Annotated in this window: 67 protein-coding genes and 3 tRNA genes (1 of these 70 only partly in view); 69 read left to right on the forward strand and 1 reads right to left on the reverse strand. The window is 59.2% G+C overall.

Going from position 1 to position 56,364, the window contains the following annotated elements:
• From tuf to VMY05_03380, 59 genes are all read left to right on the forward strand, one after another.
• The coding region (gene tuf / locus VMY05_03090; protein ID HUV30065.1) for an elongation factor Tu at positions 1-157 on the forward strand (157 nt) is incomplete at its 5' end.
• An 18-nt stretch (positions 158-175) separates the two neighbouring features.
• Positions 176-484: a 30S ribosomal protein S10 gene (rpsJ, locus tag VMY05_03095; protein HUV30066.1), complete on the forward strand. Its 309-nt coding sequence runs from the start codon at positions 176-178 to the stop codon at positions 482-484.
• Positions 485-497: 13 nt separating this feature from the next.
• Positions 498-1,127 carry a 50S ribosomal protein L3 gene (rplC, locus tag VMY05_03100; protein ID HUV30067.1) on the forward strand — a complete coding sequence of 210 codons (630 nt, stop codon included), beginning with the start codon at positions 498-500 and terminating at the stop codon, positions 1,125-1,127.
• Between the two features lie 12 nt (positions 1,128-1,139).
• The gene (rplD, locus tag VMY05_03105; protein HUV30068.1) at positions 1,140-1,763 is read left to right on the forward strand and encodes a 50S ribosomal protein L4; all 624 of its coding nucleotides are present in this window, start codon (positions 1,140-1,142) and stop codon (positions 1,761-1,763) included.
• On the forward strand, positions 1,760-2,053 hold the full coding sequence (gene rplW, locus VMY05_03110) for a 50S ribosomal protein L23 (GenBank protein ID HUV30069.1): 294 nt from the start codon (positions 1,760-1,762) through the stop codon (positions 2,051-2,053). Before rplD ends, rplW begins: the two co-directional genes overlap by 4 nt.
• Before the next feature lie 19 nt (positions 2,054-2,072).
• Positions 2,073-2,903 (forward strand): 50S ribosomal protein L2, encoded by an 831-nt coding sequence (gene rplB / locus VMY05_03115; protein ID HUV30070.1) that lies wholly within the window; start codon positions 2,073-2,075, stop codon positions 2,901-2,903.
• Between the two features lie 17 nt (positions 2,904-2,920).
• The gene (gene rpsS / locus VMY05_03120) at positions 2,921-3,211 is read left to right on the forward strand and encodes a 30S ribosomal protein S19 (protein ID HUV30071.1); all 291 of its coding nucleotides are present in this window, start codon (positions 2,921-2,923) and stop codon (positions 3,209-3,211) included.
• Positions 3,212-3,220: 9 nt separating this feature from the next.
• The gene (gene rplV, locus VMY05_03125) at positions 3,221-3,826 is read left to right on the forward strand and encodes a 50S ribosomal protein L22 (protein ID HUV30072.1); all 606 of its coding nucleotides are present in this window, start codon (positions 3,221-3,223) and stop codon (positions 3,824-3,826) included.
• A 34-nt stretch (positions 3,827-3,860) separates the two neighbouring features.
• Entirely contained in the window at positions 3,861-4,763 is a 903-nt protein-coding gene (rpsC, locus tag VMY05_03130) for a 30S ribosomal protein S3 (GenBank protein HUV30073.1), read from the forward strand.
• A 30-nt stretch (positions 4,764-4,793) separates the two neighbouring features.
• The gene (gene rplP / locus VMY05_03135; protein HUV30074.1) at positions 4,794-5,216 is read left to right on the forward strand and encodes a 50S ribosomal protein L16; all 423 of its coding nucleotides are present in this window, start codon (positions 4,794-4,796) and stop codon (positions 5,214-5,216) included.
• Between the two features lies 1 nt (position 5,217).
• Positions 5,218-5,481, forward strand: a complete 264-nt coding sequence (gene rpmC / locus VMY05_03140) for a 50S ribosomal protein L29 (GenBank protein HUV30075.1) — start codon at positions 5,218-5,220, stop codon at positions 5,479-5,481.
• 11 nt (positions 5,482-5,492) lie between these two features.
• Positions 5,493-5,759: a 30S ribosomal protein S17 gene (gene rpsQ, locus VMY05_03145; protein ID HUV30076.1), complete on the forward strand. Its 267-nt coding sequence runs from the start codon at positions 5,493-5,495 to the stop codon at positions 5,757-5,759.
• A 47-nt stretch (positions 5,760-5,806) separates the two neighbouring features.
• The gene (gene rplN, locus VMY05_03150; GenBank protein ID HUV30077.1) at positions 5,807-6,175 is read left to right on the forward strand and encodes a 50S ribosomal protein L14; all 369 of its coding nucleotides are present in this window, start codon (positions 5,807-5,809) and stop codon (positions 6,173-6,175) included.
• Between the two features lie 16 nt (positions 6,176-6,191).
• Positions 6,192-6,509: a 50S ribosomal protein L24 gene (rplX, locus tag VMY05_03155; protein ID HUV30078.1), complete on the forward strand. Its 318-nt coding sequence runs from the start codon at positions 6,192-6,194 to the stop codon at positions 6,507-6,509.
• Between the two features lie 3 nt (positions 6,510-6,512).
• Positions 6,513-7,052: a 50S ribosomal protein L5 gene (gene rplE, locus VMY05_03160; GenBank protein HUV30079.1), complete on the forward strand. Its 540-nt coding sequence runs from the start codon at positions 6,513-6,515 to the stop codon at positions 7,050-7,052.
• Between the two features lie 7 nt (positions 7,053-7,059).
• Positions 7,060-7,245 carry a type Z 30S ribosomal protein S14 gene (locus VMY05_03165; GenBank protein HUV30080.1) on the forward strand — a complete coding sequence of 62 codons (186 nt, stop codon included), beginning with the start codon at positions 7,060-7,062 and terminating at the stop codon, positions 7,243-7,245.
• Between the two features lie 33 nt (positions 7,246-7,278).
• Positions 7,279-7,680, forward strand: a complete 402-nt coding sequence (gene rpsH / locus VMY05_03170; GenBank protein ID HUV30081.1) for a 30S ribosomal protein S8 — start codon at positions 7,279-7,281, stop codon at positions 7,678-7,680.
• Positions 7,681-7,695: 15 nt separating this feature from the next.
• A complete protein-coding gene (gene rplF / locus VMY05_03175; protein ID HUV30082.1) occupies positions 7,696-8,235 on the forward strand; it encodes a 50S ribosomal protein L6 in 540 nt (179 codons plus the stop codon).
• A 26-nt stretch (positions 8,236-8,261) separates the two neighbouring features.
• Entirely contained in the window at positions 8,262-8,636 is a 375-nt protein-coding gene (rplR, locus tag VMY05_03180) for a 50S ribosomal protein L18 (protein ID HUV30083.1), read from the forward strand.
• 41 nt (positions 8,637-8,677) lie between these two features.
• On the forward strand, positions 8,678-9,160 hold the full coding sequence (rpsE, locus tag VMY05_03185) for a 30S ribosomal protein S5 (GenBank protein HUV30084.1): 483 nt from the start codon (positions 8,678-8,680) through the stop codon (positions 9,158-9,160).
• A 26-nt stretch (positions 9,161-9,186) separates the two neighbouring features.
• A complete protein-coding gene (gene rpmD, locus VMY05_03190; protein HUV30085.1) occupies positions 9,187-9,369 on the forward strand; it encodes a 50S ribosomal protein L30 in 183 nt (60 codons plus the stop codon).
• 23 nt (positions 9,370-9,392) lie between these two features.
• Complete coding sequence (gene rplO / locus VMY05_03195; GenBank protein ID HUV30086.1) at positions 9,393-9,833, forward strand: 50S ribosomal protein L15; 441 nt, start codon at positions 9,393-9,395, stop codon at positions 9,831-9,833.
• Positions 9,830-11,143, forward strand: a complete 1,314-nt coding sequence (gene secY / locus VMY05_03200) for a preprotein translocase subunit SecY (protein ID HUV30087.1) — start codon at positions 9,830-9,832, stop codon at positions 11,141-11,143. Before rplO ends, secY begins: the two co-directional genes overlap by 4 nt.
• Positions 11,144-11,145: 2 nt before the next feature.
• Positions 11,146-11,706: an adenylate kinase gene (locus VMY05_03205; GenBank protein HUV30088.1), complete on the forward strand. Its 561-nt coding sequence runs from the start codon at positions 11,146-11,148 to the stop codon at positions 11,704-11,706.
• A 14-nt stretch (positions 11,707-11,720) separates the two neighbouring features.
• Positions 11,721-12,467, forward strand: coding sequence for a type I methionyl aminopeptidase (gene map, locus VMY05_03210; GenBank protein HUV30089.1), 747 nt, complete (start codon positions 11,721-11,723; stop codon positions 12,465-12,467).
• A gap of 8 nt (positions 12,468-12,475) precedes the next feature.
• Complete coding sequence (gene infA, locus VMY05_03215; protein HUV30090.1) at positions 12,476-12,694, forward strand: translation initiation factor IF-1; 219 nt, start codon at positions 12,476-12,478, stop codon at positions 12,692-12,694.
• Between the two features lie 28 nt (positions 12,695-12,722).
• Entirely contained in the window at positions 12,723-12,839 is a 117-nt protein-coding gene (gene rpmJ, locus VMY05_03220) for a 50S ribosomal protein L36 (GenBank protein HUV30091.1), read from the forward strand.
• A 34-nt stretch (positions 12,840-12,873) separates the two neighbouring features.
• Positions 12,874-13,260 (forward strand): 30S ribosomal protein S13, encoded by a 387-nt coding sequence (gene rpsM, locus VMY05_03225; GenBank protein HUV30092.1) that lies wholly within the window; start codon positions 12,874-12,876, stop codon positions 13,258-13,260.
• 25 nt (positions 13,261-13,285) lie between these two features.
• On the forward strand, positions 13,286-13,678 hold the full coding sequence (gene rpsK, locus VMY05_03230; protein ID HUV30093.1) for a 30S ribosomal protein S11: 393 nt from the start codon (positions 13,286-13,288) through the stop codon (positions 13,676-13,678).
• Positions 13,679-13,718: 40 nt separating this feature from the next.
• Positions 13,719-14,345, forward strand: a complete 627-nt coding sequence (gene rpsD / locus VMY05_03235) for a 30S ribosomal protein S4 (GenBank protein ID HUV30094.1) — start codon at positions 13,719-13,721, stop codon at positions 14,343-14,345.
• 30 nt (positions 14,346-14,375) lie between these two features.
• On the forward strand, positions 14,376-15,362 hold the full coding sequence (locus VMY05_03240; GenBank protein HUV30095.1) for a DNA-directed RNA polymerase subunit alpha: 987 nt from the start codon (positions 14,376-14,378) through the stop codon (positions 15,360-15,362).
• Between the two features lie 9 nt (positions 15,363-15,371).
• Positions 15,372-15,827 carry a 50S ribosomal protein L17 gene (gene rplQ, locus VMY05_03245; protein HUV30096.1) on the forward strand — a complete coding sequence of 152 codons (456 nt, stop codon included), beginning with the start codon at positions 15,372-15,374 and terminating at the stop codon, positions 15,825-15,827.
• 217 nt (positions 15,828-16,044) lie between these two features.
• Positions 16,045-16,491, forward strand: a complete 447-nt coding sequence (locus VMY05_03250) for a hypothetical protein (GenBank protein HUV30097.1) — start codon at positions 16,045-16,047, stop codon at positions 16,489-16,491.
• A gap of 52 nt (positions 16,492-16,543) precedes the next feature.
• On the forward strand, positions 16,544-17,203 hold the full coding sequence (gene plsY, locus VMY05_03255) for a glycerol-3-phosphate 1-O-acyltransferase PlsY (protein ID HUV30098.1): 660 nt from the start codon (positions 16,544-16,546) through the stop codon (positions 17,201-17,203).
• Positions 17,193-18,200 (forward strand): NAD(P)H-dependent glycerol-3-phosphate dehydrogenase, encoded by a 1,008-nt coding sequence (locus tag VMY05_03260; protein ID HUV30099.1) that lies wholly within the window; start codon positions 17,193-17,195, stop codon positions 18,198-18,200. Before plsY ends, VMY05_03260 begins: the two co-directional genes overlap by 11 nt.
• A 27-nt stretch (positions 18,201-18,227) precedes the next feature.
• Positions 18,228-18,578 (forward strand): MerR family transcriptional regulator, encoded by a 351-nt coding sequence (locus VMY05_03265; GenBank protein ID HUV30100.1) that lies wholly within the window; start codon positions 18,228-18,230, stop codon positions 18,576-18,578.
• 66 nt (positions 18,579-18,644) lie between these two features.
• A tRNA-Pro gene (locus tag VMY05_03270) sits at positions 18,645-18,722 on the forward strand.
• 91 nt (positions 18,723-18,813) lie between these two features.
• Positions 18,814-20,610, forward strand: coding sequence for a cation:proton antiporter (locus VMY05_03275; protein ID HUV30101.1), 1,797 nt, complete (start codon positions 18,814-18,816; stop codon positions 20,608-20,610).
• 26 nt (positions 20,611-20,636) lie between these two features.
• Positions 20,637-21,323 (forward strand): glycosyltransferase family 2 protein, encoded by a 687-nt coding sequence (locus tag VMY05_03280; GenBank protein HUV30102.1) that lies wholly within the window; start codon positions 20,637-20,639, stop codon positions 21,321-21,323.
• 47 nt (positions 21,324-21,370) lie between these two features.
• On the forward strand, positions 21,371-21,838 hold the full coding sequence (locus tag VMY05_03285) for a DinB family protein (protein HUV30103.1): 468 nt from the start codon (positions 21,371-21,373) through the stop codon (positions 21,836-21,838).
• A complete protein-coding gene (gene surE, locus VMY05_03290) occupies positions 21,831-22,592 on the forward strand; it encodes a 5'/3'-nucleotidase SurE (protein ID HUV30104.1) in 762 nt (253 codons plus the stop codon). The genes VMY05_03285 and surE overlap by 8 nt, the downstream gene beginning before the upstream one ends.
• Before the next feature lie 102 nt (positions 22,593-22,694).
• Positions 22,695-22,768: transfer RNA gene (locus VMY05_03295), tRNA-Pro, on the forward strand.
• 80 nt (positions 22,769-22,848) lie between these two features.
• Positions 22,849-23,322 (forward strand): TIGR00725 family protein, encoded by a 474-nt coding sequence (locus VMY05_03300; GenBank protein HUV30105.1) that lies wholly within the window; start codon positions 22,849-22,851, stop codon positions 23,320-23,322.
• On the forward strand, positions 23,319-23,597 hold the full coding sequence (locus VMY05_03305) for an acylphosphatase (protein HUV30106.1): 279 nt from the start codon (positions 23,319-23,321) through the stop codon (positions 23,595-23,597). Before VMY05_03300 ends, VMY05_03305 begins: the two co-directional genes overlap by 4 nt.
• Before the next feature lie 3 nt (positions 23,598-23,600).
• Positions 23,601-24,125 carry an adenine phosphoribosyltransferase gene (locus tag VMY05_03310; protein HUV30107.1) on the forward strand — a complete coding sequence of 175 codons (525 nt, stop codon included), beginning with the start codon at positions 23,601-23,603 and terminating at the stop codon, positions 24,123-24,125.
• A gap of 104 nt (positions 24,126-24,229) precedes the next feature.
• A tRNA-Arg gene (locus tag VMY05_03315) sits at positions 24,230-24,303 on the forward strand.
• A 121-nt stretch (positions 24,304-24,424) separates the two neighbouring features.
• A complete protein-coding gene (locus VMY05_03320) occupies positions 24,425-24,973 on the forward strand; it encodes a hypothetical protein (GenBank protein HUV30108.1) in 549 nt (182 codons plus the stop codon).
• Positions 24,974-25,284: 311 nt separating this feature from the next.
• On the forward strand, positions 25,285-26,712 hold the full coding sequence (locus tag VMY05_03325; protein HUV30109.1) for a hypothetical protein: 1,428 nt from the start codon (positions 25,285-25,287) through the stop codon (positions 26,710-26,712).
• A 127-nt stretch (positions 26,713-26,839) separates the two neighbouring features.
• Positions 26,840-27,526: a tetratricopeptide repeat protein gene (locus VMY05_03330; GenBank protein HUV30110.1), complete on the forward strand. Its 687-nt coding sequence runs from the start codon at positions 26,840-26,842 to the stop codon at positions 27,524-27,526.
• Positions 27,527-27,540: 14 nt separating this feature from the next.
• A complete protein-coding gene (locus VMY05_03335; protein HUV30111.1) occupies positions 27,541-29,673 on the forward strand; it encodes a glycoside hydrolase family 57 protein in 2,133 nt (710 codons plus the stop codon).
• A 28-nt stretch (positions 29,674-29,701) separates the two neighbouring features.
• A complete protein-coding gene (locus VMY05_03340; GenBank protein ID HUV30112.1) occupies positions 29,702-30,118 on the forward strand; it encodes a hypothetical protein in 417 nt (138 codons plus the stop codon).
• Positions 30,119-30,126: 8 nt separating this feature from the next.
• A complete protein-coding gene (locus VMY05_03345; GenBank protein ID HUV30113.1) occupies positions 30,127-30,948 on the forward strand; it encodes a M48 family metallopeptidase in 822 nt (273 codons plus the stop codon).
• A gap of 1,119 nt (positions 30,949-32,067) precedes the next feature.
• Positions 32,068-33,012, forward strand: a complete 945-nt coding sequence (locus tag VMY05_03350; protein ID HUV30114.1) for a PorV/PorQ family protein — start codon at positions 32,068-32,070, stop codon at positions 33,010-33,012.
• Between the two features lie 416 nt (positions 33,013-33,428).
• Entirely contained in the window at positions 33,429-34,298 is an 870-nt protein-coding gene (locus VMY05_03355; protein HUV30115.1) for a sugar transferase, read from the forward strand.
• 139 nt (positions 34,299-34,437) lie between these two features.
• A complete protein-coding gene (locus tag VMY05_03360; protein HUV30116.1) occupies positions 34,438-35,178 on the forward strand; it encodes a DUF5683 domain-containing protein in 741 nt (246 codons plus the stop codon).
• 10 nt (positions 35,179-35,188) lie between these two features.
• Positions 35,189-36,733, forward strand: a complete 1,545-nt coding sequence (locus VMY05_03365) for a fibronectin type III domain-containing protein (GenBank protein HUV30117.1) — start codon at positions 35,189-35,191, stop codon at positions 36,731-36,733.
• Between the two features lie 17 nt (positions 36,734-36,750).
• Complete coding sequence (locus VMY05_03370) at positions 36,751-37,590, forward strand: hypothetical protein (protein HUV30118.1); 840 nt, start codon at positions 36,751-36,753, stop codon at positions 37,588-37,590.
• 195 nt (positions 37,591-37,785) lie between these two features.
• Positions 37,786-39,222 carry a sigma-54 dependent transcriptional regulator gene (locus tag VMY05_03375; protein HUV30119.1) on the forward strand — a complete coding sequence of 479 codons (1,437 nt, stop codon included), beginning with the start codon at positions 37,786-37,788 and terminating at the stop codon, positions 39,220-39,222.
• A 68-nt stretch (positions 39,223-39,290) separates the two neighbouring features.
• Positions 39,291-40,406, forward strand: a complete 1,116-nt coding sequence (locus VMY05_03380) for a metallophosphoesterase (GenBank protein HUV30120.1) — start codon at positions 39,291-39,293, stop codon at positions 40,404-40,406.
• Positions 40,407-40,465: 59 nt separating this feature from the next.
• Here the strand turns inward: VMY05_03380 and VMY05_03385 are convergent, their stop codons facing one another.
• The gene (locus VMY05_03385; protein ID HUV30121.1) at positions 40,466-41,857 is read right to left on the reverse strand and encodes a sodium-dependent transporter; all 1,392 of its coding nucleotides are present in this window, start codon (positions 41,855-41,857) and stop codon (positions 40,466-40,468) included.
• 253 nt (positions 41,858-42,110) lie between these two features.
• Here VMY05_03385 and VMY05_03390 point away from each other — a divergent pair, with 253 nt between their 5' ends.
• The 10 genes from VMY05_03390 to clpB all read left to right on the forward strand — a co-directional run.
• A complete protein-coding gene (locus VMY05_03390; protein HUV30122.1) occupies positions 42,111-42,761 on the forward strand; it encodes a hypothetical protein in 651 nt (216 codons plus the stop codon).
• Positions 42,762-42,809: 48 nt separating this feature from the next.
• Positions 42,810-43,583 carry an undecaprenyl-diphosphate phosphatase gene (locus VMY05_03395; GenBank protein ID HUV30123.1) on the forward strand — a complete coding sequence of 258 codons (774 nt, stop codon included), beginning with the start codon at positions 42,810-42,812 and terminating at the stop codon, positions 43,581-43,583.
• On the forward strand, positions 43,583-45,172 hold the full coding sequence (locus VMY05_03400; protein HUV30124.1) for an HAD-IIIA family hydrolase: 1,590 nt from the start codon (positions 43,583-43,585) through the stop codon (positions 45,170-45,172). Before VMY05_03395 ends, VMY05_03400 begins: the two co-directional genes overlap by 1 nt.
• Positions 45,165-46,157 (forward strand): AmmeMemoRadiSam system radical SAM enzyme, encoded by a 993-nt coding sequence (amrS, locus tag VMY05_03405; protein HUV30125.1) that lies wholly within the window; start codon positions 45,165-45,167, stop codon positions 46,155-46,157. The genes VMY05_03400 and amrS overlap by 8 nt, the downstream gene beginning before the upstream one ends.
• Positions 46,158-46,300: 143 nt before the next feature.
• On the forward strand, positions 46,301-49,108 hold the full coding sequence (locus VMY05_03410) for a hypothetical protein (GenBank protein ID HUV30126.1): 2,808 nt from the start codon (positions 46,301-46,303) through the stop codon (positions 49,106-49,108).
• Positions 49,108-50,268, forward strand: coding sequence for a PQQ-binding-like beta-propeller repeat protein (locus VMY05_03415; GenBank protein ID HUV30127.1), 1,161 nt, complete (start codon positions 49,108-49,110; stop codon positions 50,266-50,268). Before VMY05_03410 ends, VMY05_03415 begins: the two co-directional genes overlap by 1 nt.
• The gene (locus tag VMY05_03420; GenBank protein HUV30128.1) at positions 50,240-52,456 is read left to right on the forward strand and encodes a HEAT repeat domain-containing protein; all 2,217 of its coding nucleotides are present in this window, start codon (positions 50,240-50,242) and stop codon (positions 52,454-52,456) included. Before VMY05_03415 ends, VMY05_03420 begins: the two co-directional genes overlap by 29 nt.
• Before the next feature lie 237 nt (positions 52,457-52,693).
• Complete coding sequence (locus VMY05_03425; protein ID HUV30129.1) at positions 52,694-53,137, forward strand: Hsp20/alpha crystallin family protein; 444 nt, start codon at positions 52,694-52,696, stop codon at positions 53,135-53,137.
• Between the two features lie 148 nt (positions 53,138-53,285).
• Positions 53,286-54,233 (forward strand): J domain-containing protein, encoded by a 948-nt coding sequence (locus tag VMY05_03430; protein ID HUV30130.1) that lies wholly within the window; start codon positions 53,286-53,288, stop codon positions 54,231-54,233.
• Positions 54,234-54,248: 15 nt separating this feature from the next.
• A protein-coding gene (gene clpB, locus VMY05_03435; protein HUV30131.1) for an ATP-dependent chaperone ClpB crosses the window boundary here: on the forward strand, positions 54,249-56,364 show its 5' portion. The gene runs 515 nt beyond the window's last position; only the first 2,116 of its 2,631 coding nucleotides appear in the window; it begins with the start codon at positions 54,249-54,251; its stop codon lies beyond the right edge, outside the window.

A 56,364-nucleotide genomic window follows, 5' to 3' on the forward strand; every position in this document is an offset into this window, starting at 1 on the left:
TTTGCCGGAGGGAGTGGAGATGGTGATGCCGGGTGACAACGTGTCGCTGGACGTGCAGTTAATCACGCCGATCGCGATGGAGAAGGAGCTTCGCTTCGCCATCCGCGAGGGCGGCCGGACGATCGGTGCCGGCGTCATCGCGGAAATTTTGGAGTAAGTGCAAGAGCGGGTAATTATGGACGTACAGAAAATCAGAATTCGGCTCAAGGCCTACGACCACTATTCGCTTGACCGGTCGACCAAGGAGATCGCGCAAACCGTTCTGCGAACGGGGGCGCGGATTGTCGGCCCCGTGCCGCTTCCGACCAAGCGCACCGTGTACACCGTCCTTAGATCGCCCCACGTTGACAAGAAGTCGCGTGAACAGTTTGAAACCAGGGTGCACAAACGCCTGATAGAGATCTACGACTCGACACCCCAGACGGTCGACGCCCTCATGAAACTCGACCTGCCGGCCGGTGTCGATGTTGAGATCAAAACCTGACGGATTGGCGGCTATGAAAGAGATTCTCGGCAAGAAACTGGGCATGACCCGGATATTTACGGAGGCCGGCGAGGCCGTCCCGGTGACGGTCATCCAGGCCGGTCCCTGTCCGGTGGTGGCGCGAAAGACCGTCGAGAAGGACGGTTATAACGCTTACCAGGTCGGTTTCGGCGCCCGTCGCCAGAGCCGGACCAATAAGCCGATGACGGGGCATTTCGCCAAGGCCGGCGTGCCAATTACCCAGTACCTGCGTGAAATCCACTTCGACGAAGAAGAACTTGAAGTCGGGGCGGAACTGAAGGTGGGAGTTTTCAAGGAGGGCGAACTGATCGACGTCACCGGAACCTCGCGCGGCCTGGGATTCGCCGGTACCATGAAGCGTCACGGCTTCAGCGGCGCCAACAAGACGCACGGGCAGTCCGACCGCTCGCGTGCCCCCGGGTCAATCGGTCAGTCGTCGTATCCGTCGCGGGTCTTCAAGGGGACGCGGATGGCCGGCCGAATGGGGCGTGATACCGTAACGACATTGGCCCTGCGAATTGTCAAAATAATCGAGGATGAGAACCTGATGTTGATCAGAGGGACCGTCCCCGGGAACAAAGGTTCGCTGGTCCGGGTACGCAAGTCGAACCGGAGCCGATAGCGAGTGGCAACCATGACAGTGAAAGTATACAGCCAGGATGGAGCCGAAGTCGGGTCGGTTGAACTCGACCAGCACGTGTTCGGCACCGAGCCGCACGAGAGCCTTGTTCATCAGTACGTCGTGAATTACCTGGCCCGGCAACGGCAGGGAACGGCTTCTACGAAGTCGCGCTCCGAGGTCAGAGGCGGCGGCCGGAAGCCGTGGCGGCAGAAGGGTACCGGCCGGGCTCGGGCAGGCACCATTCGCTCTCCGCTGTGGCGGGGCGGGGGTACGGTATTCGGCCCGTCACCGCGCGAGTACGGCTCGAAGATGCCCAGGGCCATGAAGAATCTGGCTATCCGGTCGGTCTTCTCGGACAAGGCCAGGTCCGGCGGCATTAAGGTCGTGGACCAGATTACGATGGAGGAGTTCAAGACCAAGGCGGTGCGCGGCATTTTGACCAGACTTGACCTGGCCGACAAGAAGTGTCTCCTGCTCGACGAGGGGCGCAACGATAAGCTGGTTTACTCCTGTCGGAATCTTCCCGGGGTGCATTACTGCCGGGCGACTCTGGCCAACGGCTACGACGTGTTGAATGCTGACGTTGTCCTGCTCACCAGAGCCGGCCTGGACAAGATTGTAGAGGTGTTCTCATGAGCATCGATCCCAGATCCATCATTAAGTCGCACATCACGACTGAACGCACGACGTTTTTGAAAGAGAAGACCAATTCGTACGTTTTCGAGGTGGACAAGAAGGCCGACAAGTACGCCATCAAGGAGGCCATAGAGAAGGCCTTCAAGGTAAAGGTCGATTCGGTCCGAACCTCCATCGTGCCGCGCAAGCCCAAGAGGATGGGTCGCTTTCAGGGTACCAGGTCTTCCTGGAAGAAGGCCATTGTCAAGCTGAAGAAGGATCAGAAGATCACGGTCTTCGAGAACGTTTAAGGTTAGGTGCTGGAAAGCCATGCCGATTAAGAAATTTCGTCCCGTTACGCCGTCGTTGCGGTTTCGTACCGTCCCGATGTTCGAGGAGATAACTTCCACGGTGCCGGAGAAGTCGCTTCTCGAACCGCTGAAACGAACCGGAGGGCGAAACAACAAGGGCCGCACGACCTCGTATCATCGAGGCGGCGGTCATAAACGACACTACCGGCAGATCGATTTCAAGCGGGATAAGCGCGGCATACCGGCGCGCGTGGCGTCCGTGGAGTATGATCCCAACCGCTCGGCCCGGATCGCGCTGCTGCACTATGTCGATGGCGAGAAACGATATATCCTGGCTCCTGCGGACCTGCACGTGAGTGACATGCTCGTGGCCGGGGAAAGCGTTGAGATCCGGTCGGGGAACGCGATGCCGCTGGGGAATATGCCGCTCGGCATCAATGTTCACAATATCGAGATGCGGCCCGGCAAGGGCGCTCAGATGGTGCGTTCAGCCGGTTCCATGGCCCAACTGGTGGCCAAGGAGGGGAACAAGGTAACCATCAAGATGCCGTCGGGTGAAGTTCGCACGGTTCCGGCGCAATGTTACGCCACCATCGGACAGGTTTCCAACATCGACCATAAAAACATCGTGCTCGGCAAGGCAGGCGCCGCACGCTGGCGGGGGCGGCGTCCAATCGTGCGCGGCGTTGCCATGAACCCGGTGGATCACCCGATGGGCGGAGGCGAGGGCCGTTCCTCCGGCGGGCGCCATCCCTGCACGCCGTGGGGCAAACCGACAAAGGGCTTTAAGACCCGCCGTAAACGGAAGTCGCTCGATCACCTGATCGAGGATCGCAGAAAGAAGCAGTAATTGCGGAGTTTTGACGTATGCCTCGTTCGCTGAAAAAAGGTCCCTACGTAGAAGACAAGCTGCTGAACAAGGTGGAAACCATGAACGCCAGCGGCGATAAGAGGGTCATCAAGACCTGGTCGCGGCGTTCGACCATCAGTCCCGAGTTTGTCGGCCATACTTTCGCCGTGCACAACGGCCAGAAGTTTATTCCTATTTACGTGACTGAGAACATGGTCGGTCATAAGCTCGGGGAGTTCGCGCCCACCCGAACGTTTCGGGGACATGGAGGCAAGCTGGTTGAACGTGCCTCGGTGGTGAAAGGATAAGGTGGAAGTATGCCGGTACACGCAACCGCCAGACTCAAGTACGTCAGCATCCCGCCTCGCAAGATGAGGCTAGTGGCTGAAATGGTCAAAGGCATGCCGGTCGAAAAGGCGCTGAACATACTCAATTTCAGCCCGCGGATCGCCGCTCACCATATCGCCAAGACGCTCAAGTCGGCGGCCGCCAACGCCCTGTCGCAGGAAGGTACGGGCCAATTGAAGCCCGAGAACCTGCGTATCAGCACCATCAAGGTCGACAACGCTCCGACGGCAAAGCGGATTCGGTTCCAGTCCATGGGGCGGGTGTATCGTATCCGCAAGCGGCACTGCCACCTGACTATCGTGCTTGAGGAAGCGGGGATCTCGAGAGAGCCGGAGGAAGCCAAGACGACCAGGACCCGGGAGGCCGAGCAGGAAACCAAGGGTAAGGAAGCGGCCAAGGCCGTCAAGAAGAAACCGACCGCCAAGAAAACGGCCGGCCGGGGCAAAGCGGCCAGGGAAAGGACTTCTCGAAAAGTGGCGACGCATAAAGGTGTGCCCAAAGGATCGGTGCCCAAGAAAACGACCACCGGCCGGGCCTCCGTCATGGTCAAAAAAGGGAAAGCCAAAACCGATTAGAACGCCTGAATGAGGAGACGGTAAGGAGAAAGCATTGGGACAGAAGACTAACCCGATAGGTTTTCGGCTCGGGATAAACAAACCGTGGAATAGCCGTTGGTATGCACCGGATCGCGCCTTTGCGGATCTGGTCTACGAGGACATGAGGGTCAAGCGGTACATCAGGCAGCGTCTGGAAAATGCCGGTATTGCCAATGTGCTTATTTCCCGGGCCCCCAAGAGAGTGACCGTCGACATCAGAACCTCCCGGCCCGGCATTGTCATCGGCCGCCGGGGAGCCGAGGTGGACAAGCTCCGCGAAGAGTTACAGTTGCTGACCAAGAAAGATATCGCCCTGAACATAATTGAGGTGAGGAAGCCGGAACTTGACGCCCAGCTCGTGGCCGACTCGATTGCACGCCAGCTGGAAGGACGCGTGCATTTCCGGCGAGCCATGAAGCGGGCCGTCGGCGCTACCATGAAGATGGGCGCCGAAGGTATCAAGGTCCAGTGCGGCGGCCGCCTCGGCGGTGCCGAAATCGCCCGGTCGGAAAAGTACAAGGACGGCCGCGTGCCGCTGCATACGCTGCGGGCTGATATCGATTACGCCACGGCCACCGCCCACACTACGTACGGTACGATCGGTGTGAAGGTATGGATATGTCGAGGTGACATCCTTGGCAAGGGGCCGTACAGCGGGGAAGAAGACAAGCAGGAAATCCAGGCTCTCGAGCCGACACCTGCGGCGCGTCCCAGGCGGGGTAAGGGTGCCGGTCGCCCACCGAGGAGACGGGTTCGCGGCCGGGTGCGCCGCCCCAACGACGGCGGTTCCGAGAACGCACCGGGGCGGGGTCGACGGACCGGGGGCTCGCGCCCCGGCAGGGGTAGAGATATGGCCAGGCCCAGGCAAGGCGGGCCGCCCAAAGACGCCCCGGCGGGTAAGTCTGAGCAGAAATGAGTTGCGCCCAATGAGTGGGAGTGCTGACAAATGTTGATGCCTAAAAGGACAAAGTTCCGCAAAGTACAACGAGGCCGGATGACCGGTAAAGCCAAGGGCGGTGCCTCGGTCGACTTCGGTGAGTTCGGCCTCAAGGCGCTGGAGCCCTGCTGGCTGAGCAACCGGCAGATCGAGGCTGCTCGTGTCGCCCTGACCCGACACATCAAGCGTGGCGGGAAAATCTGGATTCGCGTGTTCCCGGACAAGCCCGTGACCAAGAAGCCGGCGGAGACGCGCATGGGCAAGGGCAAGGGAGCTCCTGAATACTGGGTGGCAGTGATCAAACCGGGGCGCATTCTGTTTGAGATCGAAGGCGTCGCGGAGCAACTGGCCCGCGAGGCCCTGCGCCTGGCTGCCACCAAGCTACCGATGAAAACCAAGTTCGTGACGCGAACAGATACCGAGGCGGTCTGACATGAAAGCGCCAACGCTCAGAGAGATGACTCGAGAAGAGTTGCTTCAGCGGATAAACGACCTCAAGGACGAGATGTTCAACCTCAGGATGCGCCGGTCGCTAAAGTCGCTGGAGAACCCGCTTCTGCTGCGCCAAACCAGGCGGGATATCGCCCGGATTGAGACCATCCTGCGGGAGGACGAAATCGGCAAGCGCCAGGTGGCGCGCACCAAGCGGTCGATTCTCGATGAGTCCGACAAGAGCAAGAAGGACCAGCAGCGTTAGGGGATCAGTGAATGGCTGAAAAGGTTCAGAGAAACGTAAGAAAAGTCCGTCAGGGGAAGGTTGTCTCCGACAAAATGGACAAGACGATCGTTGTGCGGGTCGAGCGCACCATGAAGCATCCGCTATACATGAAGACTGTTAGCACGTCGTCGAAGCTCTACGTGCACGACGAGAAAAGCGAAGCGCACGTTGGTGACCTGGTCCGCGTAATGGAAACTCGGCCGCAGTCCAAGTCAAAGCGCTGGCGGCTGGTGGAGATCGTCGAGAAGGCCGAGTAGCACGGCGTCGCGGACGCGTGTTCCGGGTGGAGAAAGGTACAAAGGCGATGATTCAGGAATACACGGAGCTTTCGGTGGCAGACAACTCCGGGGCCAAGCGCGTTATGTGCTTCCGTGTGCTCGGTGGCAGCAAGAGGAAGTATGCCTCGATCGGAGACATCATTGTCGTCACGGTCAAGGAGGCAATCCCGGGAGGGACAGTCAAGAAATCCGAGGTGTGCAAAGCAGTGGTTGTGCGAACCAAGGCGCAGGTGAGACGAAAGGACGGGTCGCTGATCCGGTTCAGCGACAATGCCGCCGTCATCATAAACGAACAGCGCGAGCCGCGGGGAACCCGCATCTTCGGGCCGGTTGCCCGCGAACTGCGCGATAAGCAGTTCATGAAAATCGTGTCTCTCGCTCCGGAAGTGCTTTGAGCGAAAGGTCGTAGGTATGCGAATAAAGAAAGGTGACACGGTGTACGTCAGGACCGGGCAGTATAAAGGGAAAACCGGCCGCGTGCTCCACGTCGACGCGAAGAAAAACATGGTGCTGGTTGAAGGCATCAACCACAAGAAACGGCACCAGCGGCCGACCCAGAAGAACCCCAAGGGCGGCATCCTGTCCATAGAGGCGCCCGTCCACCTGAGTAACGTCGCCCTGTATAGTCCCAGTCTCGGCGGACCGACCAGGACGCTGACCCGGGTCATCGAGGACGGCGGCAGGAAGCGGAAAGTACGCATCTGCCGGAAAACGGGAGAGGAGATCTGACGAATGGCCAGGCTGATGGACAAATACGTGAACGAAATCCGGCCCCGGCTCATGAAGGAAAACAGGTACTCTTCCCCCATGCAGGTGCCGAGGTTGTCCAAGGTCACTATCAACATGGGCGTCGGTGAGGCGACTCTAAATCCCAAGCTCCTGGAAAACGCCATGGGGGAGTTGACCACTATTGCCGGGCAGAAGCCGGTGCTGACGAGCGCGCGCAAGAGTATCTCCAACTTCAAGCTGCGCAAGGGAATGAACATCGGCTGCCGCGTCACGCTCCGCCGCGAGCGCATGTATGAGTTTGTCGACCGGCTGGTCAGTATCGCTATCCCCCGCATCCGGGATTTCAGGGGAATCAGCCCGAAATCGTTCGACGGCAGAGGCAATTACAACCTCGGCGTCCGCGAACAGTTGATGTTTCCGGAAATCGATTATGATAAGATAGAGAAGGTGCGGGGCATGACCATTTCGTTTACGACCACCGCCAGGACTGACGAGGAAGCACGGCAGCTCCTGACTGAACTGGGGATGCCCTTCCATAAGTAGGAGACCGATGGCCAAGAAATGTCTCATAGAAAAGCAGAGGCGCAAGCCTAAGTTCGGAGTGCGCGGGTACAGTCGCTGCCGCCGGTGCGGGCGGCCCCGTGCCTTCATGAGGCGCTTCGGCATCTGCCGTATCTGTTTCCGCGAGATGGCGCTGGCCGGCGAACTGCCGGGCGTCGTCAAAGCGAGTTGGTAAACCGTTAGTGAACGTGTCTGGGAGAATAGTTCGATGAGTATGACCGACCCGGTCGCTGATCTGTTAACGAGGATTCGTAACGCGTCGAAAGCCCGGAAGCCGGCCTTGAACATCCCGGCCTCCAAGCTCAAGCGGGAAGTATTGCGGATTCTCAAGGAGGAGAGCTTTATCCGCGACTATATGGATTTGCCCGATAACAAGCAGGGCATCCTGCGGATATACCTCAAGTACAGCAGTAACGACGTCCCGGTGATCAAAGGTATTCGCCGCGTGTCCAGTCCGGGGTTGCGCCGGACGTGGAACGCCGAGGAGGTGCGCCGCTCAACGTTTGGTCAGACAGGTATCGCCCTGCTCTCGACTTCGCAGGGCGTGATGACCAACTTTGAGGCCGCCCGCAAGAAGATCGGCGGCGAGGTCATGCTGAGGTGCTGGTAGGAAAAGGATCGAGACATGTCACGAGTTGGTAAAAAACCGGTGCCGATCCCGGAGAAAACAAAGGTCGAAATACGTGACGCCCGGATAACGGTGACCGGACCGAAGGGTACGCTGACGAGGCCTATCCATCCGGATATCACCGCCGCCGTCGACGGCCAGCAGGTGGTCGTGACGCGGCAGACGGATCAGAAACGGCACCGCGCCTTGCACGGGTTGACTCGAGCTCTGATTCAGAACATGGTGGTGGGCGTCACGCAAGGGTATGTCAAAGAGCTGGAAATGATTGGAGTCGGATACCGGGCCGAGATGCGGGGCCAGACCCTGGTGCTGAGCCTGGGCTACTCACATCCGATCCTCCTCCGGCCGCCTGACGGCGTGGCCATCTCCGTGGCCTACAAAGAGAGCAAGATAAAGGTTGAAGGAATAGACAAAGAGTTGGTCGGTAACACGGCTGCCAAGATCCGTTCGTTTCGCAAACCGGAACCATATAAGGGCAAGGGTATTCGGTATGTCGGCGAGTACGTGAGATCCAAGGCGGGCAAGACGGCCGGGTAAGTGACCTACCTGTAGCGTGATAACATATGGCTGACGTAAACATTGTCAAGACGAAAAAAGCCGAGCGCCGGCGCCGCCGGGTACGGGCCAAGGTGTTCGGTACGCCCACTCGCCCCCGGCTTTCGGTCGCCAGGTCGTTAAAGCAGATCTATGTGCAGGTCATTGATGATCAGAGCGGCTCGACTATTGTGGGTCTCGGCTCGACCTCCAAGGCAATGCAGCCCCTGGTCGAGAAGAAAGATACCAAGACGGCGGTGGCACGAAAGGTCGGACTCAAAATCGCTGAGTTGGCCAAAGAAAAAGGGATCGAAGCCGTCGTATTCGACCGGAATCGTTTCCTGTACCACGGCCGTGTCAGAGCGGTGGCCGAGGGGGCACGTGAGGGTGGGCTGAAACTGTGACGAGAGACAAAACGAGCGTTCTTTATAAGATGAGGTAAGACTTGGCGCAGTACGAGATGGGCAGCCTCGAGTTCGAGGAAAAGGTCATAAAGATCAACCGCGTGGCCAAGGTCGTCAAGGGCGGACGGCGGTTCAGCTTCACCGCCCTGGTGGCCGTCGGCGACAAGCACGGAAAGGTCGGAGTGGGGCTCGGCAAGGCCTCCGAAGTCTCCGAAGCGATCCGTAAAGGGACCGAGGCCGCGCGCCATTCGATGAGAAAGGTCAGCCTGGTCGAGGGGACCATTCCGCACCGGGTGGACGGTCGCTATTCGGCCACCACCGTGGTGATGCGGCCGGCCTCTCCCGGCACCGGCGTGATTGCAGGCGGCGCCGTTCGCGTGGTTCTGGAATCCCTGGGGGTCCAGGACGTCCTGACCAAGGTGCTGGGGAGCCGCAATTCCAGTAACGTTGCGAAGGCCACCATGAACGGATTGATGAACCTCCGCACCAAGCAAGAGGCGATCGGTTTCCGTAACGAAACCTGAGCGCAGGCGAACGAAGGAACGTCAGCATGGCCAGACTGAAAGTGACACAGATTCGGAGCACGATCAATCAGAGGGAAGTTCACAAGCGAACGATTCGTGCGCTCGGGCTTGGAAAGATTCGCGGGGCGGTCGTCCATGACGATACGCCGCAGATTCGCGGAATGATTCGGGCTGTAGGCCACTTGGTATTAGTGGAAAAGGTTGACTGAGATTGCTCACGGTGAGGCAAGAGATGGATCTGCATACACAAAAACCCGCCAAGGACTCGCAAAAAAGCCGTCGGAGACTCGGTCGCGGGACGGGAAGCGGACGGGGAAAAACAAGCGGCCGAGGCCACAATGGACAGAGTTCCCGAAGTGGCAGTGGTATTCGCAGGGGTTTCGAAGGTGGACAGATGCCGCTGCACCGGCGTCTTCCCAAGTTCGGCTTCAAGAACATCTTCAGAGTCGAGCGCCAGATCGTAAACGTCGGCGATCTTTCCCGTTGCGAACCGGGCGAGGTTACGGGCGAAACGCTGGTCAGGGCCGGCCTGCTGAAGAAAGCTCACGGACCCGTTAAGATTCTCGGCAACGGCACGGTGGACAAAGCCTTTACGGTAAAGGCCGCTGCCTTTTCCAAGTCCGCCGTGGCCAAGATCGAGGCAGCCGGCGGAAAGACCGAGGTGGTCACGTGATAGGAACCTTCAGGTCAATATTCAAGGTCGAGGAGCTGAGGAAACGGATCCTGATCACGCTCGGCCTGTTGATCGTCTACCGCATCGGCGGTCACATCCCCACTCCGGGTGTTGATGGTTCGGTGATTTCTCAATTCATCTCGTCTTCACAGTCGATTTTCGGCCTGCTCGATCTGTTCGCCGGAGGCGCTTTTGCCAAGGCCACCATTTTCGCGCTGGGCATCATGCCGTACATCTCGGCTTCGATTATGTTCCAATTGCTCGGTGCGGTGGTCCCGTACCTCCAGCGTCTCCAGCGCGAAGGCGAAGAAGGGCGCAGGAAGATTACCCAGTATACGCGTTATCTGACCGTGCTTATTGCCGCCCTGCAGGCCTGGGGCACGGCCGGATTTCTTCAGAGCATCAACTGGAACGGTATACCGGCCGTGACTCCGGAGGTTCAGACCTGGTTCGTTCCCATGACCGTCCTGACCTTCACCTGCGGCACTATTTTCATAATGTGGCTGGGTGAACAGATCACCGAGCGCGGCATAGGCAACGGTATTTCCCTGATCATTTTCATAGGCATTATCGCGCGCCTGCCGGAGGCCATTATCAGCGAATTTCAGCTTATGATCGTCGGGACGCGCGACATCTGGGTAGAGGTTGTCCTGGTCGGCATGATGGTTCTTGTGATTGCAGCCATTGTGCTGATGACTCGCTCGCAGCGGCGCATCCCGGTTCAATACCCGCGCAAGGTGATCGGCCGGAAGGTTTTCGGCGGCGCCACCACGCACCTGCCGCTGTCCGTCAACTCGGCCGGCGTTATTCCGATCATCTTCGCCCAGTCCATCATGTTCCTTCCGTCGACGGTGGCCCAGCTCTTTCCTCAGGCTGAGTGGATTCAGAACCTCGTCGGGGTCTGGCTGGCGCCGGGAGGACTCTGGTATTCGTTCATATACGGCCTGATCATCATCTTCTTTGCCTATTTCTATACGGCTATTGTTTTTAACCCGGTGGACATTGCGGACAACATGCGCAAGAACGGCGGTTACATTCCCGGTATCCGCCCGGGCCGGAACACGGCCGAGTATATAGAAAAAGTCCTCACGCGGATCACCCTGCCGGGAGCCATCTTCTTTGCCTGTATAGCGGTTCTCCCCTGGGTATTGATCAGCCAGGCGCAGGTCAGCTTCTTCTTCGGCGGTACCGGGCTGCTGATTGTCGTGGGTGTGGCCCTGGATACGCTCCAGCAGATTGAGTCGCACTTGCTGATGCGCCACTACGACGGGTTCATGAAGAAAGGCAAGATTCGCGGGAGGTCGATGTAGGCATGAATCTCGTCTTCCTCGGTCCGCCCGGTTCCGGCAAGGGTACGCAGGCAGCGCGGCTCGCCCGTGAGTTGGGAATCGTTCACCTTTCCAGCGGTGACATGCTGCGGGAGGCCGTACGGCGGGAAACTGAACTGGGTCGGAAGGCTGGCGAATACATATCGAAGGGTGAGTTGGTTCCGGATGACCTTATGATCGAGGTGATCGAGGAAAACGTCAGTTCGGGAAAACTCGGCGGCGGGTTCATTCTGGATGGTTTTCCGAGAACGGTGCCGCAGGCCGAGGCGCTTGGGGCGATGTTTGACCGGCACGGCATCTCGCTGGACAAGGCCGTCCTGCTGAGGGTGAGCACCGAGACGATTTTTGCCCGTCTCAAAGGCAGGGCAGCACAGGAAAACCGTTCCGACGACACCGAGGAGGTAATTCGGCGCCGCCTGGACGTTTATGAGAAACAAACCAGGCCGATTGAAGAATTCTACCGTCGGGAGTCGATCTTGACGGAGATCAAGGGTGAAGGTACGCCGGAGAACGTCTTTGACGCCATCGTCGAAGCCACGGCCTGACAGAGAGTGACAGAGTGATCGTGCTTAAGACCAGCCAGGAGATTGAAATCATGCGTCGCGCCGGACGGATTGTGGCTCAAGTCCTCGATTTGGTGGATGAGAGCCTTGCCCCCGGTATGACGACCAGCGAGCTGGATCGGCGCATCGAGGATTTCATCAGGGCGCGCGGGGCGGTCCCGGCCTTCAAGAACTACCAGGGCTTCCCGGCTTCAGCCTGCATCTCCATCAATGAGGAAGTGGTTCACGGCATTCCCGGCAGCCGCGTGATCGAGCAGGGAGATATCGTCTCGGTCGACGTGGGCGCGGTTGTGGACGATTACTACGGGGATTCGGCCCGGACATTTGCCGTCGGCGAGGTATCGCCTGATAAAGGCCGGCTGATGGCGTCGACTCTTGAGTCCCTGATGGCCGGTATTGACAAGGCGAGAATAGGCAATAGATTGGGGGATATTTCGGTAACCGTCCAGCGCGTGGCCGAGAGCCAGGGGTTCGGCGTGGTCCGGCAGCTGGTCGGGCACGGTATCGGCCGGCGCATGCACGAGGAACCCCAGGTACCCAATTTTGGTTCTTCTGAGGACGGACCGGTTCTGGAGGCCGGAATGGTGCTGGCTATTGAGCCGATGATCAACATGGGTACATACGACGTGAAAACCATGCCGGACGGATGGACCGTGGTTACGGCCGACGGTCAGCCGTCCGCGCATTTCGAGCACACGGTAGCGATAACAAACGACGGTCCCGATATACTGACCTTATCTTAGAGGAGCGCATGGCCAAAGAGGAAACCATCACCGTTGAGGGGAAAATCGTCGAAACTCTGCCTAATGCGATGTTTCGCGTGGAGTTGGACAACGGCCATGTGGTCCTGGCGCACATATCGGGGAAGATGAGAATGCATTTTATCAAGATTTTGCCCGGCGACAAGGTGACGCTCGAGCTGTCGCCGTATGATTTGTCACGGGGCCGCATAACCTATCGGTATAAGTGATGAATGCCGGCCCGGTGGAGGTGCCGTTATGAAAGTTCGGTCTGCTATCAAGAAACGTTGCGAGCACTGCAAGATAATAAAACGGCGTGGCGTCCTGAGAGTGATCTGCTCGAAGAACCCCAGTCACAAGCAGCGCCAGGGTTAGAAAACGCGCCGCGTGAGGATGAAGGAGAACTGATTTGGCTCGTATAGCCGGTGTAGATCTGCCTAAAGACAAACGCATTGAAGTCGGTCTGCGATACATCTTCGGGATAGGTCCCCACGTCGCCAGAGACATTCTGAAGAAGACGGGTGTCAGCCCGGATACGCGTGTCCACAAGCTGTCCGATGATGACATTACCAAGCTGCGTACTGTCATCGAAAACGACTACAGCGTGGAAGGTGCCCTTCGTACCCAGATCTCTATGAACATCAAGCGGTTGATAGATATCGGCTCTTACCGGGGTTTGCGGCACCGTCGAGGCCTGCCCGTTCGCGGGCAGCGAACCAAGACCAACGCGCGGACCAGGAAGGGTGCCAAGCGGACCATCGGCGGCCTGAAGAAGAAGCCGGCCGGCAAGACCTAGTGGAGTAACTTCGTAGAGGTTAAGTGTGGCAGAACCAAAGAAAAAAAAGGGCAAAAGAAGGATTGGACGTGTCGATTCGGACGGCATTATCCATATCAAAGCGACCTTTAACAATACCATTGTGACGATCGCGGACCTGAACGGGCGGACGATTTGCTGGGGTTCGGCCGGCAGGGTGGGCTTTAAGGGGTCCAAGAAATCAACGCCGTTTGCCGCCCAGATGGCTGCCACCGCAGCCGTCAGGGAGGCCATGGACCTCGGGCTGCGCAAGGCTGAGGTGCTCGTCAAGGGGCCTGGGCCGGGACGTGAGGCGGCCATTCGATCCCTGTCCGCCGCCGGGCTGGAAATCACGCTCATAAAGGACGTCACGCCGATCCCTCACAACGGGTGTCGTCCGCCCAAGCGCCGTCGGGTGTGACCGCTCCGCACATGAGAGCAAGCTGTTAAGAGGAGAGTAGATGGCTCGATATCGTGATGCTAACTGCAAACTGTGCCGCCGCGAGGGAGAGAAGCTCTTTCTGAAGGGGGCGCGCTGCAATACGGACAAGTGCGCGCTTGAACGCCGCCAGTATGCGCCGGGGCAGCACGGCCAGAATTTCCGCCGAAAAATCTCGGCGTACGGCCTGCAGTTGCGCGAAAAACAAAAAGTCCGCCGGACCTACGGTATACTGGAGAAGCAGTTTCGGAACTATTTCAGCAAGGCTGACGCCAAGAGCGGCATTACCGGAGAAAGCCTCCTGCAGTTTCTTGAATGTCGCCTTGACAACATGGTGTATCGGCTGGGCTTCGCCGGTTCGCGCAAACAAGCGCGGCAGGTTGTCCGGCACCGCCATATCCTGGTCGACAATCGCGTCGTGGATATTCCCTCCTACCAGGTGCGGCCCAGGCAGGTCATTCGCGTGAAGGATAAGTCAAAGAATCTCGACCTGATCCATACGGCGTTGAAGATGGGCCGGGGAGATGATATTCCCTGGCTGAGGCTGAACAAGGCGGCGCTGGAAGGGGAGCTTCTGGAAGTGCCCAAACGTTCCGACATACAGTTGCCGGCAAACGAGCAGCTGATCGTGGAGCTGTACTCGAAGTAGCATGTATTCCCTCTGGGAGGTCTTTCGTTTATGAAATGGAAATCAATGACCATGCCTAAGGAGGTCGTCGCCGATCTGTCCTCGGCTACCGAGAACTACTCGCGGTTTATCATTGAGCCGCTCGAGAGAGGCTACGGCGTGACATTGGGAAACGCCCTGCGCCGGGTGCTGTTGTCGTCCATCCAGGGAGCGGCTGCGGTCTCGATGCGCATTACCGGCTGTCTGCACGAGTTTTCGACTCTCGAGGGCGTCTACGAGGACGTTACCAATATCGTCCTCAATGTCAAGCAGATTGTGGCCAAGATGCATGCCGATGACATGCGCACGCTGCGCGTGCGGACGAACAAGAAAGGGAAAATCACGGCCGGAATGCTCGAGGGAGGCACCGAGGTCGAAATACTCAATCCCGAGTTGCACCTGTGCGAGCTGACTGATGACGTTGAGTTTGAAATGGAAGTGGATATCGACTCCGGGCGCGGCTACCACATAAGCGAACAGAACAAGCGGCCCGATGCGCCGGTCGGGACGATCTTTGTCGACTCGCTGTTCTCTCCCGTAGTCAAGGCCTCCTACTACGTCGAAAACACGCGCGTGGGCCAGCGAACCGATCTGGACCGGCTCACCCTGGAGATGACCACCGACGGCGCCATCACGCCGGAGGACGCGCTCAGCTATGCGGCCAAACTGATGAAGGACCACCTGCAGCTGTTCATCCACATGGATGAGGAAGTCATGGTCGAAGAGGAGCCGGAAGAGGATGAAGAAATCGTCCGGATGCGACAGTTGCTGAAGACCCGCGTGGACGAGCTGGAGCTTTCGGTTCGCTCCTCCAATTGCCTGCGGGCCGCCAATATCCAGACGCTGGCTGATCTGGTCACGAAAACCGAACAGGAAATGCTCAAGTACCGCAACTTCGGACGAAAATCCCTCAATGAGATCGGCACCCTGCTGGAAGAGATGGACCTCTCGTTCGGAATGGATATCGCCAGGTACACGGAACCTGAAAAGAAGACGTGAGCGTAGAATATGGGACACCGCGATAAGGTCAAAAAGCTGGGTCGCACCAGCTCACACCGGAACGCCATGCTGGCCAATATGGCTATGTCGCTGTTTCAGCACCGGGTCATTCGTACTACCGACGTCAAGGCAAAGGCGTTGCGACCGCTCGTGGACCGGTTGATCTCCACGGCCAAGAAGGGTACCCTGGCGTCCAAGCGACAGGTGGCCAGAACGGTCCGGGTCAAACCGGTCTTCAAGAAGCTATTCAGCGAAATCGTGCCGCAACTGGCCGATCGTGACTCCGGGTTTACGCGCGTCGTCAAGCTGGGCGTGCGGCGGGGGGACGGCGCCCCGATGTCGGTGGTCGAACTGCTGACCGAGCGCAAGGCGGAGGGGGACGAGGCCAAGGGGAAAAAGGGCAAGAAGGCCGCCCCGGCCGGAAAAGCGAAAGCTAAGACCAGGAAACCGGCAAAGGCCAAGTGATCCGAGACTGCAGGATCCGGCACACGACGGCCCGCCGCGCGGCGGGCCTTTTTTGTTGCCCGGATGCCCTTGATCAAATTGCTTGATATGACGTTGACCGCGTGTTATGTTACCGTCTGGATTGGCCCGTAATCGAATCACGGGGAGTGGCTCCCGTCAAGCTTATTGTGTCTTGGCAAAAATTCCACCTGCTAATACGTGACACGAGAGAGGTACAATGGAACAGACCCAGAAGAAGGGATTGTCGAAAGGGTGCCTGGTGGCGCTGATCATTGTCGCCGTGCTGGTCGTGATTATCGTCGTCGCTGGGTTGACCTGCTGGTATTACAAGGATGATCTGGCGAAAATGGGCGCCACCACGGGTGTCAGCGGTGTCAAGGATCTGATGGCGCAGACGCCCCCGGAGGGGATTGATACGGCGCAGTTCAACGCGCTGGCTGATGCCTTTCTGGTGAAGCTTAACGAAGAGCCGCTCGACTATGAGAAGTACGCCGGATTCATGCAAGCCCTGCAGGGCGTGATTGACGATAAGGCAATTAGCACCGATGAGGCTGAACGTTTGGCGGATGCCATGATCGTGTACTATCCGGATCTGACCGAACAGTATCAACCTCAGGAGGCGATAGATACGACCGGTGTGATAGACTCCACCGTGTCGCAATAGGGCGACGGTGTCGGCGTGAAGCCGGTCGACGCGTCGTCGGGCTGGAGACCGGATGGACGAGCTTAAGACGATTCTGCCGGTGCTGGCCGCTTACCTGCTGGGTGCCGTCCCGTTCGGGTTGATCGTTGCCCGGGTGTTCGGCGTATCGGACCTCCGATCTCGCGGGTCGGGCAATATCGGGGCCACCAACGTCTGGCGGGTCCTCGGCCCCGGAGCGGCGGTGTGGGTCTATGTTCTTGATATTGGCAAGGGAATAGCAGTGGTGCTGACCGCACGTCAGATCGACCAGGTGCTCCTGTCCCGTGATCTTTTTCTGATCTGCTGTGCCGTGGCCGCCATCATCGGGCACGTGTTCCCGGTGTACCTCGGGTTCAAGGGCGGCAAGGGAGTCAATACGGCACTTGGGGCCATGATCACCCTGCTGCCCGTGGAGGTCGTGATCTGCCTCGGACTGTTTGTGCTCGTGGTGCTGACTTCGCGCTACGTTTCCCTGGGATCATTGGCTGCCGGCGTGGCCCTGCCCGTTGTTCTGGCCGTCGAGAAAACGCTCGCGGGCCGAGGAATGGCCGACGTCTATCAATATGCCGCCGTGCTGGTGGCTATCCTGGTTGTCGTGACGCATCGTGGAAACATAAGGCGCCTTCTGTCCGGCACGGAAAACCGTTTTTCGTTTTCCTCCCGGGAAGGCGGGGCAGGTTCCCGTGGCCGGTAGAGTAGCCGTACTGGGCGCCGGTTGCTGGGGTATGGCCCTGGCGAATTTACTTGACTCCGGTGGCAATCAGGTCTGCCTGTGGGAATTCGATCCCGCAGAGTACGAGAAGCTGCTCAGACATCACGGCAACCCGGACCGGCTCAGAGACTTTCGGCTGCCTGAGACCGTGGACCTGACGAATGATGCCGCTTACGCGCTCGAGGCAGCCGAGTTTGTCATTCTGGCTACGCCCTCGCAGCACCTGCGCTCCGTGATCTCTCCTCTGGGCGACCGCCTGCGCAGGGCACGGGGAATCGTCAATGTCGCCAAAGGGATTGAAGCAGGCACCCTGACGAGAATGTCGCAGGTCGTTACTGATGAGTGCGACGTTGCCCCGGACAGGGTCGGGACGCTCTCGGGTCCGTCGCACGCCGAGGAAGTGATTCTCGACATGCCCACGACCGTCGTGGCGGCCTCGTCCTCTGAACCGCTTGCCTGTGAGACGCAGCGGCTTTTCTCGGTGGACAACTTTCGCGTGTATATCAGCCAGGACCTCGTCGGAGTCGAGTTGGGCGGATCCCTGAAGAATATCATTGCCATCGCGGCAGGCATTGCCGACGGTCTGGGGCTGGGCGACAACACCAAGGGCGCGCTGATAACCCGTGGGCTGGCCGAGATAACCCGGCTCGGCGTGGCTATGGGCGCTCAGGTGGAGACGTTTGCCGGGCTGTCCGGGATCGGTGATCTGGTGACCACCTGCATGTCCGGCCACAGCCGCAACCGTCTGGTCGGTGAACGGATCGGCCGCGGGCAGAGCCTTGAGCACATTCTGTCGGAACTGAAGATGGTAGCCGAGGGTGTTGAAACGACGCGTTCCGGACTCGAGCTGGCCCGCGGTCTGGATGTCGAGATGCCCATCACCAACGAGGTGTACCGGGTACTGTTCGAAGGGAAATCGGCTTCGGAGGCGGTTTCGGATCTTATGGGAAGAGAGCTGAAAGCGGAGATATGGCGATAAATCCATCGTGTCGTGAGAGGACAAACCGTGGCCAAGAGTAACACTATCGAGAGGAGATACTACTCCATAGGTGAAGTCTCGCGCATGACCGGTCTTCAGGCCTATGTGTTGCGGTACTGGGAGAAAGAGTTTGCGGTGCTCCGGCCGAAGAAGAACCGAGGTGGCAGCAGGCAGTATACGTCCAGGGACATCGAACTGGTCAACCGTATCAAGCACCTTCGTACCAACGAGAAGCTCACCATTGCCGGCGCTCGGAACAAACTGATGATGAGGAAGTCCGGTGAGAAAAGCGAGCAGGTGGCAAAGCGGGCCCGGGCCAAGACGTTGCTCGGTCAGATCAGGAAGGACGTGGAGGATCTGCTGAAATTTTTCCCTTGAGTTTCACGGCTTTTGGGCTAGATTGAAACTGGTTGGACCCTTTCTCAGGGTCATTCTCGGATGAGTCGGAGCGTAGCGCAGCCTGGTTAGCGCACTCGCTTGGGGTGCGAGAGGTCGGCCGTTCAAATCGGCTCGCTCCGACCATTTCTCCCCTTGGTCGCGCACCTGCGGGTCACTTTTTTTGCTGCATTTCTGGCCGGGGGCGCTGTTATGTTAGAGCGATGGGAGGCGCATCGTGACCGAGCATTACGTGATCGGTCTGGTTTTCATTGTCGTGTTCGGCATCGGGGCGCAGTGGCTGGCCTGGCGGCTGCATCTGCCGTCCATTCTACTGCTGCTCCTAGTCGGCCTTCTGGGAGGCCCGATCACCGGATTCCTCAAGCCTGACGAACTCTTCGGTGAGGTGCTCGTTCCCTTCGTGTCGGTCGCGGTGGCGGTTATTCTCTTTGAAGGTGGCCTGAGCCTGCGGCTCAGGGAACTGCGGCAGGTCGGGGGGCTGGTGCGGAATCTCATCACTATCGGCGTTCTGGTCACGTGGGGGCTTGGCGCTCTGGCCGCCCATCTTGTATTCGGCATGGGCGCGGCACCGGCCCTTCTGCTTGGCGCCATTCTGGTGGTCACCGGTCCCACGGTGATTATCCCGCTTCTCAGGCAGGTGCGCCCCGCTGGTCGCGTCGGCTCCGCGATCAAGTGGGAGGGAATAGTAAACGATCCGGTCGGTGCCATTCTCGCCGTTCTGACGTTCGAAGTCATTCTCCTTGGCGGCGCCCAGTCGGGCGCGTCGGTGGTCCTGGTCGGAGTGACCAAGGCCATTCTCGTGGGAGGCGGCATGGGTCTGGTGGGCGCAGCCGTGATGGTGCTCCTTCTCAAGAAGTATCTTATCCCGGATTTCCTTCACAGCCCGGTAGCTCTCATGATGGTTATCCTGGGTTATGCCGCTGCCAACGCCCTGCAGACCGAATCGGGCCTGCTCGCCGTAACCGTGATGGGCATTGCGCTGGCCAGCCAGAGGTATGTGTCCATCAAGCAGATACTGGAGTTCAAGGAAAACCTGAGGGTGATTCTGATTTCGGTACTGTTTATCATCCTGGCCGCCCGGCTGCCCGCCGGTGACGGCATCCTGACCGGGGCCGCCGGGTGGGTGTTTGTCCTCGTGCTGATTCTAATCGTTCGCCCCGCCGCCGTTCTTGCGGCCACGTTCAGGACGGCCCTGAAAAGATCTGAACGGTTTTTTCTGGCCTGGATGGCGCCCCGCGGGATTGTTGCGGCGGCGGTTTCCTCGGTCTTTGCCCTGCGTCTGGCAGAGCGTGACATTGCCGGATACGAGGCGCTGGTCCCGGTGACGTTTCAGGTCATCATCGGCACCGTTGCCGTATACGGCGTCAGCGCCTCCTTTGTGGCTCGTCGGCTCAAAGTGGCCAGGCCGAATCCCCAGGGAATCCTCATTGTCGGTGCCCACCTCTGGGCGCGCGCCATTGCCGAAACGCTGCAACGCGAGGGTCTTCAGGTCGTGCTGGTCGACTCCAACTGGAGCAACGTATCGGCCGCACGCAGCACCGGGCTGGCGGCAACGTATGGCAATATCCTGTCAGAAGACCTGGCCTACGACTTGCCCCTGGACGGGATCGGCCGTCTGATCGCCGTCACGCCCAATGATGAAGTCAACTCGCTGGCCGCTTTGCACTTCCTGGATGTATTCGGAAGCTCCGAGGTGTACCAACTGCCGCCGGCCGTCGCGGCCGGAAAATCAAAACAGCAACGGGTCTCACCCGACCTGCGCGGACGCTACTTGTTCAGCCGGGACGCCACTTTCCAGAACCTCAACTCGCGGTTTCGATCCGGCACGGTGGTCAAGAGGAATACGATCACCGAGGAGTTCAACATCGATCAGCTTCGTTCGCGATACGGCCAGACGGCTTTGCCGCTGTTCGTGATCACCGAGTCAGGCGGTCTGAGGGTAAGCACAGCCGACAGCCCGCTGTCAGCCCGGCCCGGACAGGTCCTGATCAGCCTGGTGGAAGAACGGGAATAGGGCGGCGGGAGAAGGAGTACTCAAGATTGCTCAAGTCAGCGTCCGCCGAGTGTTCGACCCTGGTCCTGGTCCCGGCCTTCAACGCGGCCGCGCACCTTCCCGAACTGCTTGAGCGCCTTCGGCGATACCTCTGCAACGAGCATCTTCTGGTGATCAACGACGGTTCCACGGATGCCTCGCTTGACATCCTGCGCCGGTATGAGGTCAACTATATCTCCTTCCCGCAGAACCGCGGCAAGGGAGCGGCGCTTGCGGCCGGATTCAGCTATGCCCTGCAGAAAGGATATCGTTCCGTTCTGACGATCGATGCCGACCTGCAGCACCTGCCGGAGGAAATCCCTCGCTTTTTCGCGCGGGACGACGGCAGGACTATTGTCGTGGGCACCCGGATCATATCCCCGGCCTCCATGCCTTTCGAGCGCTGGTTGACCAACTACCTGACGTCCCTGATTATCTCCATCTTTTCCACGCAGCGGGTCCGGGACAGCCAATCCGGATTCCGGCTTATCCCGGCCACGGTACTGCGCGCTTTCAGGCTCTCCACCGCCGACTATGATCTGGAATCTGAACTGCTCTTCAAGGCCGGCGGCCTGGGCCTGGTCATGGATGAGGTCGCGATATCAACCGTGTACAGCGGCACGCGTTCCTACATTGATCCCGTCACCGATACGCTGCGGTTCATTCGACAGATCTGGCGCCGCATCTGGATGTGAGCGGGTTGCGCTTGCTTTTCACTCCGCCGGCCGGTAAACTACCGCTTATGAAACTGGCTGAATTCTTCTCCAATTACTTTACCGTCCGCAAGGAACTGGTTGAGGCGGTGAAAGGATTGAGCCGGGAACAGCTTGACTGGTGCGCGCCCGGCCATCCGAACTCCATCGGGCACCTGCTTGCCCACGTTGCCGAGACCGAGTTCTGGTGGATTTCCATTGTGGCTGAAAAGAACGTGGCGCCGTCCCAGACCGATTTTCAACGGTTCGAAAACGACCTGACGGCGGATCGGATCTTCGCGTGGCTTGAGGAGCACTTTGCCGAAACCGGTTCGTTTCTCCGGAGAGAAGAGCTGGACGACTGGGACGGGGTTTTCTACTCGTTCGAGATCGACGGCAAGGAAGAGAAGGTGTCAAAACGCTGGCTGGTCTGGCACGTCGTGGAGCATCAGGCCAGGCATCGGGGGCAGATCTTTATGCTCATGCGCATGCAGGGGTTGGACGTTCCCAATGTATGACGGGAAGCTCATCCTGATCACGAACGATGACGGGTATTTCTCTGAGGGCATCAATGCCATGTTCCGGCAGCTTTCCCGGAAACACGACGTATGCATGGTTGCGCCGGACCGGGAGCAGTCGGCCAGTTCCCACTCGCTCACGCTGAACCGCCCGCTGCGCGTCCACAAAATCGACAAGCATCGATTTACGACGGATGGAACGCCCACGGACTGCGTGATGCTGGGCATTCACCTCATTTCCAAAAAGCGCCGGCCCGACATGATTATATCGGGAATCAACCACGGTGGCAATATGGGCGATGACATCACCTATTCCGGGACGGTGGCTGCCGCCATCGAGGGAGCCATCCTGCGGATTCCGTCGATGGCCGTATCCATGGCCGATTATAAGCCGGGCACGCCCATGCTGCGCGCGGCCCGGTTCGTGTCCAGGCTGCTCGACAGGTACGACGATCTTGCGCTCGCACCGTCGACCTTTCTCAATATCAACCTCCCGCTCGATCACGGCCGCCCCTATCGTGATTTCGAGTTCACCAGCCAGGGATTTCGCATGTACAAGGATATCGTGGTCCGCAAGACCGACCCCCGCGGTACGCCGTATTTCTGGATCGGCGGGCGACCCCGATGGAAAACCACCCGGGGCACGGATTTCGCCGCCGTGACAAAAGGGAAGGTATCTATCACGCCCATGACGCTGGCTTTTACGGACACGGAGTCTCTGGCGCGGCTCGGACAGACGAAACTCCGGATGTGAAGGCGGGATTGAGCGGCGATTCCCGAGGAGAATTCCCCCGGCGCCGTGCCGATAAACCTATTGACAACCTGTTGGAATCGCATATTTTACTGCGTGTAAGATCGGGGCGTGGCGCAGGTTGGTAGCGCGCTTGGTTCGGGACTAAGAGGTCGCTGGTTCAAATCCAGTCGCCCCGATTTTCATGTACTAATGTATCTTCGTAAACTGATTCCCAAGCTGATGCTTGACTTCAACCAACGGTAGCCAGGGGTTGTGTATGCCTGCAGAAAGAAAGCCCGTCATTGCCGTCATCGGAGCCAGCAAGTGTTCCAAGAAGCTCCGTGATATGGCAGCACTGGTCGGCCGCTACGTCGCCGAAAACGGGGGGGTGATCGTCTGTGGCGGAATGGGAGGTATTATGGAGGGAGCCGCCCGAGGGGCCAAAGAGGCCGGCGGCGTCACCATCGGTATCCTCCCGACAGACAACAAGGCCGACGCCAATGAGTTCATCGAGTACATCATTCCCACCGGGTTCGGTGATGCGAGAAACATCATGGTCGTCCGATCGGCCGATGCTGTGGTTGCCTTTCCCGGCAAGTACGGCACGCTTTCCGAAATGGCCTTTGCGCTGCTGGCGGGCAAACCCGTGATATCCGTGTCTGCCTGGAAACTCGGCGACGAGATCACGCACGTGGAAGACCCTATCGATGCCGCCGAGCTGGCGATGAAGTTGGCTCGCGGCTCCCAATGACGGCCGTCGGCGCTCATCTGCGGATAACCGGTGTCGTGCAGGGCGTCGGCTTTCGTTACACGTGCTATCGCCAGGCCAGGAACCTCAAACTCGTCGGATGGGTCAGGAACCGCCCTGACGGCTCGGTGGAGGTGCTGATCGAGGGTGACCGCTCGGCGGTCGAGTCCCTGATCAGCGAACTGAAAGTGGGGCCGTTCAGCGCCGTCGTCAGGGGAATGGACGTCTCCTGGCTGGAGGTCTCCGGCAAATACCCATCTTTTGACATCATGGGCTGATACATGGAAGAATTGAAGAAATACATCCGAAGCGTGCCGGATTTCCCCAAACCGGGCATCAACTTCTATGACATTACCAGCCTGCTTCAGGATCCGCACGGGTTTGACCTCGCGGTCTCGGCCATGGAGAAGTACGTTCGTGCCAGGAAGGCGGACAAGATCGTGGCCGTCGAGGCGCGCGGGTTCGTCTTCGGCGCCGTCCTGGCCGACCGTCTGCACCTGCCCCTTGTTCCGGCCCGCAAGCCCGGCAAGCTGCCGTACCGGACCGTGTCCCAGGAGTATTCCCTGGAATACGGTACCGGCATGGTTGAGATTCACGGTGACGCGGTCAGCAAGGGGGAGAGGGTGGTGGTGGTGGATGACCTGATCGCGACCGGCGGCACGCTGGCAGCGGTCTGCAAACTCGTCGAACGTCTGGGCGGCAAAGTGGTCGGTATCTCCAGTGTGATCGGCCTGACCTTTCTGCCGTTCGAGGCCCCCCTGGCCGGCTACGACGTCAACTACCTGATCTCGTACGATTCTGAATAGCTCCCCCTTGCGGCTGGTTCCCCCGCATAGTAGATTGGGGCACCGGGCTGGCTGGATATTCATTTGCTCAGCGCACCGGGGACGGCGTCACGATACGAGTGTGAGCCCCCGTAGCTCAGTAGGATAGAGCACTGGTTTCCTAAACCGGGTGTCGCAGGTTCGAATCCTGCCGGGGGTAGAATTAACATTGACCGCGATTGGCCAACCGGTCAACGGAAGAATGGGCGAGTGATAAGGGGGCGCGTTACCGCCACAAGTGGGGGTGTGTCTCTATGCGGGACGGGGTCCAGAAAGACGAAATGGAAAGGGCGGTTTGCGATTCCTTTCTCGGCTATTATAACGAGAAGCTCGGCCTCGATTTCAGAGTCAGCGAGCACCAGGACAAGCCTGACTTCCTGGTTCACTGCAACCGAACAGACGTAACACGGGGCCTTGAAATCACAATTGCGATGTTTCAGGACAGCGATTCATTAGCAGCGCGCCAATTGTTTGGACGATTGAATACCGTGATGCCTGATGGTGTGGCCGCTTCGGGAGACCGCAAACGTGCTGGTCCCTACATGGCTAAAACCGCCGACCTGACGAAGCACAATACCGGAGTACTGGCGCAGTTGGTAACCGAGCGCATCAGGGACAAGTGCGATAAGACTCAGGGGTATGACAGAACCCTGCCCCTTATCCTGGTCGTTGCGATTGGCGATAAGGTGCGCGGGCTAACGTCTATGCGTCGGTTGGTTGCTCCCGAAGTCCATGTGCCCAGACCGAATCCCTTTCGGCAGATATGGCTCTCGGTGTACTGCAGCCTTCGGGATGACAACGGGATTCTGTCACTCTACAGACAGGTGTAAGAGCCATAGGTCGCAGATTTGATACCCTGAGCTTCAACTGGCAGGTCTGTTCACCACCCGAATGGTGCTATACTGTGTCGTGCCCCTTGACGATTGCGCCTCTTCTGCGGCAGTTCACTCACCGGCCTGCGCGAGCCGCTGCCGGCCGGCCTCTCAACCTCTTGAAATCCGGCCAGTTAGGGCAGAGGAAAAACACCAAAAGGGATTGACAGCCGGGTTGTGCTTGTATATATTCTTTGCCTATTCTGACGGGTAACCCGTCTATATGTAGAAGAACATAAGTGCGTTGGTATGGTTAAGGAGTCGTCTCGATGAAAAGGTTGGTGGTTTCGGTTCTCGCGTTGCTTCTGGTTCTTGGCACGACCGGCTCGGCTCAAGAAGACAACCCCAGGGCAGAGTTCCTGAGGATATTTCCGCTTTCATTCCCCAGTGTGCTGGATCTGGCTGGCGGCGGGGCTCGTGCTCACGGTATGGGGAAAGCGTTTCTCGGGATCTCCGATGACATCTCGGCCGTGACGTGGAATCCTGCGGGTCTGTACGGTCAGGAGAAGGAGGGCCCGTCACTGGGGCTGGATTATAGTACGTTTACCCCAAAAGCGGAGTATAGTGTCTTCGACCAGAGTTCCTACAGGGATGCTGCTTTCAAAAACCTGGGCATGCTCAGTTTTCTCGCCCCGTTGCGCATAAAAGGCCACCCGTTTGTCGGCGGGGCCAGCTATACTCGGGCCGGTGACGAGTACATGAGTACTGAGGTAACGTTTGTCAATCCGGATTACTACTACGTTGACCGGCAGGGTCTGCTTCAGCCGGGCCTGGACCAGCAAAGCGCTGTTAACGATTACCGTTCCAGTCCGGACATGGTCAACATCGGCTTCGGTACGCGGCTTGCGAACACGTTGTCCTTCGGTGTTGCCGCAAATGTGTACACCGGTGAGAGCGCCGCGCGTCAGCACGTAATCCTCATTCAGGACGGGGTGGAACCCTCCTTCTTACAGCCGGTACGCGTGACGGAAGACCTTCTGGTTCTTGATACGGGCAAGTTCTCCGGTGTCAATTTCACTATCGGCCTGAAATATAGTGGTGAGAAAATATCTGCAGGCCTTGTGGTCAGGACGCCGTTCTCTCTCCAGGTGAAGACGAATCGGACGGTGTTTACAACGCTTCTCTTTAACGGCGATCCGAGGTTTGAGGGCACCAATGAAATCCACTTCGACAACATTGTTGCCAAGATGAAAATGCCGGTACAGTTCGGCGGCGGAGTTGCGTACCGGCCGATCGAGGGTCTGGTGGTGGCCACTGATGTCGAGTACCGGGGGTTCAGCGGAAAGATGATCGAGATAAGGGATTCTCTGCGGATCATCCCTGGGGAGAAGGACCAGGAGTTCTACTCCGAAATCGACCCGATGTGGCGAAATGTCCTGCTTGTCCGGGTCGGTGCCGAGTACCTTTGGAATACTGGCTCAAAGCTGTTTCCGGTCGTGCCTATCCGCGCCGGTTATGGACACGTGCAGATCCCTGATCCGGAGTTGGACATGTTTTTCGAGATCTCGACGGCTTCTCAAGGCAACTTCTCCGCCGGGTCGGGAATCCACTGGGGGCAGATCCATCTGGACGCCGCCTATACATATACCGCGCTTGACCGACATTACTGGTATTACGTAGACGTGCAGGCGATACCGTTTGAATTGAGTAACAGAAGTCATTCCTTTAACTTCACGTTTACCGGATTCTTCGATTAGGACGGGAGAACACGGAGAGTTCAATCGATTTCCACGGGCCGGCATTGCCTATGCCGGCCTTGTGCCTAAGTTGACGACAAATCGTACCGATACAGAAGTGGGAAGTTAGGTTGCCCGGGAGAGGCGAATGCGCGGCAGAATAAAGATCACCAAGCGGCAGATCAAGGAAGACAAGTTCACGACCTTCATGCTGACGGCCAAGGATCGAATTGTCGAAAGCTGGCAGTTTGTGGTCATCGGCGTCGTCGCCGTGGTGCTGGTGGCCGCGGCTGCATCGTATTACGCCAGTTCGCAGCGAGCGAAGACCGAGGATGCGGCCGTTCGCTTCGCCCGTGCGCTGCTTGACTACCGCAACGGGGATCACCAGATCGCCATCCTCGGACTCAATCAGATCATAGAAGAGTACAGTTCCGACGACGCGGCCGAGGAGGCGACATATCTGCTGGGGAAGATGAACCTGGTCAATCGCAACTATCCCGAGGCCGTGCGATACTTCGAGATGTACCTGTCCACCTACGAGGGCAATCTCCTCAACCGGGCGGCGTCCATGGCCGGCATCGCCACGTGCCTGGAGAACCAGGGTGAGTATCTGCAGGCTGCCGGGAGATTTGTGGAAGCGGCCAACGAGCACCCTGGCGGGCCCCTGGAAGGTGATTACGAACTCGCCGCCATGCGCAACTACCTCGAGGTCGGCGACACGACCAGTGCCAGAGAGCGGCTGGGCGTTATCGAAGAAAAATACAGCGGTACTGACTGGTCCATCCGCGGCTTGCGTCTGTTTTACGAAAAGGGACAGACGCAGTCCGGAACGTAGCGTATGACGTTACCGTGGCACAGCCACTTCCTCTAAAAGTTGCCATTCTTTGGCACATGCACCAACCCGATTATCGCGAGCCGAACTCCAAGCGGCTGGCGATGCCGTGGGTCCGCCTGCACGCCATTAAGGACTACCTTGACATGCCGCTGACCGCGGCGGCTCATGAATCGATCAAGGTAACCTTTAACCTTGTCCCTTCGTTGCTCGACCAGCTTCAACTGTATCTCGACGGCGGCACTGACCGGCATCTTGAACTGTCACGCCTGGACGCTCAGTCTCTCGATTCCGGGCTTCGCCTGGAAATCCTCGACACCTTCTTCATGGGCTACCCGAGTTCCCTGATAAAGCCGTATTCCCGGTACCTTCAGTTGCATACCAAGTGTGTTTCGGGCAGGGGCCGGCGGGACCGCCTGCCATCGCTTTTTTCGTCGGCTGAAATCCGGGACCTGCAGGTCTGGTCAAACCTGTCGTGGGTCGATCCCCTGTTCCGGGATCAGGAACCCGTCAAGACCCTCTATGCCAAAGAGAGACACTTCACCGAAGAGGATAAGCACGCCCTGCTGGACTGGCAGATGCAGTTGATTGGACGCATCGTCGGCGAGTACCGGCGGCTGGTCGACGAGGGAAGGATCGAGGTTTCTTTCACGCCGTACTATCATCCCATACTGCCGCTGCTGTGCGACACCAATCTGGCCCTGGAGGCGCTGCCCAGCCTGTCGCTGCCGAGCCGCCGCTTTGCCCATCCGGAGGACGCTCGCCTGCAGATCAGCATGGCCGCCGAAAAATACGAGACCCTCTTTGGCCGACCCCTGCGCGGCATGTGGCCCTCCGAAGGATCCGTCTCTGAAGAAGTTCTCGCCATGATGATTGAGCAGGGTATCCAGTGGAGCGCCAGCGACCAGGAAATTCTCTTCCATTCCCTTGTCAAGTCAGGCGAGGATCGCCAGACTCACCCCCTTCACACCGTGTACGAATACGGGCCGGGCCTGAAATTGCTGTTCAGGGATCACGCCCTGTCCGATCGCATAGGTTTTGTGTACTCGGGCTGGCCGGCCGATCGTGCGGTCTTTGATTTCATCAGCCATCTCAAGAGCATCCGCGAGAGGCTTCGTGACCGGCTTGATCGCACGGTGGTGCCCGTCATCCTTGACGGCGAAAACGCCTGGGAGTATTTCCCCCGCGACGGTGCTGATTTTCTCAATCGCCTGTATCGCGAACTGGCCACCGATCCCGAGATAGAGACGGTAACCTTTTCCGAGGCGGCTCAACAGATTCCGGCCCAGCCGTTGTCCGCCGTTTACGCCGGCTCGTGGATCAACCACAATTTCCGCATCTGGATCGGACACGAAGAGGACAACGCCGCGTGGGACCTGCTCGGCAGGACTCGCGATGCCGTGGTTCGGTTCGAGCAGGAACATCCCGGCTTTGACCCCGGGAAGCTGAAACACGTGTGGAACCAGATTTACATCGCCGAGGGTTCGGACTGGTGCTGGTGGTACGGCGATGAGCATCGCGGCGCGTACAACGAGCAGTTCGACAGCATCTTCCGCCGCCACCTTACGGCCGTCTATGAAGAACTTGGCCTTGAAATTCCGGTTGACCTGCTTCGGCCCATCCACGGCGGCGGGGCCACGTCTTACACCGTGCTGCCGGAGGATATTCTGACGGCCCAGATTGACGGCCGCGTCAGCCATTTCTACGAGTGGACCGGCTCCGGGTATTTTGACTGCGTCAAGGCCGGCGGAGCCATGCATCGGACGGCCCGCTATATCACCGGTATCCACTTCGCCTACGACCACAATCGCTTCTACATTCGGCTTGACTTCCACAATAGAAAGGCCATAGACTTATTGTCGAAGGCCAGGTTTGTCGTCGCTCTGTTTACGCCCTCGCCCCGGGTGCTGGAACTGGCACGATCAGAAAGCGGCTTTAGTGGCGAAGTGCCCGGAAGTCACGAGTTTGCGCTGGACGAGATTCTTGAGTTGGCGGTCGAGCGACGGTTTATCTGGCCGGAAGAATTCGGCCCGCTCGGGTTCACCGTCACCCTCTATGACGGGGAGGACAAACTGGAAAGCTGGCCGGAACACGACCCGATTCAGTTGACCGTGCACGAGAAAAACAAAGAGATGTTCTGGCCGACCTGAGCGCGGAACACCCAGGCTTGGAGGACACATGAGCGATTCGTTTTTTGACAATCAGTCCGACGAAAAGCCGTCAGGAAAGGTCCCGCCGCTGAACGATGAACCGGGCGGCGAACAGGAAAACCAGGAGCGGGGCGCTGAGCAATTCGGTACCGAGGAGGGGCGGCTGGCTGCCGTCATGTCGTATATCCCGTTTCTCTGCTTCGTGCCGCTGCTGAAAATGAAAGAGAACAAGGAAGCCCGCTTCCACGCCCGCCAGGGAGTCATGCTCTTCCTTATCGAGCTTATTGCCGCGCTGTTCCTTATCGACAAGGTCTCCAACTTCGTCTTCACCGCCGTTCTGCTTGTCGCGGCAGCTTTATCGGTAGCCGGGATTGTCTTTGCCCTGCAGGGAAGGAACTACCGTCTGCCGATCATCAGCGATCTGGCCGACCGGACGAACCTGTAGCCGACCTTATGAGACGCTACCTTTCGTTCTTGGCGCTTGGCGCCGCCCTGTTGCTGGCCTGTGCCACCACCGGCCCGGGCGGCAAGAAATCCTTCGTTATCATTCCGACCAGCCAGGAGGTCGCCATCGGGGCCTCCATGGCCGAGCAGGTCGAGCAGACCGAGAAACGGCTCCCGGACTCGGTATGGCAGACCTACCTCGCTGAGATCGGCACCAGTATTGTCGCCGTCTCGGATCGCAAGGATATCGAGTATCATTTTGCGGTCATCGAATCCGACCAGGTCAACGCCTTCGCCGCGCCGGGCGGCTATGTCTATTTCTACACGGGGCTGCTTCGCGAGATGGATAGTGAGGCCGAACTGGCGGCGGTAATGGCCCACGAGATCTCCCACGTGGTCGGGCGACACGGCATCAAACGCCTGCAGGCCGCCCTCGGCGTGTCACTGGCCTATCAGCTGGTCTTCGGTGACAATTCTTCCGAGGTGCTCCAGGCGGCGGTGGGTATCGGTATGGGGCTGGCGTTCGCCGGGTATTCGCGCGAGGCCGAGCGGGAAGCCGACAATTTCGGCCTGCACTACATGGTCAAAGCGGGTTACCATTCCGACGGTATGCTCGGCATGTTTGCAACTCTCGCCGAACTGGGGGGTGACGGATCATCCGACGTCTTTGAGCAACTTTCCCGCTCCCACCCGGAAACACAGGAGCGCATCGCCAACACGAAACGAGACATTGCCGCCATGCAGCCGTTTTCCCCCGGGCTGGCCCTGAACAAAGAGAAGTACCAGAGTATGCTCAAGCGGCTGCCCCCTAAAACGCCGCAGGGCCCGTAAGCATCCTGCCCCCTTCGGCCCGGCCGACCTCGTTTACAGCCCGACACTCATCCACCAGATCTCCATCTAGGCTGTCCGGTTTGAGGCAACGTATATGCTTTTTGAATCCGGCGACCAGCAGGGGAAAATGTTCAGGCACGGGGAAACGGTGCAGCCGGCGTCGGTCGACGTCAGTCGGCTCAGCCCGAAATCAGGCCCCCGGACGTCGGCCGCCCACAGGTGGTAATCTTCAGAAGCGGAGTCTTCCATAATGAGGGCAATCCAGCGCCCGTCGGGCGACCACGGGGGAAAATGTCCAATCAAGTCCAGTTTATGCCACCGGCCCGCATGCAGTATAGTCGCCCGCCTGCCGATGGCAAGCGCTAACATGCGGGTCTTGTCATGTTATGGCTGGAAGTGGAAAGACGTAGGGACGGCTGGGATTCCCGTAATGGCATACGGTTAATAAATGTGTGGACAACCCCGCCTGCCCCCGTGTTTGCCGCACCGAAGACCTGACGCACTCTCGCGGCCTGCTATAGGACAAGAAGACCCAAAAAGCCTGCGATCAAACGGCTTGTCAGGTCCGTGGCGCATAATCAGGGACCCCGTTGTCGCCGCGTCGGGCGGCCGGTCCGGTTTGTCCACGATAAGCCGCTAATACGCTGGCGCACAAGGGGCTAAACCGGCGCGGCGTTGTCAAACGGGTCACAACTTTTTAGTTGACAATGAGTTAGAGAATCGTAACCTGAGGACTAAAACTGTCGGGAAATGACCCTGTCCGGCTGGAATTCGTGGTCAATTCTCCGACAATGAGCAATAGATGTGGTGATTCTGGACAGCCTGCGCTAACCGTATGACCGGTCGCTGTCTGGGGGCTCGCCGACGGTCGCGCGACGCAGGAACTGTTCAAAAGCTGCTTTGCCAAAGAGCAACGCCGTGTCGGACGGCCGACAACGGAGTCCACGATCGGCGGGGATGGCCGACGTGGGCACAGTGGGAAAGGGTTGTACTACAAGAGGTTAGATGTTCGGTCGCGAACATTGCACCAGGGTCCCGCCAGGTTAGTGAGGGGTCCCTTTTCAGGCATTCCGATTGCCCTTGTCTGGTGGCAAGGCCGGATCCTGAAAGGGGAAAACGATGCGAAATAAGACGCTGAAGCGAATTCTCATAGGCTGGGTGGTTCTGATAGCCCTCGTCGCCCTGATGGGTGAGATTTCCGTGGCCGCCTCGGATGCAGGCCGGACGGCCGCCGATTTTCTTCAGATCGGTCCCGGAGCCAGGGCGGCCGGTCTCGGTAACGCCTTTACGGCCGTCTCTGAGGGAGCGCTGGCGTCTTACTGGAACCCGGCCGGGCTGTCAGTGCTGGATCATGGTGAAGTTCTGTTCAGCCACTTTGCCTGGTACCAGGACATCGCCCTTGAATACGGCAGCTTCGCTTACCCTCTGCACGACGGCGTGGTCGCGGGAGTGTCCTTCACCTATCTCAACTATGGTCAGATCGACGGGTATGACGCGGGCGGCCTGCCGACCGGGGACCTCACGGCGTACGACTGGGCGGCCGCGCTCTCACTGGGCGTGGACGTCCGCGACAATCTTTCTCTCGGCGTCAGCGCGAAGTACGTCCGGCAGCAGTTAGACTCGTACGATGCCGCCGCTCCCGCCGTTGACCTCGGCGTCATGTATCGTCTGGACCGCGTGAACCTGGCCCTGGCCGTGGTCAACGTCGGCGGTAAGATGAACTTCGAGGCCCAGCCCGAGAAGCTGCCGTCGGCCGCGCGCGTCGGCGTGTCGGTAGTGCCGTTCAGCGCTGATCTGACCGGGGCGTTCGAGATCGTCAAGGAGTTTTACGGCGGCGTGACGATTCGCCAGGGGGTGGAAGCGGGCTTCGACGAGCGGTACTATCTGCGGACCGGTTATGATCACCGGACCGGGGAGGACGGCCGTTCCTTCATGTCCGGCCTTTCGTTCGGAGCCGGGCTTCGGTTCGATTTCGGCCAATTCGACTACGCCTACAGCCCTCGCGACAACGCGACCTCCGAAGATCTGCACCGTTTCTCAGTGACGTTCAAAGTCACCCGATAAAGTCTTCTTTTAGCTGTATGGGCCGCGCCCCACAGGCGGATACGACCACAGCACATCCGGCCGTGCCAATTGCAAGGTGTTCCGGATTTCTGTGCACTATCTTGCAGTATATATGCTTTGAACAGTCAGCGAGCGAGTGTCCATGATCGGGATACCCTTTCGCCCGCGTTGGACGCGGTGGAAGTCATCCACATTCGCATAGTAATAGTGTTGTTATTTAATAGGTTACCTCGAAAACATATATGGATTAGTCTTGTTTATATAAGACCTCCGTTCGGAGAGATTCTGGCAATCCTTTTGCTTGGTAACTGTGCATTCCGGTGAAATTGCAGACAATTCTGAGCAATTCTTAGGCACTCATGCACAATACGCACGGCAAAGGGAACATAAAGGACGAGACCGCAGTTGCTCTGAATATGCCGCGGTTTCAGCACGGCTTGGCTGCCGGGCTGGATGTGGCCGGGGCGTACCAGCCTCGGGGCCGGGGGCGATTCGGCCAGAGCCTGAAGTTTTTTGTTGGCGAGGCATTCGGATTATTGTTTATTCTTGCGTCGACGGCTTTTATATTCGCGGTGCCTGCTAACCTCACCGGGGTGGGCGTGCTGAAAAGGCTTGTGAATCGGATGGTAAAGCGAACGGTTGACATCGTAAGCGCAGTGGTTGGACTCATTCTGACCCTGCCGTTGTGGGTTGTCCTTCCTATCATAATAAAGTTGGATTCACGTGGTCCGGTTTTCTACGTTCAGACCCGGGTTGGCGTGAACCGCCGCAGGAGCCAGCGGCGTTATCACCAGCGGGCGGATGCGACCTGTGGCCGGGTGCGGGAGAGGCGCCGCGAGGACTACATGGGCAAGCCGTTCAAAGTGATCAAATTCCGGACCATGGTAAGGGACGCCGAAAGAGAGTCCGGCCCCGTCTGGGCGACGAGCAAGGACCCGCGCGTTACCCGGCTGGGTACCCTGATGCGTAAGACGCGTCTGGATGAAATCCCCCAGTTCATAAACATCCTCAAGGGTGACATGTCCCTGGTCGGTCCACGTCCGGAGAGACCGGTGTTCGTACGTGATCTCTCGAGCCGCGTCAAGGGCTACTCCAACCGTCTCCAGGTCAAGCCGGGGCTGACCGGTCTGGCCCAGGTTGAAAACGGTTACGATTCGTCCGTGTCGAGCGTGGTGAGGAAAGTCCGGTTCGACCTTGAGTACATACGCAACTGGTCGCTGGTGGCTGACCTCAGAATCATTCTCAAGACGGTTGTGGTGGTGGTGACAGGCAGGGGTGCCTGTTAACGACACCGCGCTGGACGTGCCATCGTGCCGCCGTAAGGGCGGTTTTTTTTTGGGTGGAAATTAAACTTGTCTGCTTTGGGCGATTAGGCTATTTTGCACGCGCTGTAATTGGCCCGAAACCCTCCGGTGCATGGGCGTTATGACGTTAAAAGGGACTTTAACGGTCGTTGTTCTGGCGCTGTTCCTGCCGGGCCATCTGCCGGCGCAGGAAAGCGTTTCGGGCGGAGTTGTGGTTCGCTCCACCCCTCAGGGAGCACTCGTAAGACTCCAGGGCGAGGCTACCGTTACCGGCATCACCCCGACCGTTTTTCGGTATCCTTTCGTGGGCGACTACCGGCTTACGGTGCGGAAGTACGGGTACGAAGACTACCGGACCCACGTGGTGCTGGACCCCGCCAGGCAGACGGAACTGGACATTGCGCTCGTGCCCAAGACGCGATGGAAGGCCGCGGTGCGCTCCCTGTTCATACCGGGCTGGGGCCAGAAATATACCGAGCAGAAGGGCAAGGCGTGGCTGTTCGCGGTCCTGACCGCCGGTACGGCGGTAGCCTACCTGGTCACCGACCACAATTTTGACATCAAGTTTGACCGCTACGATGAACGGCTTACGGCTTTTGACCGGGCCGGCTCGGAGGGCGCGGGGCGTGAAGAGTTGCAGCGTCGCCTTGACCTGCTCACGGATGCGCAGGACGAAGCCTACGACGCCGAGAACGTGCGGCGCGTGACCATTGGCGCCGTGATGGCCGTCTGGGGGCTCAACGTTATCGATGCCCTGCTGTTCGCGCCCGAGGAACGGGGCAGTTTTGCGGTCACGAGCCTGCCGGCAGGAACGGGCGCGGGCGGGCCGACGCTCGGGCTGATGATTTCACACGAGTTTTGAGATCGGGACGATGAAGACGCGAATTGTTCTGGTGCTGCTTTGTTCTCTGGCCCTTCTGCGGGCGGCCGGTTGTGATCGGCATATCGAATCGCGCGATCCGGTGCGCTCGCTGCCGCCGCCGACCGCGACACCGAGCAACGTAAGTATCCTGGTTAACGGCCAGGCCGTCGTCCTGGGCTGGGAAGTCTCCGACAGCACCGGCATTGACCGCTTCCGTATATACCGGTCCGAGGATTCCGAAGAAGAGTTTGAGGTGGTTGATTCAACGACGGGTTACTCGATCACCGTGACCGGCCTGGCGATGAACCGGGAGTACTTCTTCCGGGTAGCCTCCGTGACGGCCGGGGGCGTCGAGGGGCCTCGGTCTGAAACGGTATCGGCCAGGACCGGCCTTCTGAGCATCTCCATCGAAGGTGGCGACAAGTACACCAATTCGCGAGATGTTAGCGTTCACCTGATCTCCATTGCGGTCACGACGCACGTCGCTTTGTCCGAAGATTCCACGTTCGCCGACTCCGCGTTTTCGGCTTACGCCCCGGTCGTCCCGTTTCAGGTCTCGGATGGTGACGGTGCCAAGACCGTGTATGCCCGTTACACGTTCGCCAACGGCGCGCGAAGCGGCGACCCCGTCCGGGACGATATAATCCTGGATACCCGGGCGCAGATGGAGTCCGTCACGTTCTCGCCATTATCCGGCCTGTTCTCGGCGGGCGATACAATCACGTTTTTCCTCGATGCGGGGGAAGCCGAAGGTGACGCCTCGGTGTCGATTGCCGGGGCAGGGACGGTGCAGCTTGCCAACAACGGCAGGGATGCCGATGTCTCGGAGGCTGACAGTGTTTTTACCGGCTCGTACGTTGTGCCTCCGAATCTCACCCTGGCGGACGGGGAGGTGACGGGGGTTTTCAGGGACGCGGCCGGCAACACTGCCCCGCAGGTGACCTCGCCCGATCGACTGAACATCGCTAGCACCCCCGTGCCGGTTCAGTTGACCGTCGTCGAGGCGTTTTCATCGTTTGAGATCAGCCTGGTCTGGACCCGGGCGACCGGGTCGGGCTTTGCCGCCTATCGTCTTGTTCGCGACACCGTGCCGATCCTGACCGACAGTTCCGTCCTGGTTTCGTCGATAACCAGTATCGGCACCACCGCTTACGCGGACAACACGCTTCGCGACAGCACCCGCTACTACTATGCCGTCTATGTCAGGGACAATCTCGGCCGCGATACGGCGTCGAACGTCATGAGCGCCGTGACCCTGGCCAACGATCCGCCGGCGCCGGTAGTTCTGGCCGGATCGCTCGAACCCGACGGTACGACCGCTCTGCTTACCTGGTCGAGCAGCACGGAGCACGATTTTGAGTCCTATCGCGTATATCGCGACACCACGGAGCTGGTAAGTCCCCTGGACCAGATGGTAGGCTATATTAGTCATATCTCCACCACGACCTTTTCCGACTATATACCGGTCAGTCTGGACAGCGCCTTTTACCGCGTGTACGTCTACGACCGTCACGGCGCTTCGGCGGGTTCCGAAGTGGTCCGAATAATCAAGTAAGGGGAGGCTGCAGAGGCGTGCTACTGGTAGACGGCATCAACCGGTTCATAGACCTGTTCCTCGACACCTTCAGGCAATTTGGCCGCGGCACGGTCTGGCTGCTCCTGCTGGCCTTCTTTCTTGTGAACTGGCTGGTTCTTTACGCTCACTACAACTTCACTTCGCCGCTGTTTTACACCGTCGTGACGGGCTGGGTATCGCTGATCGGTGAGGGGAACAAAGCAGCGTTCACGCACTACCCGGCTCACCTGTATTATCTGTCCGAGTACTTTGGCTGGGCCAAGTTCGGCGTCGCCCTGATCATAGAAGGCCTTTTGCTGGGGGCGGTAGCCAGGATTTTCGGACGGCGCTTCCTCGCCGTCCACGGCGGCCGCCCGTCAGGGCGCTCGCTGCTGGCCTCGTGGCCTCACCTGGTGGTCGTATGGCTGATCATCAACGTGCTGATCCAGCTGGCCGGGGAATACGTGCCGCTCTGGTTCGAGCCGCTGCTGTCCGGACCCCGGCGGATACTGGCCTTTACGGCTGTAGGAATGCCCTGCGTATTTGTTCTTATCCTGGCCGTCTTTTTCTTTGCCATTCCGTCGATCATGGTGCTGGGCGACGGCGCCGTCAAGGCACTGGGCCGGTCGGCGAGAATCTTCATCCGGAATCCGCTAACTTGCCTGTTCCTGGCCGGGTTCATTCTTGCTCTGCCGGTTTTCTTTTCGGTCCTGTCGGGGTATTCCCCGAGCATAATCGAGAGGTTCAATCCCGGACTCGTCTACTGGATACTCTGGGCGAGTCTGGCCAGCGAGGTGGTGGCCAACTTCTTCTGGATGGGGACCGGCGTTCGATTCCTGGCCGGACACCATGAATAGTCCGGGCGTCCGTCCGCGGCCCGGCGCTTTAAATCCCGATTCCGCGACCGTTCCGGGGGCACCTCGGCTCCAGGCGCCGGCTTGTTCAGAATAGCCGGAAGCGTCTGATTCTCCCCGGTCTGAGCCGACCTTTTCGCCTCATAAAACCGCCCGGTCTACCGATACAGACAATATACTACAAGGGCGTAAACTGAGATGAAGAACATACTGTTGGTTGACGACGACAGAGACGTTTCCGAGTCACTCGCCAACCTGTTTGACTCAAGTAAGTTCAGTTTCGAGTTCCTGGAGGACGGGACCGAAGTAAGCCAGTTTCTCCACGAACATCATCATATTGATCTGGTCATGCTTGACGTTAATCTGCCCACGTTGTCCGGCCTTGACGTGCTCAAGCAGATCAGGACCCTCAAGAGCGAGTTGCCGGTGATAATGATCTCAGGTTTCGTTTCGACCGAAAACGCGATTGAAGCGATGCGCGAGGGTGCCTACGAGTATCTGACCAAGCCGTTTGAGATAGAGAAGCTGATCGAAACCGTCAATAAAGCCTGCGGCTACGGCTCCTCAATCAGAACGATTGCGATTCCGGAGGCCGTTCGTCCCGAGATGCCCGCAGCCGCCGTGGGTGAGATCGTCGGGAAGTCGCCCGAAATCGTCGAGATCGCCAAACTCATCGGTCAGGTGGCCAAGACCGACGCGGCGGTGTTGATATTCGGTGAATCGGGCACCGGCAAGGAACTGGTGGCCAGGGCCATTCATCGCAACTCAAAGCGTAAGAACGGCTCGTTTCTCTCGGTCAATTGCGCCGCGCTGCCTGAAACGCTGCTGGAATCGGAGCTGTTCGGGCACGAGAAAGGTGCCTTCACGGGAGCCTACTACAAGCGGATCGGCAAGTTTGAGCAGGCGGACGGCGGCACGCTGTTCCTCGACGAGATTGGTGACATGTCGATGCTCACCCAGTCCAAGCTGCTCCGCGTGCTGCAGGAGAAGCAGTTTGAACGGGTCGGCGGCAACGAGTCCATCAACGTGGACGTGCGCATAATCGCGGCCACCAACAAGTCGCTGGTTCAGGCAATGAAGGACGGCTCGTTTCGGGTTGACCTGTTTTACCGCCTGAAGGTGGTGTCGATCTTCATCCCGCCGGTGCGAGAGCGGCGCGGCGATATCCCGATACTCGTCGACCACTTCATAGACCGCTTTTCCCGGCAGTTGGGCGTACCGGCTAAGAAGGTTTCCAAGAAGGCCGTGCAGGTTCTCTGCAAGCACCCGTGGCCGGGGAACGTGCGGGAGCTGGAAAACAACCTGCACACGGCCATGGTCATGTCGAAAAACGAGACGCTGCAGCCCGACGATTTTCCCAGCCTGACCGATGACAACCCGAAGCTCGAGCTTGACCTCAATACGCTTCAGGACGACTACACTGAAACCTTCAAGAAGATCATCGATCCCATCATGCCCCGACTGATCGTCAACTCGCCCGGCCAGATCTACCACTTTCTCGAATCCGCACTCGAGCGCGCTGTTATCTCCTCCTGCCTGAAACAGTTCGACGGTAACCAGGTCAAGACGTCGGAAACGCTCGGCATTTCCCGCAACACCCTCCGTGACCGGATCGCCAAATACAACCTGTACTGATTGCCTTTCCCGACCCAGGGTCTTTCTTGTGATTTGATTCAGCACCCGGGCGGCGTATATTATCCTGCATGAAAATCTGCCATTTTTCCGACAGTCACCTGGGCGCGGGAGAGAATCATCCCAGGCGGGGGCCAAGCGGCCTGACTCTCCGCCAGGAGGACATAATCCGCAGCTTTGTCGAGGTGGTAGACCGGATTATCGAAATCAAACCGGACGTCTGTGTTCATTCGGGCGACCTTTTCCACACGGTCCGACCGCTCAACGCTGTTATGGCCATTGCCGGCCGCGAACTGCATCGAATGGCGCACGTACATGGAATTCCCACGGTGATCATCACCGGCAACCATGACGCCCCCAGGCGGCCGTACGTCGGCGCCGCGCTGGAGGTGTTTCGATACATCGACAACCTTTTTATTGCGGCAGCCGGGCGGCTGGAGGTTTTCGACATCAACGGGGCCAGGTTTTTTGCCCTTCCTCATTGCCTGACGACCGGCGTGCTTAACGCCGAACTGACCCGTTGCGTGCCCGAAACCGGTGCTTCGTACAACGTGATGGTCCTGCACGGCGTTGCGGCCGGGATGCCGCAGTTTTCCATGGCTGATCTCGGGGAACAGGAAGTGCCCCTTCAGGCAATGGACCGCTTTGACTACACGGCTCTGGGTCATTTTCACAACTACTGCCGGGTGGCACCGCGTGCGTACTACTCCGGTTCCAGCGAACGTCTTTCTCAGGCCGAGCGGGAATCGGCGAAGGGGTTTCTGGAGGTGGACCTGGAGCCTTTTGGCGTGAACTTCCACGAGGTCTCCTCGCGGCAGATGGTCGATATCCCCCCCATCGACGCCGCCGGTAAGCGCGGCGACCAGGTGGTTGCTCTGATCACCCAGCGGCTGGCCGAGATTGACAGCAGCGACAAGATCGTCCGGGTCAACGTACAGGGCGTCAGCCAGGAAACCGTGAAGACGATGCCCGCCGAGGTAATCGCCGAGCTTAAAGAGCGGTCGTTCGCACTGGATATTCGGCTGGAAAAGGAAAAGGATGCACAAGCCGATCTTCAGTTCGGCCGTTCAGCGATCGGCCGCCTCGATCGCAGCTTTCTGAACTATCTGGAAACAGTGGACCTGGAGGGGTTTGACCGTGATCGCCTGCGACGGAACGCGGTCAAGTACCTGACCCCTGACGACTGACGGGGCTGCGCAGACTCTCCCTGTACAGCGTCGGTTCGCAGCTCCCGTTACGTCATCAGTCACCGGCTGTAGTCGATGAAGGGGAGCAATTCAAGTCCGTGAAGCAACACGATCAGCACGGCTACCGGTGTGATGTACCTAAGGACGAAGCGCAGGGAGCGATAGAGCGGCCCGGAGGAGCCGAACTCTTCGGCGCGGACGTTGTCTTTTACCATCCAGGCTACGTACAGGCAGGTGAGGAGGCCGCCGACGGGCAGCATGTAGTTGGTCGAGATGAAATCGAACACGTCCAGGAATCCCTGTTGCTGTCCACGAAACGGAATCTGCAACACCGATACGGCGCTGACCAGCCCGAACACGTATATGACAAACCCCATGATGAGGGTTGCGGATTTTCGTCCCCAGCCGCGTTCGTCGACGAAGTACGAGACCACCACTTCCAGCAGCGAAATGCCTGAGCTGACGGCGGCAAAGACCAGCAGCACGAAGAAGGGCACGGATATTGCCGGGCCGGTTTCGGCAAACAACACCGGCAGAGTGCGGAAAATCAGCCCCGGCCCCATACCCGGCTCGAGGTTGTAGCTGAAAACGAGGGCGAAAATGGCCAGCCCGGCCAGCAGCGCCACCAGCGTGTCCAGCACCGAGATCACAACGGCGTCACGTACAATTCGCGCCTTTCTGTCCATGTAACTGCCGTACGTGATCATGGCCCCCATGCCGAGCGAAAGGGTGAAGAAGGCATGCCCCAGTGCCGAAAGCACGGCCTCGGCGGTCAGTTTATGAAAATCGGGCTTGAACAGAAAGGCAAGGGCTTTTCCGCCGCCCTGGGTTGCAAGGAGCCCGTATAGCATCAGCCCGACAAGAATGGCGAACAGGGCCGGCATGAGTATCTTTGACCAGCGCTCAATCCCCTTCTGGACACCTCCGATGACAATGCCGACCAGCGAGGCCATGAAGGCCGTATGCCAGAAGATCGACCAGCCGGGCGACGCCACCAACTGATCGAATTGCCCCGTGATTTCTCCGGCCGTCCCCTGGAATCCCACGATCGATTTGAACACGTAAGCGATTGCCCAGCCGGCCACGATGCTGTAAAAGGACAGAATGACAAACCCGGACGCTACTCCCAGCCAGCCGACCAGCTGCCATGGAGATCCCTTTCGGTGCAGCCGCTGAAAGGCTCCGACCGGATTTTCCTGGGCGCGCCGGCCGATAATGAACTCGGCGATCATCAAGGGCAAGCCCACGAGGACCACCGAACCCAGGTAGACCAGCACAAACGCGCCGCCGCCGTACACGCCGGTGATGTACGGGAATTTCCAGATGTTACCAAGTCCGACTGCGGACCCGGCAGCGGCAAGAATGAACCCGAAACGGCCGGTCCAGTGAAGACGAACCTTCCCGGCGCCTGCCCGTGCACTGTCAATCTGCGAGTCGACCTGAGCTGCCACGTGGTGTTCTCCGATTTTGGTGTTCAGGACGTCATTATATAGTGCGCACTGCCCGGAGCAGTCAAACGCCGGGGAAACGGCAACCGTCGGCAAGCGCATTCCCGCCGAATTTCTCGAAAAGAAGAACGCGATCTGCGCCGTTGTCAACCAATAATGCTCAACAGCGGTCCCGTTTTTTGGTTGACACAACGAGGTCGAGCAGATACGTTAGGGCCGAACTGACTACCAGGTGGTACGGAAAAAGGATGGAGTGATGAAACGGATCCTTGTAATTACTATCTTACTTCTGGGCTTATCTATACCGTCATCGTACGGTGTTGACGCCATGGGCTCTGCTTTCGGCAGTCTCACCACGGCTCGGGCGATCGGCCAGGGGGCGGGGAATTTCGGCTTTGCCGTCGGGTTTGCCGACGCCACGTCGTTTACAGGTTCGTTCACCTACGGTTTGTCGCAGTATACCGACGGCCGTCTGAAACTGGGGTTGATAGATTCGGACAACAGCGACGCCAAGTTGACCCTCGGTGCCGACTTCAAATGGCAGTTCTGGAATTACGGCCCGGGATCTACGCACCCGTTTGACTTTGCCGTGGGTGGATTCTTTGAATTTGTTGATCTCGATGCCGCGTCGGCCTTCCAGATCGGTGGTCACCTGATAGGTTCCTACCCGATCGTACTGACCAGGGGCGGCACGCTGACCCCGTACGGCCGTTTCAACGCGCGCCTGGAGGCCCTGAGCTTTGATCGGCCGGTCGGCGCGAGCGGAGATGACTCCGATACCAACCTGGAGGTGGGCCTGAGCGGCGGCGTCGAATGGAAGATGACAACCACGGTTTCGCTCTTCGGCGAATTCCAGATCGACGGCAACGACGGCGTCTTCCTGGGCGTCGACTTCAACGTCATGTAACTACTGACTCCTCGCCGGGAGTCCACGGTAACATTCACCCGAGGGCCAGTGTCCTACATTGACGCGACTATCCTTGGACTCCTCCAGGGGCTGACCGAGTTTCTCCCGATATCGTCCTCAGGGCACCTGGTGCTTGCCCAGTCCCTGCTTGGCGTCAAGCAGCCCGGTGTGTCGTTCGAGGTGATGCTGCATCTCGGGACGATGCTGGCGGTGGTTGTGTATTTTCGATCTCTGCTGACGGACCTTGTTCGCAGCCTCTACACGCCGGACCGGCGCCGCGAACGGACTATCCTCGTCTACCTGGTGATCGGCTCGCTTCCAGCGGGAGTCGCGGGGCTGCTGTTCCACCATTTCTATAATCGCGTCTTTTCCAATCCTCTCGTGACGTCGCTGTTACTTCTGGTTACAGGCGTGATCCTTCTGACCCCGAGGTTCCTCAGGCCCCGCGTGAAGGGTCTGGCGCTGCCGTCAGTGATCGTCATGGGATTGGCCCAGGCGCTTGCCATCCTTCCCGGCCTGTCGCGCTCTGCGGCCACGATCACGTTCGGGGAGCTTTCCGGCGCGGAGCCGTCACAGGCGGCCGAGTTCTCGCTCTTGCTGGCCGTACCTGCCATTGCGGGTGCGGCGTTGCTCCGGGCCGGCGATCCGCTGTATCTGAATCTCGTCCTCTCCGGTCAGTATCTGGTTGGTGTTCTCCTGGCCTTCGTCTCCGGTCTGGTGGCGGTGCGAATTCTTATCCTGACCGTCAGGCGCGGGCAGTTCGAGTACTTCGCCTATTATTGCTTTGCGGCCGGTCTGGTCGGGCTGTATCTTTTCTTGTAATGAGGAAACGAATACTGGTTGTCCGGCTCGGATCGCTGGGTGACATTATCCTGACCTCCGCGCCGGTGCTCAATCTCAAACTTCACTTTCCCGACAGCGAACTGACTTACCTTACGCGCCGAAAATACGCTGATATCGTTCGCTGTTTCGACGGTGTGGACAGGCTGGCGCTGCTTTCGGACAATCCGAGGGCGCGGGAGTATGTTCGTTGTCTGCGTAATCTTGACCGCGAGAAATTCGACATCGTGGTCGACTTGCACGGCAACGCCCGGTCGTGGCTGGCCCGTCGACTGATCTCCGCCGGCAGGAAGGCTGTCTACCCGAAACGTCGCCTGGAAAGGCGGGCCATCGTCAGGAGCAAACGGATACCTGAGGCCTGGCCCCATACTATAGACCTGTACAATGAGTGTGTCGGGCAGCTGGGTGGCGAAGCCGTCTGCCGCAGGCCCCATCTGCGGCCGCCCGGCGCCGCACAAGCCCCGCGATCGCAGGTCGACCGTTCCGGGCCCAGGGTCGTGGTCGCGCCCGGTGCGGCGCATCCAAACAAGCAGTGGCCGCCGGAGCGCTTCTGGCAGGTGGCGCGCTCCCTGCACCAGTCACACGGCGCGGCGATCTGCTGGGTTGTGACCGGACGGGACCGGGAGCTCACGAAAGATTTCTCCGGCCTTCCCGAGGACGCTCTTACGGTCCTGATCGATGAGCCGCTCGGCGCCCTGGCGTCGCACATGGCCGGGGCTGATCTCACTATCGCCAATGACTCCGGGCTGGCGCACCTGTCGTCGGCAGTGGGGACGCCGGTCATGGCCGTTTTCGGGCCGACTCATCCGTCTCTCGGTTTCGCTCCGCGCGGGCTGCTGGACCAGGTTGTCGAGGTGGAAGAATTCTGCCGTCCGTGTTCGCTGCACGGCAAGAAACCGTGCTACCGGGAGGAGCCGTTCTGTTTCACGCGCATACCGGTCGAGCGGGTCGCAGGTATCGCGTCGGAAATACTGGCCCGCAGCACGGCTCGGTCGCCCGCGGTCTTTGTCGACCGTGACGGGACCGTCATGGTCGACAAGGAGTACTTGTCCGACCCGGATGAGGTGGAGCTGGAACCCGGTGCCGCCGAAGCGCTCAAGCTGCTGCGGGAAGGGCGGTACAAGCTGGTTATCGTGTCGAACCAGTCGGGCGTGGCCCGCGGATACCACGGCACCGACAGCGTTGAACAGGTTAACCGGCGCCTGCTGAAGGTTCTGTCCGAGGCCGGCGTAGAAGTCGACGACATCTACTATTGTCCGCACCTGGCCGGGGCGGGCAACGATTCGGTGTTTGGCGTGCGGTGCCGTTGCCGCAAACCGTCGCCAGGAATGGCCGAGGAGGCAGCTTACAGGCACGATATTGATCTGAGCCGGTCGGTGGTGATAGGTGACAGCCAGGTTGACTATAATCTCGGCCGGGTGATCGGCGGCCGCTCGCTGCTGGTCCGGACCGGATACGGTTCTTCCGTGGAGCGCAAGCTTTCGTCTCTGGGCGCCTTGCGCGAGGGCACGGTGTTTGACAACCTTCTTGCGGCGGCACGACATCTGGCCGGGGAGAAGCTCCATGCTTAAAGCGGCCGCATACTTCGATAAGCTCGATGACGGTAAGGTCATGTGCCGCCTGTGTCCGGCCGATTGCAGGCTGTCCGAGGGACAGCGCGGCATCTGTCGGAGCCGGTTCAACCAGGGCGGCGAACTGGTCACCGACAATTACGGTGAACTCGTCACCCTTGCCGTCGATCCTATCGAAAAAAAGCCGCTTTATCATTTCTATCCGGGTTCCATGATCCTGTCCACCGGCCCGAACTGCTGCAACCTGGGCTGCATGCACTGCCAGAACTGGACCATTTCTCAAAAGGCCGCGGCCACGGTATACTTCTCGCCGGACCGTCTTCTGGAGACGACCCTGTCGCATGATTCAATCGGCGTGGCGTTCACGTACACCGAACCGATGGTCTGGTTCGAATATCTTCTCGACACGGCGCCGCTGCTGAGAGATGAGGGGCTGAAAGTAGTGCTGGTTACGAACGGGTATATCAACCCGGAGCCGTTGCAGGAGCTGCTGCCGCTCGTGGACGCCATGAATATCGATCTTAAGAGCATGCGGGAAAGGTTCTACCGGCACATCTGTAAAGGCAGGCTCGCGCCCGTGCTGGAGAATATCCGCCGCGTGGCCCAGAGCGGCACGCACCTGGAAATCACGAATCTGATTATCCCGGGCGAGAATGATTCTCAGGAAGATCTCACGGATCTGATCGAATTCGTGGCCTCGATCTCGGACATGATTCCGGTCCACTTCTCGGCCTACCGCCCGGACTATAAGCTCGACCACGCGTCGACCCCGCCCGAGACGCTCCTTCGAGCTGCAAAACTGGCCGCCTCGAGGCTCAAATACGTCTATTTAGGGAACGTGTGGTTGCGCGAGGGGACCGACACCGTTTGCCCGCAGTGCGGTTCTTTGCTGGTGGAACGGAGCGGCTTCAGGGCGACCGTGATCGGGCTCAGGGGCAGCCGTTGCGCCGCGTGCAACTTCGACACTGGAATACGAAATGACTGACGGAGAGGTCAACGGCACACGGCAGATTCCGATAAACGGATAGGCGACCGGAGCTTCCCCGTACGTGGCCACAGGGGCGTTCGAGAGGCCGTCAGGTCGCGGTTACTGCCGTCAAGGGCTGCTGAAACAAGAGTTATTCCGCAATGGCAAAGGCCTTTTGTAAACGATTCGTAATTTCCTGTCGGTTTCTGCTGCTTGCAGCCGGCCTGGTCTCCGGCCTGGCCTCCCCCGGCGTCGGGCAAATGTATTTCGGCAAGAATAAGGTCCAGTATGCGCGGTTCGACTGGCAGGTGATGACGACCGAGCACTTCCGCGTCTACTTCTACCAGGCTGAGGTTGAAGTTGCCCGGATCGCGGCGCATACGGCAGAGGAGGCCTATCGTCCGCTGGCCGCCAGGTTCAACCTGGAGATAACGAAGAAGGTGCCGCTTATCGTGTATTCGGCGCCGGGGTACTTCTCGCAGACGAACGTGGTGCCCGGCCTGCTGCCGGAGTCGGTAGGCGGACTGACGGAGTTTCTCAAGGGGCGTGTGGTGGTTCCGTTCACCGGCTCCTACCACGATTTCAATCACGTGATCAAGCACGAGCTTGTACACGTCTTCATGCTTGCCAAGATCGATGCGCAGGTCAGCCGCCAGAGTCACTTCCGGTACGGGTGGCCGCCGCTATGGTTCACCGAAGGTATCGCGGAGTACTGGTCCGAGGGATGGGATACGGAAGCCGACATGGTCATCAAGGACATGGTGCTCAACAACCGGTTGTATTCCATTTCGGACCTCTGGGCCGTGCAGGGAACGTACTACATGTACAAGCTGGGGCAGTCCATCTGTGCCTTCATAGACTCGGCCTACGGGCCGGACAAGCTCACCCTGATTTTCGAGAACTGGACCAAGGGCCGTCATTTTGAGGACATCGTGAGCCTCACTCTCGGGGAGGACCTCGAGCGGCTCTCGGAGGAATGGGAGTACTCGCTCAAGAAGAGGTATTTCCCCGAGATGGAGCGGTTTGGTTTGCCGAAGATGGAATCACGCCAGCTTACCTATGGCAGGGTATCGCTCAAAGCGGTACCGGTCGAATGGGACGACGACAGCGGGCACACCGATTGGATTGTGTACATGGCCAACCGGATGGGTTACACCGGGCTGTACATGAAACCGCGGACCGACTCCGCGGAAGGCGTACGCACGCTCCTGAAAGGGGAGCGGTCGTCCCGGTTCGAATCGCTCCACCTGCTGCGCTCGGGGATCGACGCTACCGGCTCCGGGCTGATAGCGTTTTCGTCCTTCTCGAAGGGGCGCGACGTCATCTACCTTTACGACCTGAACGAGGGGAAAGTGACGCGTCGATACGAACTGCCGGAGTTGATCGCCGCCGTTTCACCGCGTTTTTCGCCCGACTGCGGGCGGCTCGTTTTTTCCGGCGTCAAGCGAAGCGGCTTCTCCGACCTGTACGTTCTGAATCTCGCGACCGGTGAGTGCCGCGCTGTCACGGACGACGTCTACCATGACGTTGATCCGGTGTTCGGTCCGGACGGTGAGACGGTGGTGTTCGCGTCCAATCGCGGGACCGACGGACGCAACGGGGCCACCAACCTGTTCGAGGTCGGCGTGGAGACGGGAGAGCCGGTCCAGCTTACCTTCGGCCTGCACCGTGACATGACGCCTGAAACCTCTCCGCACGGAGTCTACTTTACGTCCGACCGCGGCGGCTCATACAACATTTTCCTGCTGTCCCGGGATGGTACGATGACCCGCCAGTCAGTCTATGCTACCGGTGCTTTCGATCCCAGGCTGACGCCCGACGGCAAGAAACTCGTTTACACCGGTTACCAGGACATGGGGTACAAGGTCTACGAGATGCCGCTGCCCGAGAATCCGGAACCGGTGGCGACCACAATTGCGCCGGGTATCGCCCAGTGGTATCCCGAGCGCATCGACTCAAAAACCAGCCGGGCGTCCATCAGATATGACATCGAGTACTCGTTCGATATCGCCCAGTCCACCATTGGCTATGACCCGGTGTACGGTTCGCTGGGTGGTCTCCAGGGGATGGTTTCGGACATTCTCGGTGACCATGCCATCTACTTCGTCGTCACCAATACCGCTGATTCCAAGGATGACTTTCTCTCGTCGATCAACGCCGGCATCACCTACGTCAACCGGGAACGGCGGCTGAACTGGGGGGCTGGGCTGTTCCACCTGTATGACGAGTACTTCAACGACGTCGATCAGTTCTATGACCTGCGCCAGGCCGGCGCCTTCCTGCTGCTGAGCTACCCCGTGTCCAAGTTCTCGCGGTTTGACCTGGCCTCCTTTGCCCGCTACTGGCATAAAGACCGCCGGTACGGGCTGGCGGATCGCGAGGCGTTCCTGGTCACCAACCAGATCAGCTGGGTCTACGACAACTCCCTGTGGGACGTGTCCGGGCCGATCGAGGGTCGGCGCATCAATCTCTCGTATGGGATCACGACCTCTCTCAGCGACGCGCGCAACTACAACCGGCTTGTCTCCACCGACGTCAGACACTATTTCCGCCTGGGCCGGTACTCCGCCCTGGCCAATCGGTTGTTCTGGTTCAGTTCGGCCGGCCTGGAGCCCCAGCGCATTTACTTTGGCGGGAGTTGGTCGTTTCGCGGCTTTGACCGCCGGGCTTTCTACAACCGCAACATCCTTTTCGCGTCGAACGAACTGCGCTTCCCGCTGATCGACAATCTGCAATTCGGCACACCCGTCGGCGGCCTGGACTTCAGCGCCATCCGGGGCGCGCTGTTTTTCGACGTCGGCTCGGCATGGGATGACGAATTCGACCAGCTTCTCGGGTCGTTCGGCTGGGGCTTCCGCGTGAACCTCGGGTACGTCGTTCTGCTGCGGTTCGACTTCACCCGAACGACCGATTTCGAGACCATCAGCGGCAGAACCGACTTCGACTTCTTCTTCGGGTGGAATTTCTGATGGCGTCCGTGACCCGCGGTCTCTTTCTTCTGTGTCTGATAGTCCTGGTCGGCGGCTGCTCGGCCCGCTACCGGCTGGACAGAGACATGGTGTCCACCGGGTCACCCTGGCCGTTCGCCCGGGGCGGTAGCGAGGCTACGGGGGCGGTTACTCATCAGGCGTTTCGGGGCAAACTGGACGTCATCTGGAGCCGCCGTATGGGCGACAAACCGGCCGGTCCGCTGACCATCTACCACGAGGCTCTCATTTATCCGGGCACGAAAAAGAAAGCGCGGTTCTTCGATATCCGAACGGGCCGTTCACTGGGGTCGCTCAAGACCAAGGGTGTAGCGCAGACCGGGCTGGTGATGCAGGATTCCCTGGCCTTCTTTGCCGTCGGTCCCAAGCCCAACCGCTTATACGGCATAGACCTGGTCAACAGAAAAACCATTTGGAAAGCGTCTGTAAAGGATGCCGCACCGGGGCCGATAATAGTAAGTAACCGCCTGCTAATAAGTTCCGGTGACGGGACGGTAGCCGCGTTTGACCCGGCCAGCGGCGAGCGCATCTGGCAGTTCTCTGCCGAGGGTAAGTTCATCGCATCCGCCGCCTACGGAAACGGAAGGCTGTACCAGCCCGACGACCGTGGCCTGTTGCACGTTCTGTCACTGGACGACGGCCGCGAGATCATCGGTATCAAGACCGGGGGTCCGCTGGTCAACTGGGTGGCGGTGGGAGATCTGCTGTACGCCACGGACATGACGGGTCATGTCTACGCGATTGGACCGGAAACCGGTGAGATCGTCTGGCGTGCGGCGCTCGGTCAGCCTACCTGGACCTCGCCGGCGGCAGCAGGCGGACGGGTATTCGTCGGCCACAGTGCCGGTGAGCTGGTGGCGTTCGATGCCGTCACCGGCGGACGGCTCTGGACCTTTGATGCCGGCGAGGTGATCAAGGCCTCGCCGCTGGTGATCGATGAGTACGTCGTGCTCGGTACGCTCGGTGGGAACCTGTTCCTTCTTGATGCGGCCGACGGCAGCGTGATCGCCAGCCAGAAGGTGAAGGGCGCGATCGCCTTTCCGCCCGTTACAGACGGTGAACGCGTGTTCGTGGCAACCCAGAAGGGTAGGGTGGTTTGTTTTGGAGAACGTTATGAGCAGCACAAGCAGACCGATCACTGAGTCTTCTCTCAACAAGGACCTGAATGACATCGCCCACGCCCTGATCAGGGAACTGGCCACGGCGTGCCGGAAGATGGCGATCTACGGCCCGGGCCATCCGCTGTCGATCAAAGCGCTGGACAAACCGTTCCTCGTTCTCGGCAGCATCTTCAGGTACAAACGGTACATCAACCTGAACGTGCAAAAGGGGTGTCTCTACGCGCTGAACATCGGCGTAAAGGACACCGTATTCAGTGCCCAGATACTTCAGTATATGCAGCTTCTCGACATCGGCGCTCTCCTGTTCGACCGTATCGTTACACCCGATGAGTTCGCGGTTTTCGTGGAGAACGCCGTTCGCAGGGACAGCCTTTATGACCCCAATTTCAATGTGGCGGCCTGCCTGAGCGAAAACGGTATCGCGAGTATCCAGGTCAACTCAGAAGACGCCTTCGGGCTTTTTGAGCGCGGCAGACAGTACCGGGGAGAGTTCGAAGGCGATTACTCGGTAAGGCGGTTTGTGCTCGATCAGCTCGGCAGCGACCTGGTGACGCTGGCCAGAGCCTACGCTGCGACGGACGAACAGCTACTCTCCATGGGCATCGATTTCGACGCCGACATTGTCAGGTACCTGATCCCGGAACGAGTGGCGTCAGTCGATGCCGGGACGATCCGGGCGGCCCTCACGTCGCTGGTGGATAAGATCAACTCGGTGCCGTCGGACCAGCGGCAGGGGGACGATGCGGTAAACGACTACCTCACGATGTTTCGCCTGGTCGAGTACCATCCCGACCGGGAACAAATCGTGCAGAACCTCGATGACAGCCTGGTGCGCAACGGCGCACGCGGCCACGAGCCTGACCCGGCCAGCGCCACGGGGACTATCAAGAGCGAATCGCTCAGCCGCGTTGAACGGCTCCTGGACAGGTTCTTTGCCGTCGACAGCAGAGACTACCGCGTGTCCGACTTTGCCGATGCCTTCCGCCGGCTGATGACGACCGGTCAGCGCGAGAAGGCCGAAGACGTGATCGTGCGACTGATGGACCTGATGAGTTCGCCGGAACCTGATTTCCGGCAGAAGGCCCTGAGTCTTCTTACCACCGTGTTCACCACGCTCAACCTGGTCACCGACGAACCGGTCATGGCATTTGCCGTCAAGAACGTGGCCCAGCGCGTCAGGGATCGCCGGGAGACGTATGAATACTCCGAGCTGGTCTGGAAGCTGTTCGAGAAGTGCCTGGACAACAATCGGTGCGCCTACCTGGTCGACATCACGACCGCAATGGCCACGCGCCGCCAGGTGGAAGATGATGTTACGGTGTACGATTCCATGGCCGTCAAGAATGCGTTTGAGCACATTAACCAGCGCGACGTGATAGACAAGCTCGTCTCCGACCTGGTCAAGTCCCGGGGCGAAGAGGCGACCGAGTTGAAATCGACGCTGGTGGCGATTTGCTCCGAAGAGGTGGCGCTCACTCTGGCGTCTATTATGTCTCATTCCGAACGGAACGTACGCCAGCAGGCGCTCAAGATTCTCGCCGAGCTGGGCAAAGCCTCGCTGAAGGTCTTCACCCGGATTCTCGTAAACGACAGTTACTTCGAGCGCGACCCCGGACGCCACGAGCTTGCCGACGAGCGGTGGTACGTGGTGCGCAACTCCATCTTCGTGCTCGGTTCGCTGGGCGACCCCGAGGGGATCATGCCCCTGCGCCTGCGTCTGTCCGACAGTGACGTGCGCGTCAGACGCGAAATTGTGCGCGCCCTGGAGAAAATCGGGAGTGAAGAAGCGGTCGACTGCCTGATCTTCATCGCCGAAGATCCGGTCACGGAAATCCGGGAATCGGCGATTATCGCCATCGGATTGATCGGCACCGCCGACACCGCTCCACTGCTCATTGACCTCGTACGCCGCACCAGGAGCGACGCCTTCAAGTGTGTGACGGCCCTGGGCAAACTGGGCGGTGACGAAGCCCGAGCCTTTCTCTGCAACCTGCTTGAAGACGAAAAAGCGCTTACCGAACTGGCCGGGGGAAGGGTTTCCAGGGAAGACCTGCGGGTCGCCGTGGTCCGGGCGCTCGGACAAATCGGTGACAAGACCGCCATTGCCAAAATCCAGGCATTCCGGGCCCGTCAGTCTGCCACCCAGAAAATGTTCTTTAAGAACTCCTCCATCAACAAAGCCATAGACGAAGTCCTCTCCAGGCAGTAATTGGGCTATAAGTCCGCCCGCGCCATTTTGGCATAATCATGCCAAATCGACATCTATATCTGCCATATTGACTGCCACATTATGCCATAGCGGCATATCATCTGACTGCTCATTGTCAGTTCGAATCCTTAACTCGTTGACAAAACACAACTTGAAAGCTTCGGCACGACACGTGCTTTTAATTCGGCTGACGTGAACAGGCAAACGAAAACAATGAATAGCAGGAGGAAAGAAACAATGACGTACCTGACTGTAAAACCGAATCGGAACGGGTTGAGCAGAGTGTTCGACAGCTTTATTGGCGACATGTTCAGCCTTCCGGCCGTCCGCTCGATGGCCGACGCTGACGGCGACTTTTCGCCGCGGGTCAATGTCCACGAGAGCAAGGACAGTGTGGCTCTGACTTTCGAGCTTCCCGGTATGAAGAAGGACGACATCAAGGTAACCGTGCAGGACGGTAACCTGACGGTTTCCGGCCGCAGGGAGTTCAAGTCCGAGGACAAGGACGGGGACTACGTTCGGTGCGAGATTCGCTCGGGTTCGTTCAGCCGCTCATTCACGCTGCCGGACTCGGTCGACGCCGAGAAGATCAAGGCCGACTACAAGGATGGTCTGCTCGAGGTCTCGCTGGCTCGACGCGAAGAACTCAAGCCGAAAGAGATCGAAGTAAAGGTCTCGTAAGTGATTGACAGGCAACAGACCTGTCAGGCTGGTTGTAGCGGAGGGCTGGTCGGCAAGACCAGCCCTTTTTTGCGCCGTACAAGCGGCGCGCCGCGAGTCGGTTCGGCAGGTCCGGAGGCTGGTAATGACGTAAAGGAGGTGATGTGAAATGGCCAAGGACTATTACAAAGCGCTCGGCGTGAGCGAGGACGCCACGCTGGATGAGATTAAGCGGCAGTATCGTAAGCTGGCCAAGAAGCATCATCCTGACCACAACAAGGGGGACAAGGATGCTGAGGCGAGATTCAAGGACATCAGCGAGGCGTATGAAGTCCTCAAGGATGAAAACAAGCGGGCTGAGTACGACGCCCTGCGCAAGTATGGAGCTTTCGCCGGCGCCACCCACGCCGGTGGGTTCGATCCCGGTGCCTTTGGCGGCGGGTTTGACTTCTCGCCCTTCGGCAAGTCCGGCCGATGGACTTTCCGAAGCGGCGGCGGTGCCGCTCCGGACGACCTGGGTGACCTGAACGACATTCTCGCATCGCTGTTCAGCCGCGGCGCGGGTCCTGCAAAAGGTCCCGGCCACGAGTTCGGACGCCAGGGCGGGCCCAGGGCGGGCGCGGACCTTGTCGCGCGGCTGACAATTTCGTTTCTTGAAGCTGTCAACGGCACGACAAGAATGCTCTCGCTGCCGTCCTCCGGTAAGAAGCTTTCGGTGAAAATACCGGCCGGTATTGACGACGGCGGCAGGATTCGTCTGCGAGGCCAGGGGGAACCGGGCCTGTACGGCGGACCGAACGGAGATCTGATAGTAACGGTGATTGTGATGCCGCATCAGCAGTTCACACGCAAGGGTAACGACATCTACAGCTCGGTGGAAATCTCGTTTGTCGAGGCTGTCACCGGCTGCAGTAGACAGGTAAAGACTCTTACCAAGACGGTCTCGCTGACCATTCCGGCCGGCACGCAGCCCGGCACGCGGCTTCGCCTGAAGGGCATGGGTCTGGCGGTGGGCGCCGTGCGGGGTGACCAGTATGTCGAGGTCAAGGTGAAGATCCCGAAGACGCTTACGGCCCGGCAGCGGAAGCTGCTGGAAGATTTTGAGAAAGACGAGTAAGGCAGGTGAATGAATATGAACCTGAATAGATTTACGCAGAGATCAATCGACGCCATCTCTTATGCCCAGCAGATGGCGCAGGCGGAGGGGCACCCCCAGATGACGCCTGAACATCTGCTGGCCGCACTGCTCAAGCAGGAGGAGGGGCTGGTCGGCCAGACTCTCAGGAAGCTGGGGGTGGACGTCGGCAGGATCGAGGCCGAGGTCACGGACGCGCTCAAACTGCTTCCGAGACAGCAAGGCGGCCAGCTGTATCCGTCAAACGAACTGACGCAAGTGTTTTACAAGGCGGAAGCCGAGCTAAAGCATTTCAGGGATGAGTACGTCTCGGTTGAGCACCTGCTGCTGGCGCTGCTCGAGGTCAAGTCCAAGGCGCAGGAGATACTCAGGCAGAACGGCGTCAAGCGGGACGAGGTTCTCAAGGCGCTGACGTCGATGCGCGGGGGCCAGCGGGTCACGGATGCCGATCCGGAGTCCAAGTATGCGGCTTTGGAGAAGTACTCGCGCGACCTGACGAAAATGGCCGCCGAGGGGAAACTGGACCCGGTTATCGGTCGTGACGACGAGATACGGCGCATTATCAAGATTCTCTCCCGGCGCACGAAGAACAACCCGGTGCTGATCGGCGAACCCGGCACCGGTAAGACGGCGGTAGTGGAGGGCCTGGCGCAGAAGATCGCCATCGGCGAGGTACCGGAGACGCTCAAGGACAGGCAACTGGTAGCTCTCGACCTGGGCGCCATGATTGCCGGTTCCAAGTTCCGGGGCGAGTTCGAGGAACGCCTCAAGGCGATTCTGCGCGAAGTAGAGAATTCCAGCGGCCGCATTATCATGTTCATCGACGAAATGCACACCATCGTCGGGGCGGGTGCCACCGGCGACGGTTCGCTGGACGCCTCCAACATGCTCAAGCCGGCCCTGTCCAGGGGCGAAATCCGGTTCATCGGCGCGACCACCCTTGACGAGTACCGCAAGCACATCGAAAAGGACGCTGCCCTGGAGCGGCGCCTGGCCCCGATCCTGATCGAACCGCCGTCCGTGGAGGAGACGGTGTCGATACTTCGCGGCCTTCGTGAGCGTTACGAGGTGTACCACGGCATAAAGATCTCCGACGCCGCCATTGTGGCGGCGGCGAAGCTGGCGGACCGGTATATCGCGGACCGTTTTCTGCCCGACAAGGCGATAGACCTGATTGACGAGGCCGCCGCCGAGCTGCGGATATCGATCGATTCCCTGCCGGAGGAGCTTGACACGGTCGAGAAGCGTATCCGCCAACTGGAGATTGAGAAGGAAGGCGTCAAGCGCGAGAAAGATGCCAGGGATCGGCTCAAGCCTATTGAGAGCGAACTTTCCGACCTGTACGCCCAGCGGGATGAACTGCGCACCCAGTGGCAAAAGGAAAAGGAGGCGGTCGAGGCCATCCGGCAGATCAAGTCCGACGTCGAGCAGATGAAACTTCAGGCGGCTGAGGCCGAGCGGCGGGCGGACTTTGAAACCGCCGCCAGGCTGAAGTATGCCGATATCGCCGACGCGGAAAAGAAGTTGCAGTTGCTCGCGCATTCGCTGACCGTCATCCAGGAAAAGCGGCAGCTTCTCAAGGAGATGGTCGACGCCGACGACGTTGCCGATGTTGTGTCCAAATGGACCGGGATTCCGGTGACGCGCCTGTCGGAGTCTGAATCCGAGCGACTGATAAAACTCGAGGATAAGCTGCACGAGCGGGTGATCGGCCAGGACGAGGCGGTCACGGCGGTGGCCGACGCGGTGCGGCAGTCACGGGCCGGACTCTCCGATCCCGACCGGCCCATCGGGTCGTTTATTTTCCTCGGTCCCACCGGGGTCGGCAAGACCGAGCTGGCCCGGGCGCTGGCCGAGTTCCTTTACGGCACCGAGGAAGCGATTACCCGGCTGGACATGTCCGAGTACATGGAGAAACATACGGTGTCGCGGCTTATCGGCGCGCCGCCGGGATATGTGGGTTACGACGAGGGCGGCCAGTTGACGGAAGCCGTACGCCGTCGCCCCTACGCCGTGGTGCTGCTTGACGAGATTGAGAAGGCGCACCCGGAGGTGTTCAACATCCTCCTGCAGGTGCTCGACGATGGACGGTTGACCGACAATCAGGGCCGGA

Source organism: Acidobacteriota bacterium (assembly GCA_035529075.1).
In the GTDB taxonomy this organism is placed as follows: Bacteria; Zixibacteria; MSB-5A5; order GN15; family FEB-12; genus DATKXK01.

Bases quoted from the DNA above. Each gene is read 5' to 3' on its own strand.
- rpsJ (HUV30066.1), top strand. From the start codon at position 176: ATGGACGTACAGAAAATCAGAATTCGGCTCAAGGCCTACGACCACTAT.
- rplC (HUV30067.1), top strand. From the start codon at position 498: ATGAAAGAGATTCTCGGCAAGAAACTGGGCATGACCCGGATATTTACG.
- rplD (HUV30068.1), top strand. From the start codon at position 1,140: ATGACAGTGAAAGTATACAGCCAGGATGGAGCCGAAGTCGGGTCGGTT.
- rplW (HUV30069.1), top strand. From the start codon at position 1,760: ATGAGCATCGATCCCAGATCCATCATTAAGTCGCACATCACGACTGAA.
- rplB (HUV30070.1), top strand. From the start codon at position 2,073: ATGCCGATTAAGAAATTTCGTCCCGTTACGCCGTCGTTGCGGTTTCGT.
- rpsS (HUV30071.1), top strand. From the start codon at position 2,921: ATGCCTCGTTCGCTGAAAAAAGGTCCCTACGTAGAAGACAAGCTGCTG.
- rplV (HUV30072.1), top strand. From the start codon at position 3,221: ATGCCGGTACACGCAACCGCCAGACTCAAGTACGTCAGCATCCCGCCT.
- rplP (HUV30074.1), top strand. From the start codon at position 4,794: ATGTTGATGCCTAAAAGGACAAAGTTCCGCAAAGTACAACGAGGCCGG.
- rpmC (HUV30075.1), top strand. From the start codon at position 5,218: ATGAAAGCGCCAACGCTCAGAGAGATGACTCGAGAAGAGTTGCTTCAG.
- rpsQ (HUV30076.1), top strand. From the start codon at position 5,493: ATGGCTGAAAAGGTTCAGAGAAACGTAAGAAAAGTCCGTCAGGGGAAG.
- rplN (HUV30077.1), top strand. From the start codon at position 5,807: ATGATTCAGGAATACACGGAGCTTTCGGTGGCAGACAACTCCGGGGCC.
- rplX (HUV30078.1), top strand. From the start codon at position 6,192: ATGCGAATAAAGAAAGGTGACACGGTGTACGTCAGGACCGGGCAGTAT.
- rplE (HUV30079.1), top strand. From the start codon at position 6,513: ATGGCCAGGCTGATGGACAAATACGTGAACGAAATCCGGCCCCGGCTC.
- VMY05_03165 (HUV30080.1), top strand. From the start codon at position 7,060: ATGGCCAAGAAATGTCTCATAGAAAAGCAGAGGCGCAAGCCTAAGTTC.
- rpsH (HUV30081.1), top strand. From the start codon at position 7,279: ATGAGTATGACCGACCCGGTCGCTGATCTGTTAACGAGGATTCGTAAC.
- rplF (HUV30082.1), top strand. From the start codon at position 7,696: ATGTCACGAGTTGGTAAAAAACCGGTGCCGATCCCGGAGAAAACAAAG.
- rplR (HUV30083.1), top strand. From the start codon at position 8,262: ATGGCTGACGTAAACATTGTCAAGACGAAAAAAGCCGAGCGCCGGCGC.
- rpmD (HUV30085.1), top strand. From the start codon at position 9,187: ATGGCCAGACTGAAAGTGACACAGATTCGGAGCACGATCAATCAGAGG.
- rplO (HUV30086.1), top strand. From the start codon at position 9,393: ATGGATCTGCATACACAAAAACCCGCCAAGGACTCGCAAAAAAGCCGT.
- VMY05_03205 (HUV30088.1), top strand. From the start codon at position 11,146: ATGAATCTCGTCTTCCTCGGTCCGCCCGGTTCCGGCAAGGGTACGCAG.
- infA (HUV30090.1), top strand. From the start codon at position 12,476: ATGGCCAAAGAGGAAACCATCACCGTTGAGGGGAAAATCGTCGAAACT.
- rpmJ (HUV30091.1), top strand. From the start codon at position 12,723: ATGAAAGTTCGGTCTGCTATCAAGAAACGTTGCGAGCACTGCAAGATA.
- rpsD (HUV30094.1), top strand. From the start codon at position 13,719: ATGGCTCGATATCGTGATGCTAACTGCAAACTGTGCCGCCGCGAGGGA.
- VMY05_03240 (HUV30095.1), top strand. From the start codon at position 14,376: ATGAAATGGAAATCAATGACCATGCCTAAGGAGGTCGTCGCCGATCTG.
- rplQ (HUV30096.1), top strand. From the start codon at position 15,372: ATGGGACACCGCGATAAGGTCAAAAAGCTGGGTCGCACCAGCTCACAC.
- VMY05_03250 (HUV30097.1), top strand. From the start codon at position 16,045: ATGGAACAGACCCAGAAGAAGGGATTGTCGAAAGGGTGCCTGGTGGCG.
- plsY (HUV30098.1), top strand. From the start codon at position 16,544: ATGGACGAGCTTAAGACGATTCTGCCGGTGCTGGCCGCTTACCTGCTG.
- VMY05_03285 (HUV30103.1), top strand. From the start codon at position 21,371: ATGAAACTGGCTGAATTCTTCTCCAATTACTTTACCGTCCGCAAGGAA.
- surE (HUV30104.1), top strand. From the start codon at position 21,831: ATGTATGACGGGAAGCTCATCCTGATCACGAACGATGACGGGTATTTC.
- VMY05_03300 (HUV30105.1), top strand. From the start codon at position 22,849: ATGCCTGCAGAAAGAAAGCCCGTCATTGCCGTCATCGGAGCCAGCAAG.
- VMY05_03305 (HUV30106.1), top strand. From the start codon at position 23,319: ATGACGGCCGTCGGCGCTCATCTGCGGATAACCGGTGTCGTGCAGGGC.
- VMY05_03310 (HUV30107.1), top strand. From the start codon at position 23,601: ATGGAAGAATTGAAGAAATACATCCGAAGCGTGCCGGATTTCCCCAAA.
- VMY05_03320 (HUV30108.1), top strand. From the start codon at position 24,425: ATGGAAAGGGCGGTTTGCGATTCCTTTCTCGGCTATTATAACGAGAAG.
- VMY05_03325 (HUV30109.1), top strand. From the start codon at position 25,285: ATGAAAAGGTTGGTGGTTTCGGTTCTCGCGTTGCTTCTGGTTCTTGGC.
- VMY05_03330 (HUV30110.1), top strand. From the start codon at position 26,840: ATGCGCGGCAGAATAAAGATCACCAAGCGGCAGATCAAGGAAGACAAG.
- VMY05_03340 (HUV30112.1), top strand. From the start codon at position 29,702: ATGAGCGATTCGTTTTTTGACAATCAGTCCGACGAAAAGCCGTCAGGA.
- VMY05_03345 (HUV30113.1), top strand. From the start codon at position 30,127: ATGAGACGCTACCTTTCGTTCTTGGCGCTTGGCGCCGCCCTGTTGCTG.
- VMY05_03350 (HUV30114.1), top strand. From the start codon at position 32,068: ATGCGAAATAAGACGCTGAAGCGAATTCTCATAGGCTGGGTGGTTCTG.
- VMY05_03355 (HUV30115.1), top strand. From the start codon at position 33,429: ATGCCGCGGTTTCAGCACGGCTTGGCTGCCGGGCTGGATGTGGCCGGG.
- VMY05_03360 (HUV30116.1), top strand. From the start codon at position 34,438: ATGACGTTAAAAGGGACTTTAACGGTCGTTGTTCTGGCGCTGTTCCTG.
- VMY05_03365 (HUV30117.1), top strand. From the start codon at position 35,189: ATGAAGACGCGAATTGTTCTGGTGCTGCTTTGTTCTCTGGCCCTTCTG.
- VMY05_03375 (HUV30119.1), top strand. From the start codon at position 37,786: ATGAAGAACATACTGTTGGTTGACGACGACAGAGACGTTTCCGAGTCA.
- VMY05_03380 (HUV30120.1), top strand. From the start codon at position 39,291: ATGAAAATCTGCCATTTTTCCGACAGTCACCTGGGCGCGGGAGAGAAT.
- VMY05_03390 (HUV30122.1), top strand. From the start codon at position 42,111: ATGAAACGGATCCTTGTAATTACTATCTTACTTCTGGGCTTATCTATA.
- VMY05_03400 (HUV30124.1), top strand. From the start codon at position 43,583: ATGAGGAAACGAATACTGGTTGTCCGGCTCGGATCGCTGGGTGACATT.
- amrS (HUV30125.1), top strand. From the start codon at position 45,165: ATGCTTAAAGCGGCCGCATACTTCGATAAGCTCGATGACGGTAAGGTC.
- VMY05_03410 (HUV30126.1), top strand. From the start codon at position 46,301: ATGGCAAAGGCCTTTTGTAAACGATTCGTAATTTCCTGTCGGTTTCTG.
- VMY05_03415 (HUV30127.1), top strand. From the start codon at position 49,108: ATGGCGTCCGTGACCCGCGGTCTCTTTCTTCTGTGTCTGATAGTCCTG.
- VMY05_03420 (HUV30128.1), top strand. From the start codon at position 50,240: ATGAGCAGCACAAGCAGACCGATCACTGAGTCTTCTCTCAACAAGGAC.
- VMY05_03425 (HUV30129.1), top strand. From the start codon at position 52,694: ATGACGTACCTGACTGTAAAACCGAATCGGAACGGGTTGAGCAGAGTG.
- VMY05_03430 (HUV30130.1), top strand. From the start codon at position 53,286: ATGGCCAAGGACTATTACAAAGCGCTCGGCGTGAGCGAGGACGCCACG.